This window comes from Pseudomonas sp., from assembly GCF_046581935.1.
Lineage (GTDB): Bacteria > Pseudomonadota > Gammaproteobacteria > Pseudomonadales > Pseudomonadaceae > Aquipseudomonas.
In genome coordinates this window covers 287,578-342,539 of record NZ_JAYGFK010000014.1, presented here as the reverse complement: position 1 = coordinate 342,539, position 54,962 = coordinate 287,578, and the positions used below count along the sequence as shown (strand labels likewise).

Below are 54,962 nucleotides of genomic sequence, written 5' to 3'. Positions count from 1 at the left end.
AGATCGATTACCCGATCCAGTATCAGTGGACGCTGCTCAAGGGCATCAACGACAGTCAGGAAGAAATGGACGGCATCCTGCGCCTGCTCAAGGGCAAGTACGCGATCATGAACCTGATCCCTTACAACAGCCTGGAGGCGGATGAATTCCAGCGCCCCGATGGTGAGCGTATCGTGCAGATTGTGCGCTACCTGCACAGCCGTGGCGTGCTGACCAAGGTGCGCAACTCGGCGGGTCAGGACATTGATGGCGGCTGTGGCCAGCTGCGCGCACGCGCGACCGCAGTACTGGAGCGCCGAAAAAGCCGTGCATAAGCGATGACTGCACTGTTGCCGTCGCGGCTAAAGCCCCTCCCACACTAGAGCCTGTTGCCGTTTCACCGAGAGCCGCGTTGCAGCGAGTGAAACGGCAACAAACCCTAATAAAAAATGCCCGCAGAGCGCGGGCATTTTTGTTTGGCTAGCTACTTAATAGTAGGCATTTTCCTTGATGCTGTGATCGGTTACGTCACGCACGCCTTTAAGCTCAGGAATACGTTCAAGCAGGGTTTTTTCGATGCCCTCTTTGAGGGTCAGATCGACCTGGCCGCAGCCCTGGCAGCCACCGCCGAACTTGAGCACCGCAATACCATCTTCGACCACGTCGATCAGGCTGACTTCGCCGCCATGGCTAGCCAAACCGGGATTGATCTCGGTTTGCAGGTAATAACTGATGCGCTCGTTGATCGGGCTGTCTTCATTGACCATCGGCACCTTAGCGTTTGGCGCCTTGATGGTCAGCTGGCCGCCCATACGGTCGGTGGCGTAGTCGACCACAGCATCGTCGAGGAACGGCTCGCTAACGGCGTCGATCCAGGCCGTAAAACTCGCCAAACCAAGCGCAGTGTCTTCAGCTTTCTGCTCGCCTGGCTTGCAGTAGGCAATGCAGGTTTCAGCGTACTGGGTGCCCGGCTGGGTGATAAAAACGCGAATGCCGATGCCCGGGGTGTTCTGCTTACTCAGCAGGTCAGCCAGATAATCGTGGGCAGCGTCGGTAATAGTAATGGTGCTCATGGCAACTCCTCGCAAACATGGGCGCAGTGTACGCCACTCGCCAGCGCCGGCAAAGTCCTAGTATTTTAGTAGGATAAACGCCACTAACTAAACCTCACGCAAGCAGGGCTATGCGCCAAGAAACACCGCAATCGTATCGGCAGCACTGAGCAGGTGTTGTTGATGAGTGAAGCCTGAGCTTTTCAACGGCTTAAGGTCGTGATCAGCGGCAACCAGCCAATGCAGCTTGATCGACTCAGATAGCGCGTAGCCGGCAACCGCTTGGCGATTGCCTAGAGCATCGCGCTCGCCCTGAACGATCAGCGTCGGCGTTTTCAACTCAGCCAGATGCGCTACCCGTGGTTTTTCCGGTTTGCCGACAGCATAGAAGGGATAACCCAAGCAGACCAGCGCATCGGCACCCAATTCATCGGCGAGCAGGCTAGCCATGCGCCCGCCCATGGACTTACCACCGATAGCCAAAGTTCCTGCGACTTGTTGGCGCACCTGGCAATACACCTCACGCCACTGTTCGAGCAGTTTGGCTTGCGGATTTGGGGGGCGCTTTTTACCGTCCAGGCGCCGCGCAGCCATATAGGCAAACTCGAAGCGCAGCACGGCAATCCCACGCGCGGAAAGGCTTTGCGCCATCTGCTGCATAAACTCGCTGTCCATCGGCGCACCGGCGCCGTGAGCAAGAATCAAGGTGGCACGCACTTCGCCGGCGGGCCGATCCCACAGCCAGGTGCCATCACTCTGCCCTTGCTCGCATTGATCCTCGTCAATACCCAACCCCTGCCCTTTGCTCATGCTTGCCTCGCGTAATGAATCAGCTGGACTGCGGCGCTGATCGTACAGGCCTGCAGCTACTGACTTTCAATGATCTGCCTATAACCGTGGATGGAAGCCCAGACATGAACACAACCAGCAGTTCCGCCTATAACTACAAGGTGGTTCGCCAATTCGCCATCATGACGGTGGTATGGGGCATTGTCGGGATGGGGCTCGGCGTGTTTATCGCCGCGCAACTTGCCTGGCCCGAACTTAACTTCAACCTGCCGTGGACCAGCTTCGGACGCCTGCGCCCGCTGCACACCAACGCGGTAATCTTCGCCTTCGGTGGCTGCGCACTGTTTGCCACCAGCTACTACGCGGTGCAGCGCACCTCGCAGACTACCTTGTTCGCCCCCAAGCTTGCCGCTTTTACCTTTTGGGGATGGCAACTGGTAATCGTCCTGGCGGCCATCAGCCTGCCAATGGGCTGGACCAGCTCCAAGGAATACGCCGAGCTGGAATGGCCAATCGACATACTGATTACCATCGTCTGGGTCAGCTACGCCGTGGTGTTCTTCGGCACGGTGATGAAGCGCAACGTCAGCCACATCTACGTGGGCAACTGGTTCTTCGGTAGCTTCATCCTGACCGTGGCGCTGCTGCATCTGGTCAACAACCTGGAAGTACCCGTAACCCTGACCAAGTCCTACTCGGCCTATGCCGGTGCAACCGATGCAATGATCCAATGGTGGTACGGCCACAACGCGGTGGGCTTCTTCCTCACGGCGGGCTTCCTGGGGATGATGTACTACTTCGTACCCAAGCAAGCCGGACGTCCGGTGTATTCGTACCGCCTGTCCATCGTGCACTTCTGGGCGCTGATCACCCTGTACATCTGGGCAGGTCCGCACCACTTGCATTACACCGCGCTGCCAGACTGGGCGCAGTCACTTGGCATGGTGATGTCGCTGGTACTGCTGGCTCCAAGCTGGGGCGGCATGATCAACGGCATGATGACGCTGTCAGGCGCGTGGCATAAGTTGCGCACCGACCCAATCCTGCGCTTCCTGGTGGTATCGCTGGCGTTCTACGGCATGTCGACCTTTGAAGGCCCGATGATGGCCATCAAGACCGTCAACGCCCTGTCCCACTACACCGACTGGACCATCGGCCACGTTCACGCTGGTGCGCTCGGCTGGGTTGCCATGGTGTCGATCGGTTCGCTCTACCACATGCTGCCTAAAGTGTTCGGTCGCGACGAAATGCACAGCGTCGGCCTGATCAACGTGCACTTCTGGCTCGCCACAATCGGCACCGTGCTGTACATCGCCTCGATGTGGGTCAACGGCATCGCCCAAGGCCTGATGTGGCGTGCAGTCAACGAAGACGGCACCCTCACTTACTCCTTCGTAGAAGCCCTGGAAGCCAGCCACCCCGGCTTTATCGTGCGGGTAATCGGCGGCGGGATTTTCTTCAGCGGCATGCTGGTGATGGCCTGGAACGTCTGGCAAACCGTGCGTCATACCAAGGCTGCAGAAATGGAAGCCGCTGCGCAGTTTTCGCTTGAGGGAGCTCACTGATGAGACACGAAATACTCGAGAAGAATATCGGCCTAATGGCGCTGTTGATGGTACTCGCCGTGAGCATCGGCGGCCTGACCCAGATCGTCCCGCTGTTCTTCCAAGACATCACCAACGAACCGGTAGCCGGGCTCAAACCCTACACCGCCGTGCAACTGGAAGGTCGCGACATTTACATCCGCGAGGGCTGCGTCGGCTGCCATTCGCAGATGATCCGCCCATTCCGTGCTGAAACCGAACGCTACGGCCACTACTCGGTAGCCGGGGAAAGTGTCTACGACCACCCCTTCCTCTGGGGCTCCAAGCGTACCGGCCCGGACCTGGCCCGCGTCGGCAGCCGCTACTCGGACGAATGGCACCGCGCTCACCTGTACAACCCGCGCAACGTAGTACCTGAGTCAAAAATGCCGGGCTACCCGTGGCTGGTGGAAAACACCCTGGACGGCCAAGACACCCCGGCCAAGATGAAAGCGTTGCGCATGCTCGGCGTGCCATACAGCGACGAAGACATCGCCGGAGCCAGTGACGCGGTCAAAGGCAAAAGCGAGATGGATGCCATCGTCGCCTACCTCCAAGTGCTCGGCACTGCCGTGAAAAACAAGAGGTAGCGCCATGTCATTCGAATTTCTTGATATCGGCACATTACGCGGCATCGGCACAGCATTGGTTCTGTTGTCCTTTACCTGCGTTGCGTTATGGGCCTATAGCGGCAAGCGTCGCGCGGCCTTCGATCAAGCCGCATTGCTGCCCTTTGCCGATGAATCCAAGCTGGCTGCACCAAGGAGCAAGACCCCATGAGCACTTTCTGGAGCTGGTACATCACCCTGCTGACAGTTGGCAGTTTGCTCGCCCTGTTCTGGCTGATTTTTGCCACCCGCAAAAGCGAAACCCACAAAAACCCTACCGAACAAACCATGGGCCATGCCTTTGACGGCATTGAGGAATACGACAACCCACTGCCAAAATGGTGGTTCATGCTGTTTCTCGGCACCTTGGTGTTCGCGGTTGGCTATCTGATTCTTTATCCCGGCCTTGGCAACTGGAAAGGCGTACTGCCGGGTTATGAAGGCGGCTGGACTCAGGTTAAGCAATGGCAGCGTGAGGTAGACAAGGCCGACGAGTTATACGGGCCTATTTTCGCCAAATATGCAGCCATGCCCCTCGAAGAAGTGGCTAAAGACCAGCAAGCACTGAAAATGGGTGGCCGCATGTTCGCCACCTATTGCTCGGTATGCCATGGCTCCGATGCCAAAGGCGCAGTGGGTTTCCCTAACCTGACTGACAGCCATTGGCGCTGGGGTGGCGAGCCTGAAACCATCAAAACCACCATCCTCAATGGTCGTATGGGCGCCATGCCAGCCTGGGCACCAGTGATTGGTGAAGAAGGCGTGCAACAGGTCGCTGCCTATGTACGCAAGGATTTGGCCGGCCTGCCACTGCCAGCCGACAAGAGCTATGACCTGGAAAAGGGCGCGGCAATCTTCGCCAGCAACTGCCAGGCTTGCCATGGCGCACAAGGCACCGGCACCGCAATGCTCGGCGCACCGGACCTGACTAGCCCTGCGGGCTGGATCTACGGCAGCAGCTTGGTGCAACTGCAGCAGACCATCCGCCACGGCCGCAATGGTCAGATGCCTGCGCAGGAACAGTACCTCGGCAACGACAAAGTGCACTTGCTGGCCGCTTATGTATTGAGTTTGAGCCAACAGCAAAAGAGCGCCGCAGCCCAGTAATTGCTCCATCCGCAATAATTGCCTGGCGGCTCACCGTCGCCAGGCAACCTAACCCCCTCCTCGCGCCGGGCAATCGCCCGAGCCATGCGACCCAAAGTCGCACCCTTCCGACCAAGTGCACGCGCAAGGTTTGACTTGAGCTAATCTTGACCGCAGTCGCCACCTGTCATAACTCAAAGGCGATTCCCATCTTTGCGCTACTCATTTATGGGGTTTAACGCTAGCGGCAAAAGCCCTGTATAAGTGGCCATGCGTGCTTGCCTAAAGCCCTTGAGAGCCCAGTTGTAACGGCTTGTGTCGTTGCAATAAGACACTGCTTTCTCCATACTTGCCGCCGATTTTTGCCCCTAAAAAATCCATTAACCGTGGAACCCATAATGAGCACAGCAATCAGTCAGACTGCTTATAACTACAAGGTGGTTCGCCAATTCGCCGTAATGACGGTGATTTGGGGAGTCATTGGCATGTCTTTAGGTGTTTTCATCGCCGCACAATTGGTGTGGCCTGAACTCAACCTTGGCATGGAGTGGACGACCTTTGGCCGTCTGCGCCCATTACACACCAACGCGGTAATCTTCGCCTTCGGCGGCTGCGCACTGTTCTCCACGTCTTACTATGTGGTGCAACGTACCTGCCAGACGCGCTTGATTTCCGATGGTCTGGCTGCTTTCACCTTCTGGGGCTGGCAAGCAGTAATCGTCGCAGCAGTCATAACGCTGCCGATGGGCTACACCGGGTCCAAAGAATACGCCGAGCTGGAATGGCCAATTGATATCCTCCTGGGTATCGTCTGGGTCACCTATGCCGTGGTGTTCTTCGGCACCATCGTCAAACGTAAAACCAAGCACATCTATGTGGGCAACTGGTTCTACGGTGCCTTCATTCTGGTTACCGCGATGCTGCACATCGTCAACAGCGCTGCCGTTCCGGTCAGCCTGTTCAAGTCCTACTCGGCTTATGCCGGTGCGACTGACGCGATGATCCAGTGGTGGTACGGGCACAACGCTGTGGGCTTCTTCCTGACCACTGGCTTCCTGGGGATGATGTACTACTTCGTACCCAAGCAGGCCGAGCGCCCGATCTACTCATATCGCTTGTCCATCGTGCATTTCTGGGCACTGATCACCCTGTACATCTGGGCTGGCCCGCACCACTTGCACTACACCGCACTGCCGGATTGGGCACAGTCCCTGGGCATGGCGATGTCGATCATCCTCCTGGCCCCAAGCTGGGGCGGCATGATCAACGGCATGATGAGCCTGTCAGGTGCTTGGCATAAACTGCGCACCGACCCAATCCTACGCTTCCTGGTGGTATCGCTGGCGTTCTACGGCATGTCGACCTTTGAGGGCCCGATGATGGCCATCAAGACCGTCAACGCCCTGTCCCACTACACCGACTGGACCATCGGCCACGTACACGCCGGCGCTCTAGGCTGGGTAGCGATGATCTCCATCGGCGCGCTGTACCACATGCTGCCGAAGGTCTTTGGTCGTCCGCAGATGCACAGCGTTGGCTTGATCAATGCCCACTTCTGGCTGGCTACCATCGGTACCGTTCTGTACATCGCCTCGATGTGGGTTAACGGTATCACCCAGGGCCTGATGTGGCGTGCAGTCAACGAAGACGGCACCCTCACCTACTCCTTCGTTGAAGCACTGGAAGCCAGCCACCCAGGCTACGTGGTGCGCATGATTGGCGGTGCCTTCTTTGTTACCGGCATGCTGCTGATGGCTTACAACACATATCGCACCGTGCGTGCCGCTAAAGCTTCTGAATACGAAGCCGCCGCACAGATGCCAGTCGGAGTAGCGCACTGATGAAACACGAAATCCTTGAGAAGAATATTGGCCTGATGGCGTTGCTGATGGTTCTGGCCGTCAGCATCGGCGGCCTGACTCAAATCGTTCCGCTGTTTTTCCAGGATGTTACCAACGAGCCGGTGGAAGGCCTCAAGCCTTACACCGCGCTGCAGCTGGAAGGCCGCGACATCTACATCAAGAACGGTTGCGTCGGTTGCCACTCGCAAATGATCCGTCCGTTCCGTGCTGAAACTGAACGCTACGGTCACTACTCGGTAGCCGGTGAAAGCGTCTGGGACCATCCATTCCTGTGGGGTTCCAAACGTACCGGCCCGGATTTGGCCCGTGTTGGTGGTCGTTACTCGGATGAATGGCACCGCGCGCACCTGTACAACCCGCGCAACGTGGTACCTGAGTCGAAGATGCCGGCATACCCCTTCCTCGTCGAGCACAAGCTTGATGGCAAGGACACGGCGAAGAAGCTGGAAGTCATGCGTGGCTTTGGCATCCCTTACACCGACGAAGACATCGCCGGTGCCAAGGATGCTGTCAAAGGCAAAACCGAAATGGACGCACTGGTTGCGTACCTGCAGGTTCTCGGCACTTCCATCAAGAACAAACGGTAACGCACGATGCCTTCTTTTCTCACGGACGTCGGGACCATTCGCGGCCTAGGTACAGCGGTGGTGTTCATCGCTTTTATTGGGTTGGTGCTCTGGGCCTACAGCGGCAAGCGTAAATCCAGCTTCGACGAGGCCGCCAACCTACCCTTCGCCGACGATACCAAACCCGTTGATCGTGACGAGCAATCTTCCAGGAGCAATAACCAATGACCACGTTCTGGAGTTGGTACGTAACCATTCTGTCTCTGGGCACCATCTTTGCCCTGACTTGGCTGATATTCGGCACCCGTAAGGGCCAGCGCGATGAAACAACCGAGGAAACCGTCGGCCACTCCTTCGATGGCATCGAAGAGTTCGACAACCCGCTGCCAAAATGGTGGTTCATGCTGTTTGTCAGCACCATCGTTTTTGCCCTCGGCTACCTGGCGCTGTACCCAGGCCTGGGAAACTGGAAAGGCCTGCTACCGGGGTACGACTACCTCGACAGCGAAGCCAAGACGCCATTTGCTAGCAGCGTGCAAATCGCTGACGGCAAAGAACGCAACGCAGGCTGGAACGGCGTACACCAGTGGGAAAAAGAAATGGCCAAGGCTGACGCCCAGTACGGCCCGATCTTCGCCAAATATGCAGCCATGCCAATCGAACAAGTGGCCCAAGACGAGCAAGCGCTGAAAATGGGCGGCCGCCTGTTTGCTTCCAACTGCTCGGTCTGCCACGGTTCGGATGCCAAGGGTGCCTACGGCTTCCCTAACCTGACTGACAATGACTGGCTGTATGGCGGCGAACCAGAAACCATCAAGACCACCATCATGGGCGGCCGTCAGGCGGCCATGCCAGCGTGGAAAGATATCCTTGGTGAAGAAGGTATTCGCAACGTTGCCGGCTATGTACGCAGCCTGTCCGGTTTGAAAAACCCGGAAGACATGAAGGTTGACATTGCCGCAGGTCAAAACATCTTTGCGACTAATTGTGCAGTCTGTCATGGCCCAGAAGCCAAGGGTCAACATGCTATGGGTGCCCCGAATCTGACTGACAAAATCTGGCTCTACGGTTCCAGTTTCGCTCAGGTTCAACAAACTCTGCGCTACGGCCGTAACGGCAAGATGCCTGCTCAGGAGAACTTCCTTGGCAACGACAAAGTGCATCTGCTAGCTGCCTACGTGTACAGCCTGTCACACGCTAAAACCGAGAAGTAATTCTCTAGCCTGACAGGCGCGACCGCAGGTCGCACCTGTCAGGCAATCGTCAGGCGTACCATTGCGCAGAGCCCGTATGACTCCCTCCGGCACGTATCGGTAGGAGCAGCCAATCAACCGCCGTGGTACGAACTGATGAGCGCACAGATCCCCGTTAAAGACGTCACCCCTGCCCCGGCCAAGGTCGAAGTTGTTGACCTGTACGCCAACCGCGAAAAAATCTACACCCGTTCCTTCACCGGTATCTTCCGCAATTTGCGCATGCTTGGTGGGGCTACCCTATTTCTGCTGTACTTCGGCACTGTATGGTTGAGCTGGAATGGTCGCCAGGCCGTCTGGTGGAACCTGCCGGAGCGCAAGTTCTACATCTTCGGCTCGACCTACTGGCCACAGGATTTCGTCCTGCTATCAGCGCTGCTGATCATCGCCGCCTTCGGCCTGTTCTTTATCACCGTATTCGCCGGACGCGTATGGTGCGGCTATACCTGCCCGCAAAGCGTATTCACCTGGGTGTTTATGTGGGCGGAAAAGATCACCGAAGGTGATCGCAACCAGCGCATGAAGCTCGACAAAGCACCGATGACCTCGCAGAAATTTCTGCGCAAGCTGGCCAAGCACGGCATCTGGGTCGGCGTATCACTGGTGACCGCAATCACCTTCGTCGGCTACTTCACCCCTATTCGCGAACTGATCCCTGACCTGTTCACCTTGCAAGCAGGTGGCTGGGCACTGTTTTGGGTTGGTTTCTTTACCCTGGCTACCTATGGCAATGCCGGTTATCTGCGTGAGCAGGTATGCATTTACATGTGCCCATACGCCCGCTTCCAAAGCGTAATGTTCGACCAAGACACCCTGATCGTCTCTTATGATCCGCGCCGTGGTGAAGCACGCGGTCCGCGCAAGCGCGATGCTGACTACAAGGCTGAGGGACTGGGCGACTGCATTGATTGCAAGATGTGCGTACACGTCTGCCCCACTGGCATCGATATCCGCGATGGTCTGCAAATCGAGTGCATCGGCTGCGCCGCCTGCATCGACGCCTGCGACAGCATCATGGATAAAATGAACTACCCGAAAGGACTGATCAGCTACACCACCGAACACAACCTCTCCGGCCAGAAAACTCACCTGGTACGACCACGCCTGATTGGTTACGCCATAGCCCTGGTCGCGATGTTCTGCGTATTTGCCTGGGCAGTAGCTGACCGCTCGCTGGTGGAACTGGATGTACTCAAGGACCGCGTACTCTACCGGGAGAACGAAGAAGGCCGGATCGAGAACGTCTACACCCTGAAGATCATGAACAAGGCTCAGCATGCGGTGACCTATGAGATCGAAGCTGACGGCCTCGATGGCCTGGTTTATGAAGGCAAGCACGTGATCAAAGCCGATGCTGGCGAAGTTCTATCGCTGCCCGTCGAACTGTCCATCGAACCGGAAAAACTCCCTTCGAGCGCCAATGAAATTAGCTTCCGCCTACACGCTGTGGATGACCCAAGCATCAAAACCGACGCCGCCAGCCGCTTTATCGGCCCAAGCGTGCGCTGATTAGAGAAGACCATGACTGAGCCCGTAGCTGAAAAGAACGCCGAGATCATCAAGCCCTGGTACAAGCAATTCTGGCCCTGGTTCCTGATTGGCCTACTGGCCTACTCAGTGGTCCAGGGGTTGACCTTGCTGACTATTGCCACAAAGAACCCACCGGGGCTTATTTCTGATGACTACTATGATGTCGGCAAAGGCATCAACCAGTCCTTGGAGCGGGAGAATCTTGCGATTCGTCTGAAGCTGCATGCCACCCTGCTACTGAACGATGAGCAAGGCACCGCTACGCTGCAACTGACCGGCAATAGCCATCCCTCGCAGCTAGTGCTCAACCTGGTGTCACCGACCCAGCCGGAACGTGACCGTCGAGTAATCCTGCAACCCCAAGCTGACGGCAGCTACCAAGGGCAGATGATTGATCCTGTTAAGGGTCGCCGCTTTGTCGAACTGATTGGCCAGGAAGGCGGCAAAAACTGGCGTCTGTTCGAAGAAGAAGACGTGCAGAGCGGTCAGAACATCCTCCTCGGGGATGCCCAATAAGCACACCGATGGCCAGTCCAATTCCTTGCTATCACTGTGGTCTGCCGGTTCCTACCGGCAGCCACTTCCAGGCCTTGGTACTGGGCGCCCCCCGCGAGATGTGCTGCCCGGGCTGCCAGGCAGTGGCCGAAGCTATCGTTAGCAGCGGCCTGGACAACTATTACAAACACCGTAGCGAATCCGCCGCCAACCCGCAGAGCCTTCCCCAAGCCCTGCCGGATGAACTGTCACTGTATGACCGCAGTGATGTGCAGCAACCCTTTGTCGAGCATGACGGCGAACTCAGCGAAACCTGTCTGTTGATCGAGGGGATCAGCTGCGCAGCCTGTGGCTGGTTGATTGAAAAACACCTGCGCGGGCTACCCGGCGTCAGCGAAGCGCATCTCAACCTGTCCAACCACCGCCTGCAGGTGCGCTGGGTAGACAGCCAATTGCCGCTCAGCAGCCTGCTCAAAGCGTTGCGCAAGATTGGCTACGCCGCCCATCCCTGGCAAGCCGATGCTGCTGCCGAACAGTTGCACCGGGAAAACCGCCGCGCCATGCGCGAACTGGGCGTGGCCGGCATGCTGTGGATGCAGGTAATGATGGCCGCCATGGCCACCTGGCCGGAATTCAACATAGACCTGAGCCCCGAGCTGGACAAGATCCTGCGCTGGGTCAGCCTGTTTCTTACCACGCCAATTGTTTTCTACTGCTGCGGCCAATTTTTCCGTGGTGCACTGCGCGACCTGCGCACACGCCACCTGACCATGGACGTATCAGTTTCGCTGGCGATTGGCGGAGCCTACGTGGCCGGCATTTGGTCAACCGTCACCGGCCAGGGTGAGTTGTACTTCGACGCCGTCGGCATGTTCGCCCTGTTCCTTCTCGCCGGCCGCTATCTGGAGCGCCGTGCCCGCGAGCGCACAGCGGCCGCTACTGCACAGTTGGTCAACCTACTGCCAGCATCCTGCTTACGCATCGATGCCGAGGGCCACAACCAACGCATTCTGCTTAGCGAACTGCGTGTCGGCGACCACGTGCTGGTAACACCAGGCGCCTTACTGCCCGCAGACGGGCGCATTGTCCAGGGCCAGTCGAGCGTCGATGAATCACTGCTGACTGGCGAATACCTACCGCTACCACGCAGCGTCGGCGATGCCGTCACCGCCGGCACACTGAATGTCGAAGGGCCGCTAAGCATTGAAGTGCAGGCCCTCGGCGACGCTACACGATTGTCGGCCATTGTCCGCTTGCTGGAACGCGCACAAAGCGATAAGCCACGCCTGGCGGTGGTCGCGGACAAAGTCGCGCAATGGTTCCTACTGATTGTCCTGATTGTTGCTGGCGTGGTGGGTCTGGTCTGGTGGCAGCTCGACCCATCGCGCGCGTTCTGGATCGTCCTGGCGCTACTGGTGGCCACCTGCCCATGCGCCCTGGCGCTGGCAACACCCACGGCGTTGACCGCAGCCACCGGCTCACTGCACAAACTGGGCATGCTGCTAACACGCGGCCATGTACTGGAAGGCCTGAACCAGATTGACACCCTGGTGCTGGACAAGACCGGCACCCTCACTGAGGGCCGCCTCACACTCAGTAGCATCCTTCCTTTGCGGGATTTAGACAGCGACAGCTGCCTAGCCCTGGCCGCCGCCTTGGAGAACCGTTCCGAGCACCCGATTGCCCGTGCCTTCGGCCAAGCCCCTGAAGCCGCAGAAGCGGTCAACAGCCATCCGGGCCTGGGCCTGCAAGGGCGCGTTGGCGACCGTCTGCTACGGATTGGCGAGGCCAATTTCGTTTGCGCACTCAGCGCCCAACCCGCCCCCGCGATTAGCGGCGAACACGGTCAATGGCTGCTACTTGGCGATGAACAAGGGCCACTGGCCTGGTTCGTATTGGATGACCGGCTACGCGACGACGCACCGCAACTGATCGCCATGGCCAAAGCGAAGCGCTGGCAGATCATGCTGCTGTCCGGCGACAGCTCACCCATGGTCGCGGAAGTGGCACGCCAACTGGGCATCGACGACGCCCGTGGCGGCCTCACCCCAGATGCCAAACTGGCGACGCTGAAGCAGCTGCACAGCCAGGGACGCCGCGTACTGATGCTGGGTGACGGGGTCAACGATGTGCCGGTGTTGGCGGCTGCGGATATCAGCGTGGCCATGGGCAGCGCCACCGACCTGGCGAAAACCAGTGCCGATGCCGTATTGCTCTCCAACCGCCTAAGCAGCTTGGTACAAGCACTGCATATGGCGCAAAGAACCCGCTACATAATCATCGAGAACCTAACTTGGGCCAGCCTATACAATGGCCTGGTCCTGCCCTTCGCAGCTATTGGCTGGGTCACGCCAATCTGGGCTGCACTGGGCATGTCGGTGAGTTCATTGCTGGTAGTACTCAACGCCTTACGGCTAACGCGACCTTAGGCTGGGTCACGCTTAACCGACCCGCCGCACCTTGTTAGGGTGGATGTGAACGCGACAGCTACGCGCCCCGATCCACCCTACTCCCAAGCCGTACTCGGAGACCTTATGCCCGCGCTCTATATTCTGATCCCCGTCGCTATTGGCCTGGTTGCCTTTGCCATCTGGCTGTTCTTCTGGGCCGTGGATAGCGGTCAGTACGACGACCTCGACGGCCCGGCACACAGCATCTTGTTCGATGACGAAGACCCTAAGCACCAAGCAGCCGTCAGTCACCTGCAACAAGAAGCGCCGCAACCGAACGAAGACGCGGACAACCAGGAACCACCTCGTGCTTGAGCTACTGCCGCTGCTGATTTCAGCATTGATTCTTGGCCTACTCGGCGGCGGCCATTGCCTCGGCATGTGCGGCGGCCTGATGGGCGCGCTAACCCTGGCCATTCCGCCGGAACAACGCGGGCAACGCCTGCAGCTACTGCTGGCCTACAACTTCGGGCGCATCCTCAGTTACAGCCTGGCCGGGCTGCTGCTCGGCCTTGCCGGCTGGGCGTTGGCCGGCAGCCCATTGGTGACAGGGTTACGCATAGTTGCAGCGCTACTGCTGATTGCCATGGGGCTGTACCTGGCTGGCTGGTGGAGCGGCCTGACCCGCATCGAAGCCCTAGGCCGTGGCCTGTGGCGCTATATCCAACCCCTGACCCGACGCTTTATGCCCGTCACCAGCCTGCCCCGCGCCCTCGTGCTAGGCGGTCTGTGGGGATGGCTGCCGTGCGGCCTGGTCTACAGCACCTTGCTCTGGGCAGCCAGTCAGGGCAATGCGCTCGACAGCGCCGCCCTGATGCTTGCCTTTGGCCTCGGCACCCTGCCGGTATTGCTGGCCACCGGCCTGGCCGCCGAACGCCTGACAGCTCTGCTGCGCAAGCAAGGTATACGCATGGCTGGCGGCATTCTGGTCATCCTATTCGGCCTCTGGACCCTACCTGGCCCGCATCAACACTGGCTAATGGGTCACTGATCGGCAATCGACCACAGCACACAGCCGCTTGATACAGGTCAAAACACCGCAGCAGTGTCGCTCTTAGACTCCCCGGTACTGATAGCCAAACCGGGAATACCCGCATGCTCAATGCCATCCAGTGGGACAGCAAACTGATCCGTCGTTACGACCAGGCCGGCCCGCGTTACACCTCCTACCCGACCGCCGTGCAGTTCCATGAACGTGTGGGCCAGTTTGATTTGCTGCATGCCTTACGTGACAGCCGCAAAGCCCAACGGCCGCTGTCGCTGTATGTACACATCCCATTTTGCGCGCACATTTGCTACTACTGCGCCTGCAACAAGGTCATCACCAAGGATCGTGGCCGCGCCCAGCCCTATCTGGAAAAACTTGAGCGCGAAATAGAGATCATCAGCCGCCATCTGGACCCGAGCCAGAAAGTCGAGCAACTGCACTTCGGCGGCGGCACCCCAACCTTTCTCAGCCACGACGAACTGCGCCACTTGATGGGCCACCTGCGCCAGCACTTCAATCTGCTGGATGACGATTCCGGCGACTACAGCATCGAGATTGACCCGCGTGAAGCCGACTGGTCGACCATGGGCCTGCTCCGCGAGCTCGGTTTCAACCGCGTCAGCCTTGGCGTGCAAGACCTCGACCCAGCGGTACAACGCGCGGTGAACCGCTTGCAAACCCTGGAGGAAACCCGCGCCATCATCGAAGCGGCACACACGCTGCAATTTCGCTCGGTGAACATTGACCTGATTTATGGCCTGCCACTGCAAACGCCAGAACGCTTCGCACGCACCGTAGCGGAAGTGATCGCCCTGCAACCTGATCGCCTGTCACTGTTCAACTACGCCCACTTGCCAGAGCGCTTTATGCCGCAGCGGCGGATCAACACCAGCGACCTACCCAGCCCTGGCGACAAACTGGCCATGCTCCAAGCCAGCATCGAGCAGCTAAGCGCCGCTGGCTATCGCTACATCGGCATGGACCACTTCGCCCTGCCCGACGACGAACTGGCCAGCGCTCAGGAAGACGGCAGCCTACAACGCAATTTTCAGGGCTACACCACGCACGGCCATTGCGACCTAATTGGCCTAGGCGTTTCGTCTATCAGTCAGATTGGCGATCTTTACTGCCAGAACAACAGCGACCTGAGCAAATACCAGGACAGCCTTGGCCATAATGAACTGGCCACCATCCGCGGTTTGCACTGCGATGATGATGATCGCCTGCGACGCGCGGTGATCCAGCAACTGATCTGTCATTTTCAGCTGCGCTTTGCTGATATCGAGCAGGCCTACGCCATCGATTTCCGCAGCTACTTTGCGGATATCTGGCCACAGCTGCAGCAAATGGCCAGCGATGGCCTGATCGAATTGAATGCCCAAGGCATCGACGTACAGCCGGCTGGTCGCCTGCTAGTACGCTCACTGTGCATGCTGTTTGATCGCTACCTCAATGAGTTGAGTCGGCAGCGTTTTTCGCGGGTAATCTGAGCATCGGCAATGGGCAAGCCTTGCGCCGACGATGCCTTACAATCGGCGCGACCTAATTCATTATCAGGCTGGAGGCTTCCTGCATCTGCTGAGCGCTTAACCCTTGCTCACGCATAGTCTTGATTAGTATTGCGTTAGTGCTACTCAATGCACCCTGCAATGAGGTCAACTCACTTTGCAAGGCCTCGGTCTTCATTCGCTGGGTATCGGGGTCGAGGCTTTGATCGCTCATAACTGCCTGCAGTTCGGCTTTCTTGGCTTCGATCTGCTGTTTGAGCTCACGAATCCTCTTGAGCAAATCCTTTATTGCATCAGGCAAGCTGCTCTCATCAATATCGCGATTTTTCTCTTCGGCAGCCGAGCGCGCTTTACCCAGCTCCGACAGGCTTACCCGCAAACCGTCACGCTGCGTTTTCTCATCCACCCCAACGCCTTCGACAGACAAATTTTTACGATCCAACGCTAGGCTCAAGCGACTGACCAGCACATTCGAATCCACACGCATACAGCCACTCCTGCCGATCCTTGGAAATCGCCATAACTATCGGCCTACTTATCGCAAACTTGAACAACTGGTCAAACCGCCTTCGCGCTGGCTGTACCCTTCGCCCTCCTGTACCCTTACACGAATTGTGTGCATAAGTCAGGAACACTAACGATGTCCGAAAGCATCAAGCTGCATACCCCACATCAAGCCCATTGCAAGGATTGCAGCCTGGCGAGTTTGTGCCTGCCGCTGTCTTTGGACTTGAAAGACATGGATGCGCTCGACGAAATCGTCAAGCGCGGCCGCCCGCTGAAAAAAGGCGAGTTCCTATTCCGCCAGGGGGATGTATTCAATTCGGTATTCGCGGTGCGTTCCGGCGCGCTGAAAACCTTCAGCCTGAGCGATAGCGGTGATGAACAGATCACCGGCTTTCACCTACCCAGTGAACTGGTCGGTTTATCCGGCATGGACAGCGAGCTCTATCCCGTGTCCGCGGTAGCCTTGGAAACCACTTCGGTCTGCGAAATACCCTTCGAGCGTCTAGACGAGCTATCGGTACAACTGCCGCAACTACGGCGCCAGCTCATGCGCATCATGAGCCGGGAGATCCGTGACGATCAGCAGATGATGTTGCTGCTATCGAAGAAAACCGCCGACGAGCGTATTGCCACATTCCTGGTTAACCTCTCTGCACGCTTCCGTGCCCGCGGCTTCTCCGCCAACCAGTTCCGCCTGTCCATGTCGCGTAACGAAATTGGTAACTACCTGGGCCTGGCGGTAGAAACCGTGTCGCGGGTGTTTACCCGCTTCCAGCAAAACAGCCTGCTGGAAGCCGAAGGCAAGGAAGTGCATATCCTCGACCCCATCGAGCTGTGTGCCTTAGCCGGCGGCAACCTCGATAACTGACCCACCCGTTTCACGCAGGACAACCGCCATGATCTTCGACGAATTCAGTATCAAGAAATTAATCCGTCCGGTGGTGGACTTCCCCAAGCCTGGGGTGATCTTTCGCGATATCACCCCACTGTTCCAGTCTCCCCGCGCTCTGCGCATGGTTGCCGACAGCTTTATCCAGCGCTACATAGAGACCGATATCAGCCACATCGGCGCAATGGATGCACGCGGCTTCCTGATCGGCTCGATCATCGCCTATGAACTGAACAAGCCGCTGATTCTGTTCCGCAAGCAAGGCAAGCTACCAGCCGACGTGCTCAGCGAGAGTTACCAGACCGAATACGGTGAAGCCAAGCTCGAAGTGCATGCTGACAGTCTCTGCGAAGGCGACAAAGTGCTGATTTTCGATGATCTAATCGCCACCGGTGGCACCTTATTGGCCGCCGCACAGTTGATCCGGCGCATGGGCGCTAGCGTCGTCGAGGCTGCCGCGATTATCGACCTGCCGGAATTAGGCGGCTCGCAAAAACTGCAGGACAGCGGCATCCCCACCTTCGCCCTGACCTGCTTCGCCCTCAACGACCAGTAACCCAACCTCCCCTCTGCGCTTGCCACATACAAGCGCCCGCCTGCCTGATAGGCGCAGGCAAATCAGACTGTCCGACAACCATCCATAAGTTGGCCCATTTCCAGCTGCCCTGGCCAGGAATGACCTCGCCTGAAAAACCTCCTCGGCTAAAGATAAATCACGGCCCAAGACAGCTGCGCCTGTCGACCCAAGCCCCATAACAAGAGCGGTCGAGAACCGCGAAGAATATGCCCAGGAGTCGCACTTATGACAGCCAAGATCAACACCCCGAACGCTAGTTTTCCGGTTCGTCGAATGGACTTCAGCTTTAGCGAAAGCCAGAAGTTCTGGTTCGCCAACGACCCCTTCATGAGCCACTTCATGAACAACCTGTCCTCGCTGTTTCCCTATGGCGAGAAATTCTTCGTCGACAGCGTACGCGCCGTGCGCGACCAAGTAACCGAGCCGCAACTGAAGAAAGACATCAGCGCGTTCATCGGCCAGGAAGCCATGCACTCCAAGGAGCACGCGGCCTACAACGACTACGCCGCCGAGCACGGCATCGACTTGGAGCGCCTGGAGCTGCGCATCAAGGTGCTGCTCGAGTGGACCACCAAGATCACCACCAAAAAACAACGCCTGGCCGCCACCTGTGCCCTGGAGCACTTCACCGCGACCATGGCCGAGCAACTGCTGCAGCGCGAAGACCTGACGACCCAGATGAATGATCCCAAGCTGTATCAGCTGTGGATGTGGCATGCGATTGAGGAAAACGAACACAAAGCGGTGTGCTACGACGTCTACCAGAAGGTCTACGGCGGCTACTTTACCCGCACCATCATGATGGCCATCACCACCTTGGTGTTTTTCGGCGTGATCGGCTGGTTCCAGCTGCACCTTCTGCGCAAAGATGGTCAACTGTTCAACTGGCGCAGCTGGGGCAAAGGCCTTAAAACCCTATTCGGCCTGCGCAATGGTTTCCTTACCAAATTGCTCCTGCCGTACCTGGACTACTATCGCCCTGGCTTCCACCCCCTTGACCATGACAGCAAGGCGCTGGAAAAACGCTGGCGTCAACGCCTGGGCTTTAACTAAGTCCAGCGAAGCTCAGCTGACGCACCGAGGTACTCACGAGGCCTCGGTGCGGCCCTCCAATGTTCTGATTACATGCTCAGCCAATCCAGAACCGGCCTCGCTCATCGTCAGGTAGGTTCTATCAGCTCCCGCCTCCTGAATGCGCTTGGCGATATCCTCGTACATCGCATGAGACACCAGCAGACCTTTGAAGCCACGATCACGCAGTTTCTGCGTAGCAATGACCTTGGTCTCTTCGTCATTGAGCGTCAGAATCACGGCCTCAACCTTGGGCATATCCAGGTGCTGCCAGAAAACTGGGTCCTCACCATCGGCAAACATCACCTGACGCCCGGCAGTCTTGCTCTGCTCGATCACCACCGGGTCAGAATCCAACCCTACCGCGCAATAGCCCTGCTCCGTTAAATAGTCGTAAGCCGCCCGCCCCGTACGCCCCATACCCATGACCAACGTTTGCGCGTCCCCCAGAGACAGCGGCTGTTCATCGGGATGGCGAATATTGCGTTCCAAGGGAATCAAGCGCCTGGCCCAACGCTCGTACAGCGGATGAGCAATACGATTAAGTGGTGCTGAGATGACAAACGACAACGCCACCGTAATGGCCAATGGAATTAGCCATTGCGGCAACACCACACTGACCATGATCAGACCGAACTCGCTGTAGTTGGTAAGGCTGATGCTCGTGAGGAAAGCGCTACGCGCACGCAGGCGAAAGAGCAGGAACAGAAAAAAGAACAGCACAGCTTTGAGCGGCAGTAACAACGCCATGACCAGAGCAAACGTCAGCGCATTAGCATCCGGAAGGCCACCAATACCGATCTGCAGAAAGAAGCCGACCAGAAAGATTTCCTTGATGCCCCACAGTGAGTTGGAAAGCTCCGTGGCTCGTTTGTGTGTCGCCAACAAAGCGCCGAACGCTAGAGCACCCAGCTCCGAACTCAGCCCCAACTGCTCAAAACCGAAGCCACCGACAGCCAGTGCCAATAGCAAGCCGAGCAAGAGCATCAACTCCTCGTGACCACTGGCATCCAGTAAGCGAAATAGCAGTGGCCGCAACAATGGCAAGCCAAATACCAACAAGGCCCAAGGCGAAGGTAAATCGCCTGCTGCCAAGCTCATGACCAGTAAGGCGATCATGTCTTGAATGACCAGAACGCCGATGGCCACCCGGCCATGGAAGGCCCGCAGTTCGCGCTTGGCTTCAAGCACTTTGGCCGCCAGCACCGTACTGGAAAACGATAAGGCCATCGCCAGCAATAAACACTGATGCCAAGGTAGATCGAGCAACAACATGATCGCTGGGAGAAACAACACACTGGAAATGGCAAAGTGCAGTAGCCCGCCGCCAATCACCTCACGACGCAACAGATTGCTTGGTTTGAGCTTCAGGCCTACGGTAAACAGCAACAGCAGCACGCCCAAATGGGCAATATGCTGCAGCGCCTCACTGTCATGCGGACTCATACCCAACTGCCCACCTACCGCGGCCAGGGCAAAACCGGCCCCCAGGTAACCAACGAGTGGCGGTAGCCCCGCTGCTCGCGCAATCAAGCCCATGCCAAAGGCAAATGCAATCCAGGCGGCTTCAATCATCGGTAATCCTTGTCGGTAAAGGCTATGCCTGCTGAACAACAGAAAACACTCCAATCCAGCTAGACGAAGCGTATACGCCTAACAGCATACGAGCGTGATTTCTCAGGGGCATTGACCAACATCAGCCCAGCGATCTAGGGCAGCTGCAGCTGCCCCAAGCTTTGTAGCACGCTGGCACCTGCAAATAGCATGACAATCTGCTCCTCAGCCAAGGCACGGATCGCCTCACCGCGCTCAGGTTGGCCGATATAGTCCAATGACAGTTGGAACAGATTACGACTGATCAGGTTGGAGATTTGCAGAACGACGGCTGGGCTGACCATATCCGGCAGTAATTTGAAGGCAATAATGTCCTCAGCCATGTCGGCACCGAACTCATCCATCACGCCCTGCAAGGCCGCGCGCAGCAATGTTGAAGCGCCATGCAACTCGCGTACGCCAAGGATAAAAGCCTCTGGATGCTGCGCGACGAAATCAAAGAACAACTGCACGGTTTCATGACACACCCGTCGCCCGCGCTGCAAATCAATGCCAAACAACACCGGCGCATTGGTCTGAGTCGATTGCACCGCGCGCTCAGCCGCTTCACGGCGCAAGTCACGCAGCGGCTGGCGTAGCTGGGTAGATATCTGCCGGATCACGGTCAAGCCCAGATCATCCACATCCTTGAAGTGCCGGTAAAAGGTATTAGGGTTTAACCCTGCCTCGCGCGCCAGCTCACGCAACCCCAGGTTGCTCAGGCTACGGCTGGTTGAGGTGAGACGTAACGCCGCCTCGAGTAACAGTGTCTTGCCTGGGGCCTCGGAGGCCTTTTCCGCACCCAGTTGCTGGGCGCCGGAGTCTGCTTGCATGACGAACCCTACCTAAAAGTTGGCTTGTATGGATGCTCCTTGCTGGCGAGTATACATTTGTCTACCTTGGTATACAGTTGTATACGCCAGCAATAAACATAACAGGAGCTTGGCTATGAATGCACCCGTCTCACCCCCTACTGCCGCCCGCCACTGCAAGGTAGCCATTATCGGCACAGGTTTCTCTGGCCTGGGCATGGCCATTCGCCTGAAACAGCAAGACGAACATGACTTCCTGCTATTCGAAAAAGAAGCCGGCGTCGGTGGTACTTGGCGAGTTAACAACTACCCTGGCTGCGGTTGTGACGTGCAGTCCCACCTGTACTCCTTCTCGTTCGAGCAAAACCCTGACTGGACGCGGATGTTCGCCAAGCAGCCAGAGATCCAGGGCTATTTGGAGCGTTGCTGGACCAAGTACCGGCTAGAGAACCACACGCAGCTGAACACCGAGATCACCCGCATGGCCTGGGATGAGCAGCAAGAGCTGTGGCAGATCAGCGACCGCGCCGGCAATCACTACACCGCACAGTTCGTAGTCTCCGGCATGGGCGCACTGTCGACGCCGTCGATTCCGGCGCTCAAAGGCCTGGAAGACTTCACCGGCAAGATCTTCCACTCGCAGCAGTGGGATCACAGCTATGACCTCACCGGCAAACGCGTTGCGGTGATCGGCACCGGCGCTTCATCGATCCAGTTTGTGCCACAGATCCAAAAGCAGGTCAGCCAGCTCGATCTCTACCAGCGCACCGCCCCGTGGATCATGCCCAAACCTGACCGCGCCATCAGCGAGCGCGAGCGTAATCGCTTCAAGCGCATCCCAGTGCTGCAGAAACTCTGGCGCGGCGTGATCTATACGATGCTGGAAAGCCGGGTGATCGGCTTCGCCATGCTGCCCAAAGTGATGACCCTCGCCCAGAAAGTCGGCAAGTGGTACATCAACAAACAGATCAAGGACCCCGTGCTGCGCGCCAAGGTAACCCCCGACTACCTGATGGGCTGCAAGCGCGTGCTGATTTCCAACGATTACTTCCCGGCGCTGACTCAGCCTAACGTCGATCTGATCACCGACGGCATCGAGGAAATCCGCAGCGCGAGCATCCGCACCACAGATGGCCAGGAGCGCCAGATCGACGCGATTATCTTCGGCACCGGTTTTACCCCAAGCGATCCGCTACCGCGCGGTGTGGTATTCGGCCGCGATGGCGTCGACCTGCTCGACACCTGGCCAGAAGGTCCGCAAGCCTACAAGGGCACCCTGACCGCCGGCTTCCCCAACCTGTTCTTCCTGATGGGCCCGAACACTGGCTTGGGGCATAACTCGATGGTCTACATGATCGAGTCGCAGATTCACTACGTGCTCGGTGCGCTCAAGTTGCTCAGCGACAAGCAACTGCAAAGCCTGGAAGTCAAACAAGCCGCGCAGGACAAGTTCAACGGCAAACTGCAAGGTAGTCTGGGCAATACCGTATGGAACGCCGGCGGTTGCATGAGCTGGTACCTGCACCCAGTCAGCGGTCGTAACTGCACGGTATGGCCCGGTTTTACCTGGCGCTTCCGCCTGCTAACACGCAACTTTGACCCGGCGGCCTACCATTTCAGCCGCCAGCACGCGGCACACCCAGCGCAGAACAGCGCTGTCCAGTTAACTGTTCAGGAGGCCAGCGCATGAAGTCGTTCGAGAACAAAGTCGCCGCTATCACCGGAGCTGGCTCCGGCATTGGTCGCGCTCTGGCCTTCGGCCTGGCCCGCCAGGGCTGCCAACTGGCGCTCTCTGATGTGGACACCGAAGGGCTGGCCGAAACAGCCGCTCAGGCACGCAAACTGGGCGTGCAAGTCAGCGAGACTACCGTCAACGTCACCGACCGCGACGCTGTACATGCTTGGGCAGACCAGGTGGTGGCCGATTTCGGCCGGGTTAACGCGATCTTCAACAACGCCGGCGTGGCCCAGGGCGGCACCGTGGAAGGCAATGACTACGCCGACTACGAGTGGATCATGAACATCAATTTCTGGGGCGTGGTCAACGGCACCAAGGCCTTTCTACCGCATATCAAAGCCTCGGGCAGCGGCCATATCATTAATGTCTCAAGCGTCTTCGGCCTGTTTTCGCAACCGGGCATGAGCGCCTACAACGCCAGTAAATTTGCGGTACGCGGCTTTACTGAATCCCTGCGCCAGGAGCTGGACATGGCGGCCTGCGGCGTATCGGCCAGTTGCGTGCATCCAGGCGGAATCAAAACCAATATCGCCAAAACCGCACGAATGCACGCCAGCCTTAGCAGTGTCACCGGCCAGGATGCCGACAAGGCACGTCAGCAGTTCAACGACCAGTTACTGCGCACCACGCCAGAGAAAGCCGCTCAGGTCATCATCAACGGCGCGCTGGCAAACAAGCGACGTATTTTGATTGGCCCGGATGCTTATGCCTTGGATGGCATGCAACGCCTGTGGCCGGCGTTCTATCAGCGCCTGGTGACCGCATCCATGCGCTTGGCGGCACGCTTTGCCCCGAAAGGCTCAAGCAAGAAAACCCAGGCTGCCGTGGAGTAATCGTCTAGCGCCCAAGCCCCAGCGCTGCAGGTGTCTGGGGCTTTTTTATGCCTGCCATCCCTGGCAGCCACCCTTCGGGCCGTCGCTATGCAACGTTAAAAATGGCTCCCGGGCATTTTTTATGCCTTACATTCGCCTACCGAAGATGAACGCACTGCGCATTCAATTGGCATAACAGTAGTTAGCGCGATAAATTGTCGGCAACTGTCCTATGCCGCTGGAGAACACTATGACCACGCAAGCCCCTTGCGCCGAACTGCTGCTCGATAACCAGCTGTGCTTTGCCCTGTATTCGACCTCGCTGCTGCTGACCAAGGTCTACAAGCCGCTGTTACAGGAGCTGGGGCTGACCTACCCACAGTACCTGGCGATGATGGTGCTCTGGGAAGGCGACGGCATCACCGTGGGCGACATCAGCAGCCGTCTGCTGACCGACCCTGGCTCCGTCACTCCGCTGCTCAAACGCCTGGAAGCCGAAGGCTTGCTCAAGCGCACCCGCAGCAGTGTCGACGAACGCGTGGTTGAACTGTTCCTCACCGACAAAGGCCGCGACCTGCGCGAACAGGCCAAGCGCATTCCCAGCTGCATCCTTACCGCCACCCAGCAATCCGCTGCGGAACTCGGCGCCCTGAAAGCTGAGCTGGTCGCCCTGCGCAGCAGCCTGCAACAGGCCGTATAAGCACCTGGGCGACAGACCTGTCGCCCGCCCCAGCGGGGTCGTCGCACAAACCGCGTCACGCTCCCCCGTCATTTCCCCACTCCGTACAACAATTTCGCCCTGCCGCCGCCCTCGAAAAAATCGCGCAACAGCCCGCCAATCCTCGCTTATGTCCGAACAAAGCAGCGCTTATCGTTAAATGCTCAAAAATATATATTGCGCGCTAAATTAATGCGTACTAAAGTTCACTCCATGGAACTGATTAGCGCACAAAACATTAGCGCGAAAAGACCACGAAGACCTGCAGTTGTCTTCATCCAACCCAACAACCCTGACATTCATGGAGCAGCGTTATGAAAACCCTGATCGCTTTCACCGCCCTGCTCGCTCTTTCCGCCCCGGTTCTGGCTGACGACAGCCAGGCAGATGGCAAAGGCCTTTACCCAAGCTGGCTGATCAACCACGAAGGTTGATCGCCACCTGACACCGCAACGCATTAAACAAACCAACCTAAACAGCTCCAGAGGATTACCACCATGTCGATTCAAACCATTGCTTACCGTGCCTATGCAGAAGCCACCGGCGGCCGTGATGGCCGTGCCATCTCCTCCGACGGCGTACTCGACGTCGCCCTGACCACCCCGAAAGAACTCGGCGGTGCTGGCGGTGCGGGCACTAACCCCGAGCAGCTGTTCGCTGCCGGCTACTCAGCCTGCTTTATCGGCGCGATGAAATTCGTTGCCGGCCGCGACAAGCTGGCGATGCCAGCAGACGCCTCGATTGAAGGTGCAGTAGGCATCGGCGCGATCCCCAACGGTTTCGGCATCGAAGTCGAGCTGCGCATCAGCTTGCCAGGCATGGACCGCGAGCAAGCGCAGACCCTGATCGACCGCGCACACATCGTCTGCCCTTACTCCAACGCCACCCGCGGCAATATCGACGTCACCCTGACGCTGCTCGACTAACCCACCACTCATCCGGCCGCTGCCAGCCAGCGGCCCACCCAGGAGGCTGCACATGAACATCAAACACAGTTTGTCGATCGCCGTACTCGCCCTTGCCGTCAACAGCGCGTTTGCCGCTGGCAGCCCCGGGGTGGAACGCAATACCCAAGATTTCCTCAATGCCCTCGCTGCTGGCGATGGCAAGCCCCTCGAACAACTGAGCCCGAAAGATGCCCGCGCCGTATTGGTCGGCGCACAGGCCGGGGTCAAGGTCGATGTATCGGGCATTAAAGTGGCCGACAAGGCCATCGAGGTCGATGGCCAGTCGATCCAGCTCAAAGTCATGCGCCCGGCGGATGCCCAGGGCACGCTGCCGGTCTTCATGTTCTTCCACGGTGGCGGCTGGGTGCTGGGCGATTTCCCGACCCACGAACGCCTGATCCATGATCTGGTGGTGGGCTCTGGCGCGGCAGCGGTGTATGTCGATTACACCCCATCACCCGAAGCCAAGTACCCGACCGCAATCAATCAGGCCTACGCCGCGACCCAATGGGTAGCGCAGAACGGCGCGCAGATTGGTGTCGACGGCAAGCGTCTGGCAGTCGCCGGCAACAGCGTGGGCGGCAACATGGCCGCGGTGGTCAGCCTGATGGCCAAGGACAAAGGCACCCCGGCGATCAAGTTCCAGCTGCTGATGTGGCCGGTAACCGACGCCAACTTCAACAACGCCTCCTATAACCAGTTCGCCGACGGCCACTTCCTCAGCAAAAGCCTGATGCAATGGTTCTGGGACAACTACACCACTGATCCAAAACAGCGCGCCGAAATCTACGCCTCACCGCTGCAGGCATCGGTGGAGCAATTGAACGGCTTGCCGCCGGCCCTGATGCAAACCGCCGAGTTCGACGTACTGCGTGATGAAGGCGAAGCCTATGCGCGCAAGCTGGATGCGGCTGGGGTCAACGTCACCTCCGTGCGCTACAACGGCATGATTCACGATTTCGGTTTGCTCAACGTGATCAGCCAGATCCCGGGCACGCAAAGCGCCATACAGCAAGCTGCAGCCGCGTTGAAAGCCAACCTCAAGTAACCCGCGTTACAACAAAACGCCCCGACACGTTTAGCGTGCCGGGGTGTTCTGCTGTTCAAACGGCCTGGCATTGCAGGCTACGCAGCAGGCCTTGCTGCAAAGCCTGATCGAGCGTCTGCTGCAACAGCGGCGTGGCGAAGAACGCCTGCATCGCCGCAGCCGATTGCCAGCGACTTTCCAGCATCCACTGCGCCGCATCATCTGGCACCTGCCGCACCTCTATACCCAGACAACCCGCCATGGTTGGAACTGACCCACGCAGGTCATCCAGACACAGCCCCAATTGCTCAGCACGCCCACGCGCTGCGTGCAACACAGCGGTATGACTAAACATCGCTAACCCTCCAGATGGACGACTTTATTAAGCGCTGGCGGTAGGTCGCACGATTAGCTCGCTAACATCAACATCCGCTGGTTGCTCGACTGCATAGGCAACAGCGCGAGCAATCGCATCCGGGGTAATGGCAACTTTTCGATAAGCCTTCATTGCCTCACGGCTTGGCGCATCTGAAATGCTCTCGGCCAGTTCCGACTCAACCACGCCCGGCGACACCTGGGTGACGCGAATATCTCCGCCCACTTCCTGGCGCAAACCTTCAGAGATGGCGCGAACGGCGTACTTGGTCGCGCAATACACCGCAGCAGTCGGAACCACGCGGTAGGCTCCAATGGAGGCAATATTGACGATCTGCCCACTGCGTTGACGCTGCATCACCGGCAACGCAGCAGCGATACCGTGCAGAACGCCGCGAATATTCACGTCGATCATACGGTTCCACTCATCCACCTTCAGCACATCCAGGCGCGACAGCGGCATGACTCCAGCGTTGTTGACCAACACATCAACGCGGCCGTACTGCGCGAGAGCCGCGTCGACAAACGCTTGGGTGTCGGCCTGGCTGGTTACGTCCAGGCGGCGGTAATCCACATTACCGCCCGCCTCACGGATTTCTCTGACCAACTGCTCCAGGCGATCGGTACGACGAGCGCCTAACAGCAGTTGTGCGCCCCTCTCGGCCAGCAAGCGCGCACAGGCCTCGCCGATACCACTGCTGGCGCCGGTGATCAGAATGACTTTGTCTTGGATATTCAACATGGCCGAATCCTCTGCGGGTAAGCGGTAAGGGCTACCGCGACAGCAACAGATTCAGCGAGATGACGTACTTAGGGTTAGACGATTACTGGCGAATTATTGCCTAACCCTGCAACTATCAAATTAGGAACAGCTCACTAGACGCAATCCATAAACAGCCCAGCATTACGCTGAAAGCCCATGAATATTAGCTGCTTGCCTATTACTAGCGAATTATTGCCTGATCCTGCAACGCATTCTGAGCAGCGCTGACTTGCCTGAAAAACCGGGATAATCTGCAAGCCAGCAGCAGGAGCCTCCATGACATCATCTATCAGCCCCTTCGTCCTCGACGACAACCTGGCGCTGCGCCAAGCCGAACTGGCCGCGCTGATCCAACGTCAGTGCCAGGCTGATGGCCTGCATAACAGCGCCATTGCCGGCCTCGACCTGGCCTGCGCGACACAGCCCAGCCTGCCCGTACCGACGCTGTACCGACCGTGCCTGTGCATCATTGCCCAGGGCCGCAAGGATGTGCGCCTAGGTGATGAGCAGTACACCTATGACCCGCTCAACTATTTGGTGGCATCCGTCACTCTGCCGGTGACAGGCCAAGTGATCGGCGCAACCCCCGAGCAGCCCTACCTGAGCCTGCGCTTGGAGATTGATCCGGCGCTGATCACCAGCCTGATCGCCGACATCGGCCCGATTGGCGTGCCCAATCCCGGGCCGCGTCGAGCGCTTTACCTCGATCGCCTGGATACTCAATTGCTCGACGCGGTATTGCGCCTGCTGCGCCTGCTGGAAACCCCGCGTGATATCGCCATACTTGCGCCACTGGCCCAGCGCGAGATTTTCTACCGCCTGCTACACAGTCCGCAGGGCCATCGCCTGCACGAAATCGCCATCGCTGACAGCCAGGGCCAGCGCATCAACCGAGCCATCGAATGGTTGAATCTGCATTTCGACCAACCCCTGCGCATCGAGGACCTGGCTCGCGAGGTCAACCTCAGCACCTCAACCCTGCATCACCGCTTCAAGGCCATCACCGCCCTAAGCCCCCTGCAATACCAAAAGCAATTGCGCCTGCAAGAAGCGCGGCGCCTGATGCTCTGTGAAGGGCTGGAAGCGGCTTCAGCCAGTTACCGCGTTGGCTATGAAAGCCCGTCGCAGTTCAGCCGCGAATACAGCCGCCTGTTCGGCGCGCCACCGCTGCGCGACCTAGCCCGCCTGCGCAGTTCGGCATAAACGGTTAAAGCAGACTGAAAAACGCCCCGACACTTTTCGAGAGCAACAGGGCGTTCTACTTGGGTCAAATTACCGATCAGCAGGCAAAACCGGCCAGAATCCGTAACCGGCAACAGCAGTTAACAGATGTTTCATCTCTCCTGTACCCCAGGTAAATAGGGGCTTTGCGGATTATGAGCAGAGAAAAATATGAATAATTAACGTTAAACCCAACACTTCCCGTAAAAACGGCCTATTATGGCTGAGCTGACTTGTAGTTATCAGCAAAACCGCATAGGTGCTATGAACACTCTGGCACCGCACCTCGTATCGATTTAAGAGACACACCATGGCAAATCGCGAAACTGGCACCGTCAAATGGTTCAACGATGAGAAAGGCTTCGGCTTCATTACCCCGACTAACGGCGGCGATGATCTCTTCGTTCACTTTAAAGCCATCCAAAGCGACGGTTTCAAAAGCCTGAAAGAAGGCCAGACTGTTACCTACGTGGCCGCTCGCGGTCAGAAAGGTATGCAAGCTGAAGAGGTACAGGTGGCTTAAGTCCCTGTCCTGCTTTAAAACAAACCCCGCGCTCGCGGGGTTTGTTTTATCTGTCGCTTGTAAAACCTGCCTCTTCTATAAGCCCATCTGCTTACTAATGATCTCGTTCATGATTTCACGTGAGCCACCGCCAATCGAAAGTATGCGATTGTCGCGGTACAGACGCTCCACCAGGCTTTCGCGCATGTAGCCCATGCCGCCCATGATCTGCACTGCATCATAGGTAAGCCGATCAGCAATATCGGTGGCGAAATTCTTGGCCATGGATATCTCTTTGATCACACTTTTACCTGCCGCCATTTTCGCCGCCTGGCGATACGTGAACTCACGCGAAACCTCAAGCTGGGTAGCCATTTCCGCCAGACGATGCTTGAGCACCTGGAACTTGCCGATAGGCTTGCCGAATGCTTCGCGCTCTTTGGCCCATTTCAGCGCCTCCTCAAGCGCCAATTGCGCCGTCATGTTTGCCATGATTGCCAGTGACAGCCGCTCACTCTGGAAGTTGGCCATGATGCAGGCAAAGCCCATATTCTCGGCACCGATCAGATTATCCACAGGCACCCGGCAGTCATCGAAAAACAGCTCAGCAGTGTCAGATGCCCACCAGCCCATCTTCTTCAACTTGCGACCGACAGTGAAACCAGGCGTACCCTTCTCCACTAGCAACAGGCTGACACCGCCAAAGCCATCACCACCGGTACGCACAGCAACAGTGTAATAGTCCGCACGCACACCACTGGTGATAAAGGTTTTGCTGCCGCTAACGCGATAGAAGTCGCCATCGTGCACCGCACGGGTTTTCAGATTGGCCACATCCGAGCCACCTGAAGGCTCAGTCACCGCCAGCGCCATGATTTTCTCGCCGGCCAATATTGGCGCAACGATGCGTTCGCGCAATGCAGGCTTGGCCCACTTAACGATGGGCGGCAGGCCGATATCCAAAGAGCCAAGACCGGCTACTAAGCCACCAGAGCCTGAACGCATCAGTTCCTCACTGGCCACTACCTTGGCAAAGACATCGCCCTCATGGCTACCGCCAAACGCCTCCGGGTATCCAATTCCCAGAATCCCAGCGGCTCCAGCCTTGAGATAGAGCTCACGAGGAAACTCCTCGGCCTCCTCCCAATCATTGATATACGGCAGAATTTCTCGCTCGACAAAGCGCCTGACTGAATCCCGCACTAACTGGTGGGATTCATCAAAATAATCCTGGAAAGCAGACATAGGGTGACTTCCACTGAGGTTTCAGGGAAGTTACCAAGCGCTTGCTTGGTTTACAAGAAGAGGATTACGCCATGCCCGAGGGCGATCAAGCCGCCGCCGGATAAAGTCTTAGAGCAGGATAGGTCGCCGCCCGGCAATCGAATGCGCAAGAGTGCCGCCATCCACTAACTCAAGCTCGCCGCCGAGAGGCATTCCGTGAGCAATGCGTGAGGCAATCAAGCCCTTGCCCGCCAGCAACTGGGCAATATAGTGGGCTGTAGCCTCACCCTCCACGGTCGGATTAGTCGCCAGAATCACCTCGCTGAAGGCCCCCAGCTCGACGCGTGCCAGTAAGTCTGGAATACCGATAGCTTCGGGCCCCAAGCCGTCGAGCGGCGATAAATGCCCCTTGAGGACGAAGTAACGCCCGCGAAAGCCCGTGTGCTCGACCGCATAGACATCCATCGGTCCCTCGACCACACACAGCAGACTGTCATCCCGGCGCGGATCCAAGCACAACTGGCACACCTCATCCTCGCTCAGGCTGCGGCATTGCTTGCAGTGGCCAACACCTTCCATCGCTTGTGTCAGCGCTTGCGCCAAACGCAGCGCGCCATGGCGATCACGCTCAAGCAGTTGCAAGGCCATCCGCTGAGCTGTCTTTTGTCCAACACCAGGAAGGATGCGCAAAGAATCAATCAGGTGGCGAATCAGAGGACTAAAGCTCATGGGGACAACTCAATGAAAGCAAGGATTAGGGCATACCAGACAGCGCCAGCGAACACAGCCAACGGCGCTACAAGCGAAGAGCAGAGATGATACAGGCTGCTGCACAGTCAACTGCACAGCAGCCAGTGCTACTTAGAATGGCATTTTAAAACCGGGCGGCAACTGCATACCGGCAGTCATGCCGGACATCTTGTCCTGACTGTTCTGTTCAACTTTACGTACTGCGTCGTTCACCGCTGCAGCAATCAGGTCTTCAAGCACTTCCTTGTCTTCCTGCATCAAGCTGTCATCGAGGGTGATGCGCTTGACGTCGTGACGACCCGTCATCACCACGCTGACCAAACCAGCCCCGGACTGACCAGTAACTTCAGCGTTGGCCAGCTCTTCCTGCATTTTCTGCATTTTTTCTTGCATCTGCTGAGCCTGCTTCATCAGGCCGGCCATGCCACCTTTCATCATGGTGCGAATCCTCGGTAATTAGGGGTTAACGGAAGTATCTAGAGGTTCAATGCTGTCCGCGCGGATTACTGCGGCGAACTGCTGAATCATTTGCTGGATCACAGGATCCTGATGGATCGATGTTTCGGCTTCGCGCTGGCGGTTGGCGCGCTTATGCGCGGCGGCCTGCGCCGGAGTTTCTTGCTCCGGTTTACACAGCTCGATCTGCACCTTGAGCTCGCGACCATGAAACTGATTGATAGCATCATTTAAACGGCGCTGCTGGGTCTGATTGAACAACGCCGAATGCGCAGGATCTAGGTGCAGCAACCAATTGTCGCCATCTACAGCAATCAGTGTGCAGTTAGCGCCGATGCTCCCCGTCATGCCGGACAGGCCGAGTTTAGGGAACAACTCCAGCCAATCGGCAGCCAAACCGGTAGCTGGCTGCGCCGCAGGTAGGACTTCAGGCTCGGCCGGCACATCACGCTCGACGGCATCAAAGTCATACTCAAATGACTCGGCATCCATTTCGACATAGTCGTAATCGCCCAGCGGCGGCTCATCATCGTCTGATTCGTCGACTGGCAGCGCATCAACAGTAGAGACTGGCTCAGGCGATTTAATGGCCGCAGGCTCAGGCACGTCAGCAACAACGATATCAACAACTGGTTCAACCGATGCTGGAGTAAGCGGCGACGATTCTTCCCAAGGTAAATCAACAACAGCAGCGACTACCGCCACTTCAGGCGCAGGCGTAGGCGTAGGCAACGCTGGCTCTTCAACTAGCGCCTCGAGCTCGCTAGCTGCTGGTGCTGGCTCAGGGGCAGCCACGACCGATGCCGGCGCAACAGATGCGTTCTCTGGCGGGCTCGGCTCAACCGCAGGTGGTATTGGCGTAGCAGACGTTGTCGCAGAAACATTGACCGACGCTTGCATAGCAGCGCCGGCCACTGGGTTAACCGTGGAATCAGCAGTGGCCTGGCTGATCCCCAATGGCTTTAGCGCCACCCTGGGCGCATCGTGGGTATCCGCCGGACGGAACGCCAACATACGCAGCAGCACCATCTCAAAGCCGCTGCGTGGGTCGGGCGATAACGGTAGGTCACGTCGACCGATCAAGCCCATCTGGTAATAAAACTGAACATCTTCGCTGGGTAGAACCCCTGCCAGCTCAAGCACACGTTCGCGATCACCCTGGCCATTGTCTACCGCCTCTGGCAAAGCCTGGGCAATGGCGACACGATGAAGAACATTAAGCATTTCAGCCAGCACGCCACTCCAATCTGGCCCTTGCTCAGCCAAGTGCCGCACCGCCTCAATCAAACCGCGCGCATCGCCTTCCAGCAAGGCATGCAGAACGCCGTATACCTGGCCATGATCAAGCGTGCCGAGCATGGCGCGCACATCAGCGGCCAACACCTTACCCTCACCAAAGGCAATTGCCTGATCGGTAAGGCTCATGGCATCACGCATGGAACCATCAGCAGCACGTCCCAACAACCACAGGGCGTCGTTCTCAAACGGGATCTGCTCGGCCGTCAATACATGCGTGAGGTGATCAACCACTCGCTCCGGCGGCATGTTCTTCAGCGAGAATTGCAAACAGCGCGACAGCACCGTGACCGGCAACTTCTGCGGATCAGTGGTGGCCAAGAGGAATTTAACGTGGGGCGGCGGCTCTTCCAGGGTTTTCAGCAGCGCATTGAACGAGCTGGTGGAAAGCATGTGTACTTCGTCGATCAGATAAACCTTGAAGCGCCCGCGACTAGGCGAATACTGCACGTTGTCCAATAGCTCACGCGTGTCTTCAACCTTGGTTCGGCTGGCCGCATCCACTTCAATAAGGTCAACAAATCGGCCCTCATCGATTTCCTTGCAAATCGAACAGACGCCGCACGGCCGCGAGCTGATACCGGTTTCACAGTTCAAACACTTGGCGATAATGCGCGCAATGGTGGTTTTGCCTACACCGCGGGTCCCCGTGAACAAGTAGGCATGATGCAAGCGCTGGCTATCAAGCGCGTTGATCAGTGCTTTGAGCACATGGGTTTGGCCAACCATTTCGTTGAACGAGCGCGGGCGCCACTTACGTGCAAGAACCTGATAACTCATCGAAACCCGTCACAAGAAGAAAGCAAAAGTGGGCTAATCGTAACGGAGCATAGGGCAAATTGCATCTGATGCTCGGCCGACATACCGCGGGAGAAAACCAGGTCACAAATTAGTCTGGCTAAATTTTGATCAGTCGATTATGATGCCCGCCGTTCGTACCACGCTGTAAGTCAATTAGGCCTTTTGGCCACCTTGCTGGTTTCCAGGTAAAGAGCGCATTGCCCACATCAATGCCGCACAGCTCTCGCCCATGACCCCAACCTGCTGACTGATCTGGCCATCACGCGCAAGCGCTGATTCAAGCCCGCCTCCGAAGTACCGACCCGCACACAGTAACCCTTATGGGAACTTGTGCGTGCAGTCCAGCTCCAAACCAGACATGCGATCGACCTAGCAGGTCGACAGCCTGGAGCTCTATTCAGCGCAATGACGCGCACGTTGTTTTAGGAAGTACCAAAAGAATGAATACACAACACCAAATTCAGGATGCTATTCGCACCCTATCTAGTGCATTTGCACCTCTTGATTGCCGCATTCTGGCTGCCCGCAAAGGTAGTTTCAGTTTCACCATCGTCAACCACGCAGGTATCGCCCAGCACAGCCAGCGCTTGTACCCTGGCCAATACAGCGGCGCACACCTGCAGCAAGTGATTGAGCGTGCGCGCCAATCCTTGACCGCCTAAATATAAGCAGGCGAACTATCGCGCCATCCTGAGGTCTGAATCGATCAACCATCAGGATGGAGCACCGTTATGGATAGCCTTAACCGCGAACTCGTTGAACAACTGTTTGCGCCGCTACGTGCCACCTTTAGCCCGCCGCGCCCAGATGGTGGCGTTATCCTCTCACTGCTGGATGCTAGCGACACCACTGCCTACAGCCGCGTCCTTAGTTCCGCACAGCTTGCTGATCCTCAATCCTTCGCACAAAGCCTTGAAGACATTCGCCTAGAACTTGCCATGCGCTCTGGCAACATTCCTGCCGACATGCGCAAGGCACTGAAAGAACAGGACAGCGTGCTTAGCTACCACACCACTTGAAATCAAGTTCGTGCTCAAGCCCAGCCTCTGACACAGCGCTTAGCTCCAGAGGCGTACGCGCACAATGGCTCTGCCTGCACTGGCAGGTGCGCCCACAAAAAAAGACTTAAACCCTTGATAATCATAGATATAGTCAAGGGTTTTTGCTTTTATGGCGCGAAGCACGCCACTAATACCTTACCGACTAGAACAGGTACGCAGCCCCAAACAGCCTAGAGCGCTGAGCAACACCACGCTCACCTGACCTAACTCAAGATTGTTTGCGCTGCGTGCACCTAATATGGCTACACGATCCGTTGTTAGCTGATTCCCCAGGGGGTTCGATGGACTTCAAGGATTACTACAAGGTACTTGGGCTCGAGTCAGGGGCGGATGACAAGGCAGTCAAGGCCGCCTATCGAAAGCTGGCGCGCAAATATCATCCGGACGTCAGCAAGGAAAAAGACGCCGAAGATAAATTCAAGGAAGTTGCAGAGGCCTACGAAGTACTCAAGAGCGCCGAAAAACGCGCCGAGTACGATGAGCGCCTCAAATACGCACAGCAAGGTCGGCCTTTTGAGCCACCACCCGGCTGGCAGCCACGCAACCGCGCTGGCTTTGCTGAGGAGGCTGGCGGCAGTGAGCGCGAATACTCTGATTTCTTCGAATCACTTTTTGGCGCAGCAGGACGCGCTCAAGGCGCAGGCCGTAGCCGCGCTCAGCGTGGACAGGACGTGGAAATGGAGTTGCCGATTAGGCTGGAAGAAACCCTGTCAGGCGAAACGAAAAAAATCGCCTTCCAGCTACCGCAATACAACGCTAACGGCCAGCCATTGCCGGCCATCAGCAAGACACTCAACGTTAAAATCCCGCCTGGCGTGGAAAATGGTGAACGCATCCGCCTGAAGGGCCAGGGAGCACCGGGGTTGAACGGTGCCGCAAACGGTGACCTATATCTGATTATTCGCTTTGTGCCTCACTCGCTGTTTGATGTTGAGGGACATGACCTCATTCTCACCGTACCGCTAACACCTTGGGAGGCCGCACTGGGTAGCAAAATCACCCTGCCAACCCTGGGCGGCAAGATCAACCTGAACATTCCAGCCAATACGCAAAGCGGGCAACGGCTGCGCATCAAGGGCAAGGGCTTGCTCAACAAGCTCGGCGAGCCTGGTGATTTGTATGCGCTCGTTAAGCTAGTCATACCGCCTACGGCAGATGAACCTACGCGCGCACTCTGGACCCAGCTGTCCGAGCACGCCTCGTTCAACCCGCGAGCTGAGTGGAGTAAGTGATGATGAGCACGCTGATCATGCAACTGAACATTCACGAGTTCTGCCAGTGCGCCGAACTGACCCAAGTGACGCTGCTGGAAATTGTCGACCACGGGATAGTCGAGCCTAGCGGTACAACGCCGGATGAGTGGCTGTTCGACAACAACGCTCTAGTTGCGGTCAAGCGCGCACGTCGCTTGCAAAGTGATCTGCAAATTGACTGGGCCGGCGTCGCTCTGGCGCTGCAGTTGATTGATGAGTTGGAACAACTGCGCGCAGAGAACAGCCATCTACGCCGACGCTTGAGCCGCTTGGAAGAGCGCTAGTTTAATCGGCCCAGCTTGCGACTGGGCAGGTTTACCTGGCCCACACAGCGCACTTTCTCGCGTGGAGATCCGGAGCGTCAGCTGGATGCTGACGCCTGTCCAACTAAAGCGAAACCCGCAATTTCAAGCACAGGCCAGTGGAAAGCGGATCGGGATTACTGTAAATCCCGCGACATTAGCCACTGCTCTTTGTCCCAGTTCTCGAAACGCTCCAATACCTCCCAGCCACGCTTAGCGTAATAAGCACTTTTGTCCTGGGTATGCAGGTATAAGGTTGCAACCCCAGTATCCCGCGCATGGTTGCAGATACCCTCGATTAACTGCTCAGCAATCCCCCGCCCTCGCGCCTCGGGCGTAACGAACACGCAGGCAAGCCAAGGCCCAAGATCGGGCCGGGTAGATAAATCCGCACAGGCTAAAGCGGCCCCGCCGAGCAACTGACCGTGCTCAGTGGCGATCAAACTTTTCCAGCGGCCATCAAACTGCCCCTCAGCGAACTCATGCTGCCAATCGCTTAGTGATTGCTCGGCATATTCATAACTGAATTGCCGATAAAGCCATTCAGCCATCGTGTCGCACTTATCCATCTGCTTTTCTAGCCAATCCACGCACAGCATGTAAAACGCCCTAAAACTTAACCATGGCCGATCAGAATGCCAGGGACTGCCTCGAAAAACCCGCATAAGCGCGCGGCACACAGCGAATTTTGCTAGTTGCCCCAATTGAAGCGGTGCTCAGCAATGCCAATGCGCGCGCCGCCTTACTCTGCAATGACCTCTGGTTAAGCGCACACCCAGAAACAACGGCTCAGGCGACACCCGCCAACAGATAAAAGACCGCACCATGCCTTGCAGCGTCACGGCCAAGGTCTCGTCCTAAAAAACAGGCAATTCCCTTTCTCGTTCTGCCGAACGACTGACCTATGTCAATGCCCGCCACCCATATACCTCTAAGGTACAAGCCAATATTTAGCAAAGAAACCGCTGGCCTTGTACTCGCTAGCAACTCATTGCTTTGACTTACCAGCGCCCCCTCGCCTGCCTCTAAACGGATTAGGTAGCACCCCATTGATTTGGAGCTCCGGCATGTCCGACACCTCCCAGAAATCGCCCTGGCGCATTCCACTGGTGCGCGAGATCGGCGTCATCTTAGTGGTCAAGTTGATCATCCTATTCAGCATCAAAGCCATCTGGTTCAGCGCGCCCACAGTGCCTAGCAATGGCGCTGAGCGCTTTGATGCCCTCCTGTTCCAAACCGCTGCCGTCCGCTCACCACTACCCACTGAGGAGAAACCGAGATGATCTCGGAATCCGTCGTTGATCTCTCGCGCCTGCAATTTGCAATGACCGCGATGTACCACTTTCTCTTCGTGCCCCTGACCCTGGGGCTGGCCTTCCTATTAGCAATCATGGAGTCGGTCTATGTCATGACCGGCAAACAGATCTACAAGGACATGGTGAAGTTCTGGGGCAAGTTGTTTGGTATCAACTTCGCCCTGGGCGTCACCACGGGTCTGACCATGGAGTTCCAGTTCGGTACCAACTGGGCCTATTACAGCCACTACGTCGGCGACATCTTCGGCGCACCGCTGGCCATTGAAGGGATGATGGCCTTCTTCCTGGAATCAACCTTTATCGGCCTGTTTTTCTTTGGCTGGGATCGCTTATCCAGGGTGCAGCACTTAGCCGTAACCTGGCTGGTTGCCATCGGCTCTAACATGTCGGCGCTGTGGATCTTGATAGCCAACGGCTGGATGCAGAACCCCGTGGGTGCGGAGTTCAACTTTGAAACCATGCGCATGGAGCTAACCGACTTTGGTGCCCTGCTGTTCAATCCCGTAGCCCAGGTCAAATTCGTGCATACCGTGTCGGCTGGCTATGTCACCGGCGCGATCTTTGTGCTGGCCATTTCCAGCTTCTACCTGCTGAAAAAGCGCGACATGGCTTTCGCCCGACGTTCCTTCGCCATTGCGGCGGTGTTCGGTCTGGCCTCAACTATTTCGGTCATCATTCTTGGGGATGAGTCCGGGTATGAAATTGGCGATGTGCAGAAAACCAAGCTAGCTGCCATCGAAGCCGAGTGGGACACCGAAAAAGCCCCGGCGGCCTTTACCCTCTTCGGCTTACCCAACCAGCAAGAACAAAGGACCGACTATGCGGTGAAGATTCCTTATGTCATGGGAATCATCGCGACCCGCTCGCTGGACCAAGAAGTAACCGGCCTCAAAGACCTGATCGCTCAGCATGAAGTACGTATTCGCAACGGCATGATTGCCTACGGCTTGCTGGAGAAACTCCGCGCTGGCAACAAAGATGCCGCTACCATTGCCTCGTTCAATGAGGTCAAACAGGATCTTGGCTACGGCCTGCTGTTGAAGAAGTACAACCCAACAGTGGTCGACTCCAGCGAAGAGCAGATCCGCCAAGCATCACTCAGCTCCATCCCGCATGTAGCCACGATGTTCTGGACCTTCCGCGCGATGGTCGTGTCTGGGTTCCTCATGCTGTTGCTGTTCGTCCTCGCGGCTTGGGCGTCGGTAAAACGCAACGCGGAAAACAAGCCTTGGTTACTGAAATTTGCCCTGCTCAGCCTGCCGCTACCGTGGATCGCCGCGCAAACCGGCTGGATCGTCGCCGAGCATGGCCGCCAGCCGTGGTCGATTGCCGAAGTGCTACCGGTTCACCTGTCCACCTCATCGCTATCAACAACCGATATATGGGGTTCGCTAGCCGCACTGATCACCTTCTACAGCGTGCTTCTGGTGATTGAGATGTACCTGATGATCAAGTTTGTCCGCCTTGGCCCATCCAGCCTGCATACCGGCCGCTATCACTTTGAGCGTATCGCCAACGTACAGGGAGCTCAGCATGTTTGATTACGAAACACTGAAACTGATCTGGTGGGTATTGATTGGCGTCCTGCTGATCGGCTTTGCCCTGACCGATGGTTTTGACATGGGTGCCATGGCGCTGATGCCCTTCGTCGGCAAGACCGACAATGAACGCCGTGTGGCGATCAATACCATCGCCCCGCATTGGGATGGCAACCAGGTGTGGTTTATTACCGCTGGCGGCGCACTCTTCGCCGCCTGGCCGGTGGTCTATGCAGTGGCTTTTTCCGGCCTGTATTGGGCGATGCTGGCGGTGCTGTTTGCCCTGTTCTGCCGCCCCGTCGGGTTTGACTACCGCAGCAAGCTAGAAAACCAACAGTGGCGCACCGCCTGGGACTGGGCCCTGTTTGTTGGCGGTGCGGCACCGGCGCTGCTGTTCGGCGTGGCCTTCGGCAACCTGTTCCTTGGCCTGCCCTTCCGCCTCGACGCATTGATGCGCTCCACCTATGAAGGCTCATTCTTTGGCTTGCTCCACCCCTTCGCCCTGCTCGCCGGCGTGGTCAGCCTGAGCATGCTCTCGGCACACGGCGGCGCATGGCTGATGATGCGTACCGATGCCGCACTGCATGCCCGGGCACGCGTCGCTACACGCTTGTGCAGCGTAGTCTTTATGCTCGCATTCGCGGCAGCAGGCCTGTGGCTGGTGCTGGCAATACCTGGGATGAGCGTGGCAGATGGTATTGATCTAGGTGGTTCGATCAACCCACTCGGTAAACAAGTAAACGCAACCAATGCCGGCTGGATGGCCAACTACGCCCACTACCCCCTGACAATTGGTGCACCGCTATTGGGCTTTATTGGTGGTTTTATTGCGCTATTGGGTGCGCAGACCAATAGCGGAGTTGTCGCCTTCGTCGGCAGCAGCTTGGCGATCATTGGCACCATCTGCACTGCTGGCTTCGCACTGTTCCCCTTCGTATTTCCATCGAGCATTGATCCGGCCTCCAGCTTGACGGTGTGGGATGCGGTTTCAAGCCAAAAAACCCTGGGCATCATGTTCGTCGTCGCCTGCATTTTTGTGCCGCTGATTCTCGCTTACACCCTCTGGTGCTACACACGCATGTGGGGACGCCTGACCGATAAAACCATCGAAGCCAATCCACACGGCCTGTATTGAGCGAGCCGGCTCGTTGGCATAAGCAATGCTGACGAGCCACACAATGCCCGCCTCGCGGGATAAGGAGAACAACATGTGGTACTTCACCTGGATATTGGGCGTATTGCTGGCCTGCAGCTTCGGCATCATCAATGCGCTTTGGCTGGAAACAACCCAAAATCTTGACGAAGAGGTGGCGGGTGACGAGTGAGCTACGCCCCTGGATACAGCGCGGTTACTGCCGCGCTTTATCGCTGATCCTGGCGACCCCATTAACGCTGATCTTAATGATCCATCCTGCGGCCATGCTGACTGCAGATGGCCACTACAACCACAGCCTGATCATGCTGGCGATGCTCGGCATCTCCAGCGGGTTTATTCATGGTGTCGGCTTTGATCCCATCAGCAACGTATGGAAGTTCATCTTTCATCCCATTGCGGGATGGCTGCTTATGGGCCTGGGCTACGCCATCCTCTGGCGCGCGCAAGCGCTGTAACGCTTAGGTGTACGTGGAGAAGATGGCTTCTTCGAGCAGATTTACCGACTGCGCAAGAGGTATTAACGCAGGCATCCACGGTGATTGTTTAACCCCCCACTAGCCAGATTTCCCCACAGCTCACAGCCTTTGATCGCAAGCATCTGAAAGCATGTGAAAAATTCCAAAACAGGGGTTCGCCAAACGCACTTCAACTGCTATCATGCGCGCCGCCACGGGAAGATGCCGGAGTGGCCGAACGGGACGGATTCGAAATCCGTTGTGTTAGCGATAGCACCTAGGGTTCAAATCCCTATCTTCCCGCCATATATAGAAAAGCCCTGTAATTCAATGAGTTACGGGGCTTTTTATTTTCTGTTCTATCCAACAACTATCCAAAACGCCCCCGCCATTTTCTTCAGTGGTGGCGAATCCTTGTGCCCGGTCTACGCTGGTTGAGTACCACCACAAACAAGGAGAGAGCTGTGGGCAGACTGATGCTAACAAGGAAGGTAGACCAGGGACTTCAATTCACCATTAGGCCCGAGCATGTCGAAGAGCTGGGCGACCTAATCCGCGACGGGATCACCGTCACCATTTCCGAAGTCACTAGAGAGGGCAAAGTCAGGATTGCCATACAGGCACCAGATAGCGTGCTGGTGCTGCGTGATGAGCTGACTTTGCTATGTGACTGAAGTAGACCTAGTCGGTGAAGTATGCAGGCATGTCTTCGTGATGCAATAAAGCCACTTCAAGCTTTGACGCAGCTTTCTTTGCCGCCAACGTAAAGCTTGAATTGGTTACAACGCAGGCGTCATCGCAGTCGTAAAAACTTTTTGCTGAAAATGCCTCTTGGACACTCTTATTCCCAACAGGCGAGCTGTAGAGCTTGCACTGTACTGCGATCCTCATACCGTCTTTTTCGGCGATAACGTCAGCCCCGTGATCACCAGAACCGGGCGTAACTCTTGCTGACCAACCAAGCCCCCGGATCACGCCAGCAATGTATTCCTCATACTCATGACCCGTCATAACCTCGTCAAAATCGGGGTTGGAGACAATTGGTTCAGGATCGACAAGGCAGTCAATAAAATCGATCCAGTATTCGACGATGTCACGGTTACCGGTGTCCGAGAACAGGTGGTGGGTAGGGCTGGAGAGGAATTCCTCTTCTAAGTCATAAAGCTCGCTTGTGTTGAGGGGGAAAAGCACCGACCGAACAAAATAATCAACCATTGTGCGCCACGAATCATCGCGGGTAATGCCGTAATCGTCTGTGTACAAAGACTGACTTTTTTTTCTACGCAGTACAGCCTCATGCATGCGTACTTCGTTCTTAACAAGCTGATTGAAAAGCTGTATGTCGACTTCCTGCTTGGCGGCAAGGTATTGCGCTTCGTTGATTAGAGAACGAGACCACTGCTCATCAGAGAGACCACCTATTTTTACCAAGCAATGTGTGATTTTGCGGAGATGTTGGCGGCGGACGCTGGGCAGGTAATGAAAGAAATAAAGACCAACTGAAAGGACAGCTAGCAAAATTAACCATTCCACGCCAATCTCCAAATCCATGTGTGATGGCTGAATAGTAGCGGTTACCCCATTCTGAGGCATCACCCCCAACCCTATTTTTTCCGGGCTGCTGATGCTGGAATATCTGGTGTGCCAAGGTCGGAAATATCCAGATAGCCCCGGATGCTTCTGACGTTTACCCCAGCGGGTTGGCTCCTTTGATAAGCATGGGCGAGAAATCAGTACCGCCGGGGTCGATGTTCTCCCAAATATCGTGGCCCCTTTGCACCTACTGGCACCGATAGGCATGGGCATAGCCTCAAAGCAGGTCAAACACCCTCTTCTTGTTGGCAAAACAGCACCTGTTTGCTGCGTTCGGCTTGAATGCGTCCGGTAGGAAGGGATACGAGAAAAGCCCCGGAAAGGGGCTTATATTCAGTACAAGAAATTGTAGGGATTCAGGCGAAGAAAACCCCGCTGTCAGGCGAGGCAGTGTGCTGGTGTGTATGTGTGTGCCTATGCCCATAGGCGTTTGACTGTAGACAAGCTAACCCCAAGCTCCGCTGCTACTTGGCTTTGGCTTTTACCTTCTACCTTCAAGGCTTGCACTGAGTCCCGGTGTGTAGCGTTTGGACGGCCTAGGGTTTTACCTTCTTTCTTTGCACGCTCAAGACCAGCTTGGGTACGTTCGATCAGTAGATCACGCTCAAACTCAGCAACAGCAGCGAGAACGCCCATTGTCATCTTCCCGGCTGCACTGGTGAGGTCTACGCCACCTAATGCAAGGCAATGAACACGGATGCCCTGAGATTCAAGCTTCTGCACTGTCTGTTGAACGTCAATGGCGTTACGGCCTAGGCGATCGAGTTTGGTTACTACCAGAACATCACCACCTTCCATACGCTCCAACAGCTTCTGAAAGCCTTTACGCTCGCTGGCGCTGGTGCTGCCTGAAATAGTCTCTTCAACTATCCGTTGGGCTTCAAGGGCAAAGCCAGCCGCTTTCACTTCCTGCACTTGGTTTTGAGTTGTTTGGTCGGATGTGGAGACACGGCAATAAAGAAAGGTGCGGGACATGGTGGGTTTCTCCTAGCTGGTATCAATAACGTGGTGTCATTATACATGCTAGGTTCAAAATGGTAACCCCTATTTTATGACGCTAGAAAGAGATGAAATCAGGGTAGGTTCATAAACGGTGGGATCTGCTCCCGTTTCCCCAGATGCAGGTTCTCGAAAATCAGTTCCAGAAGGTTGTTGCCATAACGCTTGGTCTCATCTAGTTTCCGCCCCGGCTTCTTATTGTCGCCATAGTAGGTAAGCACGCCGGTAGAGAGATCCACGTCGTCAGGCCAGTCCTGATCTTCAAGGCTGGAGAAAATTGTTATCAGCAGGGGATCCTCGCGCTTCCCCCGGATGCGAAACCCGCCCTGGTTACTGAGCTTCAACAGATGAGTCAGCGGCTCATCACTGGCATTGCCATTGCGGCTACCGGCATAGCGGGCATCAATCACCAGATCTGCACTGCTCAGCACATCATGCGAGAAAACTAGGTTATCGCTCATTTTCAGACTGTCCTTGGTCATAAAAACTTGAATGGTGCCGGTAACCTGGTAACCTGGCTACAACGATAAAACGGAATGTTTTTGTATGGATCAGATACGCGCTTTTGACATGTTCTGCGGGGCGGGCGGTGCCAGCCTTGGGGCTCGTGAAGGTGGAGCCACCATCGTCGGTGGAGTGGATCTCTGGGGGCCTGCAGTAGAGTCCTTCCGCCTCAACTTCCCGGATGCGCATGTTTTCGAGCAGGATCTGCGTAAGCTCACACCGAAGCAGGTTCTGGCCAAAACAGGCCCCATCGACCTGCTGATTTCATCCCCGGAATGCACCCACCACACCTGTGCCCGCGGCGCCAAACCGCGCTCCGAAGAAAGCCGCGATACAGCCTTCCAGGTCATCCGCTACGCGAAGGTCATGAAACCTCGCTGGATCACCCTTGAGAACGTCGTGCACATGAAGCCCTGGTCACGCTATGGCGAACTCAAGGCCGCACTGGAAAAGCTCAAATACAAGGTTCACGAGCAGATTATCGACTCATCCCACTATGGTGTTGCACAACGCCGTCGTCGGCTATTCATGATTGCGGAACTGCGTGGCCAACCGCAGCCGATTGAACCCCTCAACCCGATCTACCGCAACGTCTGGGACATCCTGGCACCTGACGACAAATACAAGATGACACCGCTCAGAACAGCCAAGCGTGCAAAGGACACCCTCGCACGTGCTGACAGAGCGATTGCCGAAGTGGGGGAAGATAAAGCCTTCCTGATCGTCTATTACGGTTCTGATGGCGGTGGTGGTTGGCAGCGCATGGATGAACCCCTGCGCACCGTCACGACTATCGACCGTTTTGCCTATGTGAAGCCCACCCCGGATGGCCACATGATGCGCATGTTGCAACCGGATGAGCTTCGTAAAGCAATGGGCTTCCCGGACCAATACCAGTTCCCGAATGTGACTAGGCGTGAGAAAGTAAAGCTGATGGGGAATGCTGTTTGCTCACCAGTTATGGAGGCGATTGTTCAGTCCCTATTCCAAAGAAAGATATGTCTCAATGCAGCATGAATGAAAAGCCTCCGATGGAGGCTTTTTTTATCTTAGCTCAACTATTCCAGGTCGGGTTGATTGGCGTATTAACCAGCTCGTTATGTCGCTAAGAATTTGTTCTCTTAAACGGCCTTTGTAGTGTTCTTTAAGAACATTGTTGGCTTTAGTTTTGTCTATTGAAAAAATAAGCTTTGAATTTAATACTAGGAAATATTTTCCTCCCTCCTGGTTCATCATTTCCGGGAGGCATAATAAGTAATCCCCCAATAGTTTATTTGTTCTTCCCCCGTTTATTCTATCTGGTGCTCGACAATAATTAATATTGGCCTCGGGAACTAGAAGGCCTATTATGTATTTATTCCATGGAGATTTGTTTTGAGCATGGTCACATGGCGGAGTAAGATCAAGAGCTATAATTGAGCACTCGGTACTTACCCTGTTTTTGGTTGCTCTATTGTCTGTGTTATCAAATTGAAAAAAATTAGGCCTGATGAATTTTTCTAGATCTTCTTTTGACTGGAAGTTTCCTGGAGCAAGCTCTGGATTGTGTGATAGCTCTACGATGCTCCCCGGTGGTAGGTCCTGGCTAAGTGCAGAAGTCTCCAAGTGTATAATGCGGTTTGTTTTTGCCTTCCAGTTTATAAGTCGTTGAGTTTGATCTTCATTTATATCTCCAAAATTCTCGATGCCGCATGCGGTTGATTTTATTTTGTCCCTTAATATTGAAGATAAAACTTCTTTCAGTCCGCGTGATAGGTTTTCAGGAGATATATTTTTACCTATTTCAGCAAGCGACAATTCCCGGAGTATGCTTCCCAAGTCAGAATCAAAGTTATTTCCTGGTTGTATAAAGCTTGTAATTTCCGAGACGGTTTCTGATATCGCTCTAAATACTTCAGTTTCCCATTCGATTAAAGCTGTTGTTGCGGGGTGTTGAGCTGTTTTTTCCTTAATGTGGTCTGAGAGATGGGTGATTAGTTCAGGTGATATCTCTGAGACTGCTTGCAATTCTCCGTGAAGTCCGCTTTTGCTGTACATTGGTTTAGTGTCAAGAACAACAAATGCAAAAGGCCTTAGGCCTGGCGGTAAATTTTCACGAAGATGATTAAATACTTCTTCAGCTTTTTGTGTTCCTAGATTGTTTTCTGCGCCCGCCCATGTAGACCAAGTGACTAGAAGCCACGGTCCATTTTGTTCCGATATTATCGTTTCAATAGTTAGCGCGGCTGCATCATAGTCAGTTTTACTAGGTTCACCTTGGGAGGTGAGCGCTAAATCCTGAAATATTAAGCGTATACCCGTGAGTTTTGGTTTTTGTTGCTCTTGATGCTCTAGAACTTTTCTTTCGTCATATTGAAAGAAATAGCATGGTGTAAAATTTTCGATGAGTACAGAACATATAATCATGCCGTCATTCTGTTTGTCATCGATAACTAGCGCGTGTCCGGTCTTAAGCATCTTACGCTTCCTTGTTAAATACTAAGCCAATGCAGGCCCCGGTTAGTAACTTAGGTCTATCTACTGCATCTGTATCAGGGAATGAAAGTCGACCAGTATGTGATTTCATTACCATGTCAGAGTAATAAAGGCCTATGCCCATTCCGGCTGGTTTTCTAGTGTGAAAAGGCTGGACCAATTCAATTGGCTCATCAATAAAGCCGGGGCCATTATCAGCAATTATTATCGCTGAGCCCTCAAGTTCCTGAGAAGGTGAAATCCATATGTAGCGTTCAGTCTCTATTTCATCAAGCCAGTAAATTGCATTATCTATTATATTTACTAAGGCTGAGGTTAGCATTCTCCTCATGCCTTTAACTTTAAAGTCTAAATGAGGAGCGTTTTTGAATCCGTCCAGGAAAGTTATGTTATGTCGCCTGAATCTTCTTTGTTGCGTTAGAAGTGCATATTTAACAAGGTCAGAGGCGTTCATTTCCTCCATACGCTTGTTACTTACCATATACATAGCGCCTTGCAGTATTGAAACTAACTCGTTAGACATTTGTTTTAGCTGGTCTAGTGGTGCTCCTTCGGCTATGCAGGCATTGAGTCCTTTTACGCCGCGTTCCAGCTCGTGGAACACGGTTACAAGTCCTAGCCCCGCACCTGCAGCAGAAAGCATAATGTCTCGTGTTTCTCTATAGCTTTTGCCGACGCCTCTAACCAGATGTCCTATTTGTTGATCTAAATCTTTGTTCTGTATTACTGACTGCTCTAGCTCGTTGAGGATGTCTTCTATTCCATCCTTTTTCTTGCCGTGTGGCGTTCCTGGGGAGGTATTTAAAGCGTCTTTAAGTTTGCGTTTATCCTTGTTTCTCTCTGCTTCGAACTGAGAAACTATGCAGAGCATCGCATACACAAGTTCGTTATATGCGTCGTTTTCTACAAAGCCCTCTCGGTTTGTTTTTTCCTGTAAGCCAGGGCTACCGTCAAGTTCAAGATGGATCTCTCCGATTATTTGCTTGCTGCCAAATTTACGAGTAGGTCCTTGAATCCTCCGATGGTCAAGTCCTAGCCAGTCGTCACCAGGCTCGCCATAGTTATAAACACGGAGACCATCTCTATAAACTTTTATACCGCCTTGCTGTTTTACATATTCCTCTAGTCCTCCTGCTTCGTCTTTTATGTAGCGGAGGATTTCTTTATCAAAGTCAAAGCCGATGATCCGTCCCTTAAGATTTCCTATACCGAGTCCAGGTTTTTCAGGTGCGGAGGTTATGTACAAGTCAGGTCGATAATTTCTCTTTTTCCGCTCTCTCCAGTTCTCTCCATCTTCGGGGAATCTAAATCGAAAGAACTCAAAAGCTGCTAAATCAATTTTTATATTTCTGCTTTCTACTATGCCTTTATAGTCTGACTCTATTGATGCGTAAGGCGTGTATTTGTAGGTATATGTCAGGCCGCTGTTTGATAGTTCAAAATCGAAGCTGAACAGGCTTTGGCTTTCAGCAAGTACTGGGTCGAATAAGTCGCTTAGCCAGTCTTTTTCTGGTATTAATTTGAAGTTAACTTCAAATCCATCTTCCTTTTTGCTATGTTCTTCTTTTATTTCTAAGGGGGCAGGAGTCATTGATTTTACTGACCGGTAGAGCTTTCTTATATCTCCTCGTTTCCATGTCTGTTTTAGGTTGGAAATTTTTATGTAAGTGCCCGTGCCGTTACCGGTGAATAGCTCCGGAGGGCGTTCGTAAATATCTATCTCAGCTTCATCTAAGTATTCAGATTTTGAAAAATTTTCCCAGTCTATATCAACTACTACTTCGGGCTTATTTTTAGCCCTTGTTACCATTAAGATCTTCGTTCCAAGTCTATGAACCGCAAATCTCCCCACACCTTTTTCACCTACTTGAAGCCTTCCTTTGTCTGTTCTGACACCTTTTATTCTTTTTTCTAATTTATGGCCGTGAGCAGGTTCCATCCAGACTTCTGTTACGGTCTCATAACTCATGCCATAACCATCGTCTCTAACTATTATTTCGCCGTTTTCTTTATCAATATTTACTAAGTTTAAATTTACTTCAGATGCATCGGCGTCATATGAGTTTTTAACTAGCTCAAAAAGTGCGAGCGTATGGTTTTTTATGAGTTGCTCGCCCAGCAATTCCATTAACCTAGCTTTTGGTCTGAATGATGCTGTTGTTTTTTGCATGTTAGTTAGCACTCAATTTTGAGTTTTTGGCTGTTTTATTAGGTTTTTTAATTAATTTCATATTAGGCGAAACAATATCTTCGCGATAGATTTGTAGGTAATCGACGTTTTGATGCGGTATTTGCAATAATCATAATTCTAGAAATAAACACTTTCCCTGGGATCATATGTTTGCTCCTTTAAATCATTCCTTGTGATTCGATTTTCCTTCGCAGGCGTACCAGCGCCTAGTCACTTCCTTTGTGATCGCTATCCCGCGTGAGGTTTGCTCAAGTTTGAATGGGCTTCTTCGTAGTCAGGACTTGTCTGTCCGCATTCAGGTGCGATTTTCCCGCTAACAACCCAAAGAGCGAATTGTGGATAGATCCCACAAATTGCCTCGATCTCTTCTTCTTTTATCTCTCGATTTTTCGCAGGGTTCTTCAGGTTATTCCAGGTATAGCGGCTGATGCCTGTCATCTCTTCCAGCTTGGGAAGCTTGATGCCGGACCAGCGAATAATGGTTATTACCCGTTCCTTAATCATAGCTAATCGATCTAATCCAGCGCCATTCAATTTGGATCTAGTCAAATATGATCGCTTCAGCTTTATCCAAATCGGATAGCGCTGTTACTGATCGAATATGACTGAATAGTGCAGGAATGTGCATGGAAGTGGAAGAACTCAACGCCAGCCAGTTCGTTAACTGGATACATATGGAACCTAGCTAGCGCGCTACGAAAGTGACCGAAAAGAGCACAGCGACCGCATGAAGGAGCGTTATTGCTCGGCATCGAGCAGTTTTAGCCCGGCGGGATAGCTTTGCAATGACTTGGGCATGCCTAAATAGGCGTAGAAGCCAGGGACGACCATCATTTTCAATGTAAGTGAGGTTTGAAAAAATTAACCTAAAAGGTTATTTTCCGCATAGAAAAGTGCAAACCTCATTTCAAGCTAGAGCAGGTAAAGCAGGCATTAGCCGAGCAGCGTTATCGCTTCACCCGCGTAGCCCTGGAAGGAGGCGCTGAGCTGGGTATGGAGCTGGCCGATATGCTGGCCGTGATTGATGCCCTGACCAGCCGCGATTTTTTCAAGAGCATGACAACCTATGCGGATCATACAAGCTGACAGGACGTTTACCGGCCCAACACTGAATTTGGGCAGGTGTATCTGAAGTTCACGCTAGTGGCCGATCTGCTGATCGTATCCTTTAAGGAGATGTGACCATGAAATGTCCAGTATGCAGCGGGGCGGAACTGGTTCACGACACCCGCGATATACCCTTCACTTATAAAGGGCAAACCACCCAAATTACGGCCGTAACGGCTGATTGGTGTGATGCGTGCGGCGAGTCCTTGACTGGGCCTGCTGAAAGCGAGCGCGTTATGCGTGCCATGAACGAGTTTCGCCAACAGGTGAATGCCCAAGACGGTAATCAAGAGCTGATTCGTAATGTGCGCAAGCAATTACGCTTGAGCCAGCGAGAAGCGGCAGAGCTGTTCGGTGGTGGGCCAAATGCGTTTTCTCGCTACGAGCGAGGTAGCACAGAAGCCCCACAACCGCTGGTGCAGTTGTTCAAGATACTGGGCCGGCATCCTGAACTGATCAACGAGTTACGCGCAGGCTGAGTGTCGAAATCACTGCGCCGAATTGAGCTGAAACGAACTAGCGAGGAAGGCAAAAGCTCCGTATTGAGCGGGCTTGGCATGAACTGACCCGCTCGCAGGCGGGTTAAATCCTTATCTTCCTGCCATACAACAGCACCAAAGCCCCTTACTCCCAGCGAAGTACGGGGCTTTTGCGTTTAGGCTCGGTCACTAACTGTTGGAGGCCCGGTGCAGGCGACGCCCACAAAAAAGGGGCACCGCAGTGCCCCTCTGTGTCGCGATAAATCGCGTGCTGCACCCGCTTATTCAGTCAGGCGCGTCAGGGCTTCACGGTATTTGTCAGCGGTTTTCTGCGCGACGTCGGCAGGCACTGCCGGGGCTGGCGGTTCTTTGTTCCAGCCAGTGGACTCTAGCCAGTCACGCACAAACTGTTTGTCGAAGCTCGGCGGGTTAGTGCCTTCTGCATAACTATCAGCTGGCCAGAAGCGGCTGGAGTCTGGGGTTAGGGCTTCGTCCATCAGGGTCAGGGTGCCCTCTTCGTCCAGGCCGAATTCGAACTTGGTGTCCGCAATGATGATACCGCGCGTGGCTGCGTATTCGACCGCGGCGCTGTACAGGGCAATGGCGGTATCGCGCACCTTGGCGGCCAGTTCTGCGCCGATAATCGCTTCGCACTGGGCGAAAGAAATGTTCTCGTCATGATCGCCGACAGCAGCCTTGGTCGAAGGCGTGAAGATAGGCTCCGGCAGTTTCGCCGCTTCCTTAAGGCCTGCAGGCAGTTGAATACCGCAAACAGTGCCGCTCTTCTGGTATTCCTTCCAACCGGAACCGACGATATAGCCACGCACAATAGCCTCAACAGCTACCGGCTGAAGGCGTTTGGCGACAACTGCACGACCTTCCACCAACGCCAACTCGGCAGCCGGTACAACGTCCTCGACTTTGTCGCCGGTGAAGTGGTTAGGCACCACGTGCGCGAGCTTGTCGAACCAGAAGTTGGAGATAGCGGTGAGTATCTTGCCCTTCTCCGGGATCGGCTCGTTGAGAATCACATCGAAAGCCGAAAGGCGGTCAGTGGCGACCATCAACATGCGTTTTTCGTCGATCTCGTAGAGGTCACGGACTTTGCCTGAATAGATTTTTTTCAGGCTCAAAGTAGTGGCTGTGCTCATGTTGGAATTTCCGCCTTTGGTAAACAAAACAGGCGAAACCCACTGGGTTTCGCCTATTGGTATTGCCGGTGCAGCAGTTGCCTGCTGTTAGCCAAGGTTTTCCTGAATCAGGTCAAGCACCTTGCGTGCGACATCGGCCGGGGCATTGGTGTTGAGGTCTTTTTCCACGGAGACCTGCACGCTTTCGCCAATCGTTGTCAGGCGCACTTGGTAGCGCTCGGCGCGGGCATCGATCTCTTCTTTGCTCGGCTCGCTGCCAAAAACACTGCCAAAGAAGCCTGGTTTTTCATCCGGCTTCTGTGCGCGTTCGGCCAAGTTGATGTAGTAAACCCCCAGGCTACGGTTGATGTCGTCGATGCGCACATCAGCCATTTCCAGGGAGCGGCCAACACCGGACCAGGCGCGGTCGAAGTCAGCACCCAGCGTCAGCACCGGGCTACCATTGCCGTCTTCAGAGAGACTGACGCGACTAGGGGCATCGAAGTCGCGAGCGGCCAGCAAGGATACAGAACCGCCCTGCTCAGCGCTGCGTGCCAATGTGACGAGCATTTCATCCAGCAGCGCAGCATCCAGGCTTGGGTTGCTGCTGCGCGTGGTGAAGGCGACGTCAGCAGTGCTGCCCGCTGGACGTTCGGCGCTGACCACGAAGATTTCGCTGGTATTGCGCTGTACACCTGGCTCGATACGCACCCGCACACGGGTTTCAGCATCTGGATTGACACCAGTCACACGGCTGCTCAGGCGGCGGGCCATGGATTCGGACAAGGCATCAAAACGCTGCCAGGCAGTGCTAAATTCACCGGTTTGCGGACGTTCTTCGGCAATCTGGAAGCCATTGTCAGCAAAAAACTGACGCGCCACCGGCCAAACTTCAGCTGGTACGCGCTGCGCCACAACCCAACGTGACTCGCCGCTCTTCTGCAGGCTGAAATCACTGACATCGCCGCCTGTTGCCAGGGCTTGCGGACGAGGAACGATAAATTCGCCAGTATCCTTGGTGGTCGCAACCTGCGACGGCACTGGCAGCAGTGGATCGATGCGTTTGGCGTCAACATTTGGCGGCATTTGCATCGTTGCCGTCTGACGGGCTTCGAGGTAATCGCTGCCGCGGTCACGGAAATAGCCGTTTTCGCCATAGATCCAACCACAACCACTGGTAGCGGCGATGATCAGAGCCAGTGCAGAGAGTCCGGTGAGTCGCTTCATGCGTAGTAATTCCTCAATTAAACCAATACGCCGGACTGGCGCAGGGCCTGACGCAGCGGTTCATGACAACGCGGGCTAAGCCAGGTCAGTGGCAGACGGATACCGTCTGGCATCAAACCCATTTCATGCAGCGCCCATTTCACCGGAATCGGGTTGGATTCAACAAACAGTGCCTTGTGCAGGGGCATCAAACGATCGTTGATTGCACGGGCAATCGCTGCCTCACCACGCATGGCGGCAGCGCACAGATCACTCATGGCGCGTGGCGCAACGTTGGCGGTGACCGAGATATTGCCCTTGCCGCCCATCAGGATCAGCTCGACAGCAGTAGGATCATCGCCGGAGTAAACAAGGAAGTCCTTGCCAACGCGGTCGAGAACTTCTTGGGCACGCTGCAAGTCGCCGGTGGCTTCTTTGATGCCGATGATGTTATCTATTTTGGCTAAGCGCTCGACCGTTTCCGGCAGCATGTCGCACGCCGTACGGCCGGGCACGTTATAAAGAATTTGCGGAATAGCTACAGCTTCGGCGATATGCCGGAAGTGCTGATAGAGGCCTTCCTGAGTCGGTTTGTTGTAGTAAGGCGTTACCAGAAGGCAGGCATCAGCGCCCACGTCCTTAGCTGCCTGCGTCCACTCGACCGCCTCACGGGTTGCATTCGCCCCCGTACCGGCGATCACCGGAATGCGCCCAGCCACCTGGTCAACCACACGGCGAATGACTTCCAAATGCTCAGTGTTGAAATCCAGCGTTGGGGACTCACCAGTGGTGCCGACCGCGACGATGGCGTTGGTGCCCTCTTGTAGGTGGAAGTCCACCAGTTTGCTCAGGCTGCCCCAATCAAGACCACCTTGTGCATCCATGGGCGTAACCAGTGCCACCATACTGCCCGCAATCATGCAACCGCTCCTGCCGGAAAAAGAGAGCCGTAATGGTACTGGGGCCACCTGCCTTGTACAAGCGAAGTACCTTGGCTACGCACATACAATCTTTATTGAGCAAACACGACACATTCCTCACCGGCCAGCCCGAGCTGGCATTCCCCTAAGCGGTGCTTTTCGCTACCCTTCCTGCTTTGATCGGTACTGCGCATGCAGACCGACCGCTTATCGTTTTAGGAAGGCTGCATGTCCACCCCCTCAGTTCGTGAACAATTCCTGCTTATCAGCGCCCTAGGCCCCAATGCCATGGAGCTGACCAATGTGCTCTGCCGCACCAGTCACGAGAACCGCTGTGCGGTGGTCAGCACCCGTTTGAGCCGACATGGCGAATACAGCGCCTTGGTGTTGCAGATATCCGGCAGCTGGGATGCGCTGGCGCGTTTGGAGTCGAGCCTGCCTGCGCTCGCGAAGAAGCACACGTTCTCGGTCAATGTGATTCGCAGCTCCGCCTCAGATAGCCGCCCGCAAGCGCTGCCTTATGTGGCCTATGTCAGCTCGGCCTACCGCCCAGACATTCTCAATGAGCTGTGCCAGTTCTTCATCGACCACCATGTCGAACTGGAAAACCTCACCTGCGATACCTATCAGGCCCCACAGACTGGCGGCACCATGCTCAATGCCACCCTGACAGTGACCCTGCCAGCCGGCACGCAGATCAGTTGGTTGCGCGACCAGTTCCTCGATTTTGCCGACGCCTTGAACCTGGACGCACTGATTGAACCTTGGCGCCCTCAGAATCCATAAGGAGCTCTATTTATGGCCGTAGCACTCGACACCCCGGTTGCAGACTTTCAGGCAGAGGCCACTAGTGGCCAAAGCGTCAAGCTGTCCGCACTCAAGGGCCAGCAAGTAGTGATTTACTTCTACCCGAAGGACAGCACACCTGGCTGCACGACCGAGGGCCAGGGCTTCCGTGATCAATACCCGGCGTTTCAGGCGGCCAACACGGTTGTGTTTGGCGTATCGCGAGACGGCATGAAGTCCCACGAGAACTTCAAATGCAAACAGGCTTTCCCCTTCGAACTGATTTCTGACAAAGATGAAGCCGTTTGCCAGCTGTTCGATGTGATCAAGCTGAAGAAGCTTTATGGCAAGGAATACCTGGGCGTCGATCGCAGCACCTTCCTGATTGACAAAGACGGTGTACTGCGTCAAGAGTGGCGCGGCGTCAAAGTACCAGGCCACGTCGATGCCGTGCTGGCTGCAGCCCAGACACTGAATAAAGCCTAAAAACCAACCCTAAAAAAATGCTGGCGGCTGCCTAGCTGCCACATCCGTGATGAGTACGTGCACTCATCACGGATGTGTTGTTTGGGCGACACGACTCGCCAACACGTTCAAACCCGCCCTGATAGCATCACGCGCACGCAGAGACTCCTTGCTCTGCGCTCCTCAGGCCAGCGTCCT

The 54,962-nt window shown here is 55.6% G+C and carries 60 protein-coding genes, 1 tRNA gene and 1 pseudogene (1 of these 62 running past the window's edge); 41 read left to right on the top strand and 21 right to left on the bottom strand.

Annotated elements, in window-relative coordinates; genetic code table 11:
• A protein-coding gene (locus tag VCA57_RS12470) for an RNA methyltransferase (RefSeq protein WP_411185348.1) crosses the window boundary here: on the top strand, positions 1-314 show its 3' portion. 718 nt of this gene lie to the left of the window's left edge; 314 of the gene's 1,032 nt are visible here — the last part of the coding sequence; its start codon lies off the left edge, out of view; the stop codon is at positions 312-314.
• A 153-nt stretch (positions 315-467) separates the two neighbouring features.
• Here the strand turns inward: VCA57_RS12470 and nfuA are convergent, their stop codons facing one another.
• Together nfuA and VCA57_RS12460 are read right to left on the bottom strand one after the other, a co-directional pair.
• Positions 468-1,052 carry a Fe-S biogenesis protein NfuA gene (gene nfuA, locus VCA57_RS12465; RefSeq protein WP_411185347.1) on the bottom strand — a complete coding sequence of 195 codons (585 nt, stop codon included), beginning with the start codon at positions 1,050-1,052 and terminating at the stop codon, positions 468-470.
• Positions 1,053-1,160: 108 nt separating this feature from the next.
• Complete coding sequence (locus VCA57_RS12460; protein WP_411185346.1) at positions 1,161-1,841, bottom strand: alpha/beta family hydrolase; 681 nt, start codon at positions 1,839-1,841, stop codon at positions 1,161-1,163.
• 104 nt (positions 1,842-1,945) lie between these two features.
• On the opposite strand from VCA57_RS12460, the gene ccoN (VCA57_RS12455) reads away from it, so the two are divergent.
• The 14 genes from ccoN (VCA57_RS12455) to hemN all read left to right on the top strand — a co-directional run bounded on the left by ccoN (VCA57_RS12455) (position 1,946) and on the right by hemN (position 15,731).
• The gene (gene ccoN, locus VCA57_RS12455) at positions 1,946-3,385 is read left to right on the top strand and encodes a cytochrome-c oxidase, cbb3-type subunit I (protein WP_411185345.1); all 1,440 of its coding nucleotides are present in this window, start codon (positions 1,946-1,948) and stop codon (positions 3,383-3,385) included.
• On the top strand, positions 3,385-3,993 hold the full coding sequence (ccoO, locus tag VCA57_RS12450; RefSeq protein ID WP_411185344.1) for a cytochrome-c oxidase, cbb3-type subunit II: 609 nt from the start codon (positions 3,385-3,387) through the stop codon (positions 3,991-3,993). Before ccoN (VCA57_RS12455) ends, ccoO (VCA57_RS12450) begins: the two co-directional genes overlap by 1 nt.
• A gap of 4 nt (positions 3,994-3,997) precedes the next feature.
• Complete coding sequence (locus VCA57_RS12445) at positions 3,998-4,183, top strand: cbb3-type cytochrome oxidase subunit 3 (protein WP_411185343.1); 186 nt, start codon at positions 3,998-4,000, stop codon at positions 4,181-4,183.
• Positions 4,180-5,118: a cytochrome-c oxidase, cbb3-type subunit III gene (ccoP, locus tag VCA57_RS12440; protein ID WP_411185342.1), complete on the top strand. Its 939-nt coding sequence runs from the start codon at positions 4,180-4,182 to the stop codon at positions 5,116-5,118. The genes VCA57_RS12445 and ccoP (VCA57_RS12440) overlap by 4 nt, the downstream gene beginning before the upstream one ends.
• Positions 5,119-5,495: 377 nt before the next feature.
• A complete protein-coding gene (gene ccoN / locus VCA57_RS12435) occupies positions 5,496-6,938 on the top strand; it encodes a cytochrome-c oxidase, cbb3-type subunit I (protein WP_411185341.1) in 1,443 nt (480 codons plus the stop codon).
• Positions 6,938-7,546 carry a cytochrome-c oxidase, cbb3-type subunit II gene (gene ccoO, locus VCA57_RS12430; protein ID WP_411185340.1) on the top strand — a complete coding sequence of 203 codons (609 nt, stop codon included), beginning with the start codon at positions 6,938-6,940 and terminating at the stop codon, positions 7,544-7,546. The genes ccoN (VCA57_RS12435) and ccoO (VCA57_RS12430) overlap by 1 nt, the downstream gene beginning before the upstream one ends.
• A gap of 6 nt (positions 7,547-7,552) precedes the next feature.
• Positions 7,553-7,753 (top strand): cbb3-type cytochrome oxidase subunit 3, encoded by a 201-nt coding sequence (locus tag VCA57_RS12425; protein WP_411185339.1) that lies wholly within the window; start codon positions 7,553-7,555, stop codon positions 7,751-7,753.
• Entirely contained in the window at positions 7,750-8,739 is a 990-nt protein-coding gene (gene ccoP / locus VCA57_RS12420) for a cytochrome-c oxidase, cbb3-type subunit III (RefSeq protein ID WP_411185338.1), read from the top strand. Before VCA57_RS12425 ends, ccoP (VCA57_RS12420) begins: the two co-directional genes overlap by 4 nt.
• A 135-nt stretch (positions 8,740-8,874) precedes the next feature.
• Positions 8,875-10,287, top strand: a complete 1,413-nt coding sequence (gene ccoG, locus VCA57_RS12415) for a cytochrome c oxidase accessory protein CcoG (RefSeq protein ID WP_411185337.1) — start codon at positions 8,875-8,877, stop codon at positions 10,285-10,287.
• 12 nt (positions 10,288-10,299) lie between these two features.
• Positions 10,300-10,824 carry a FixH family protein gene (locus VCA57_RS12410; RefSeq protein ID WP_411185336.1) on the top strand — a complete coding sequence of 175 codons (525 nt, stop codon included), beginning with the start codon at positions 10,300-10,302 and terminating at the stop codon, positions 10,822-10,824.
• 8 nt (positions 10,825-10,832) lie between these two features.
• Positions 10,833-13,232 (top strand): heavy metal translocating P-type ATPase, encoded by a 2,400-nt coding sequence (locus VCA57_RS12405; RefSeq protein WP_411185335.1) that lies wholly within the window; start codon positions 10,833-10,835, stop codon positions 13,230-13,232.
• A gap of 105 nt (positions 13,233-13,337) precedes the next feature.
• Positions 13,338-13,568 (top strand): cbb3-type cytochrome oxidase assembly protein CcoS, encoded by a 231-nt coding sequence (ccoS, locus tag VCA57_RS12400; protein ID WP_411185334.1) that lies wholly within the window; start codon positions 13,338-13,340, stop codon positions 13,566-13,568.
• Positions 13,561-14,244, top strand: a complete 684-nt coding sequence (locus VCA57_RS12395) for a sulfite exporter TauE/SafE family protein (protein WP_411185333.1) — start codon at positions 13,561-13,563, stop codon at positions 14,242-14,244. The genes ccoS and VCA57_RS12395 overlap by 8 nt, the downstream gene beginning before the upstream one ends.
• A 104-nt stretch (positions 14,245-14,348) precedes the next feature.
• A complete protein-coding gene (gene hemN / locus VCA57_RS12390; protein WP_411185332.1) occupies positions 14,349-15,731 on the top strand; it encodes an oxygen-independent coproporphyrinogen III oxidase in 1,383 nt (460 codons plus the stop codon).
• A 52-nt stretch (positions 15,732-15,783) separates the two neighbouring features.
• On the opposite strand, the gene VCA57_RS12385 is transcribed toward hemN, so the two are convergent.
• Positions 15,784-16,236 carry a hypothetical protein gene (locus VCA57_RS12385; RefSeq protein ID WP_411185331.1) on the bottom strand — a complete coding sequence of 151 codons (453 nt, stop codon included), beginning with the start codon at positions 16,234-16,236 and terminating at the stop codon, positions 15,784-15,786.
• A 153-nt stretch (positions 16,237-16,389) separates the two neighbouring features.
• Here VCA57_RS12385 and fnr point away from each other — a divergent pair, with 153 nt between their 5' ends.
• The 3 genes from fnr to VCA57_RS12370 all read left to right on the top strand — a co-directional run bounded on the left by fnr (position 16,390) and on the right by VCA57_RS12370 (position 18,775).
• Positions 16,390-17,124: a fumarate/nitrate reduction transcriptional regulator Fnr gene (fnr, locus tag VCA57_RS12380; RefSeq protein WP_411185330.1), complete on the top strand. Its 735-nt coding sequence runs from the start codon at positions 16,390-16,392 to the stop codon at positions 17,122-17,124.
• A gap of 28 nt (positions 17,125-17,152) precedes the next feature.
• Complete coding sequence (locus VCA57_RS12375) at positions 17,153-17,701, top strand: adenine phosphoribosyltransferase (RefSeq protein ID WP_411185329.1); 549 nt, start codon at positions 17,153-17,155, stop codon at positions 17,699-17,701.
• Between the two features lie 246 nt (positions 17,702-17,947).
• Positions 17,948-18,775, top strand: a complete 828-nt coding sequence (locus VCA57_RS12370; protein WP_411185328.1) for a metal-dependent hydrolase — start codon at positions 17,948-17,950, stop codon at positions 18,773-18,775.
• Between the two features lie 33 nt (positions 18,776-18,808).
• Here VCA57_RS12370 and VCA57_RS12365 read toward each other — a convergent pair whose 3' ends face one another.
• Together VCA57_RS12365 and VCA57_RS12360 are read right to left on the bottom strand one after the other, a co-directional pair.
• A complete protein-coding gene (locus VCA57_RS12365; RefSeq protein ID WP_411185327.1) occupies positions 18,809-20,368 on the bottom strand; it encodes a cation:proton antiporter in 1,560 nt (519 codons plus the stop codon).
• Between the two features lie 134 nt (positions 20,369-20,502).
• Complete coding sequence (locus VCA57_RS12360; protein ID WP_411185326.1) at positions 20,503-21,219, bottom strand: TetR family transcriptional regulator; 717 nt, start codon at positions 21,217-21,219, stop codon at positions 20,503-20,505.
• 115 nt (positions 21,220-21,334) lie between these two features.
• Between VCA57_RS12360 and VCA57_RS12355 the strand changes: the two genes are divergently transcribed.
• The 5 genes from VCA57_RS12355 (at position 21,335) to VCA57_RS12335 (ending at position 26,461) form a co-directional block, all read left to right on the top strand.
• Positions 21,335-22,888, top strand: coding sequence for a flavin-containing monooxygenase (locus VCA57_RS12355; RefSeq protein WP_411185325.1), 1,554 nt, complete (start codon positions 21,335-21,337; stop codon positions 22,886-22,888).
• Complete coding sequence (locus VCA57_RS12350; protein ID WP_411185324.1) at positions 22,885-23,769, top strand: SDR family NAD(P)-dependent oxidoreductase; 885 nt, start codon at positions 22,885-22,887, stop codon at positions 23,767-23,769. Before VCA57_RS12355 ends, VCA57_RS12350 begins: the two co-directional genes overlap by 4 nt.
• A gap of 229 nt (positions 23,770-23,998) precedes the next feature.
• A complete protein-coding gene (locus VCA57_RS12345) occupies positions 23,999-24,448 on the top strand; it encodes a MarR family winged helix-turn-helix transcriptional regulator (protein ID WP_411185323.1) in 450 nt (149 codons plus the stop codon).
• A 515-nt stretch (positions 24,449-24,963) separates the two neighbouring features.
• Positions 24,964-25,392, top strand: a complete 429-nt coding sequence (locus tag VCA57_RS12340; protein ID WP_411185322.1) for an organic hydroperoxide resistance protein — start codon at positions 24,964-24,966, stop codon at positions 25,390-25,392.
• A 52-nt stretch (positions 25,393-25,444) separates the two neighbouring features.
• Complete coding sequence (locus tag VCA57_RS12335; protein ID WP_411185320.1) at positions 25,445-26,461, top strand: alpha/beta hydrolase; 1,017 nt, start codon at positions 25,445-25,447, stop codon at positions 26,459-26,461.
• Positions 26,462-26,516: 55 nt separating this feature from the next.
• Here the strand turns inward: VCA57_RS12335 and VCA57_RS12330 are convergent, their stop codons facing one another.
• Positions 26,517-26,795: an antibiotic biosynthesis monooxygenase family protein gene (locus tag VCA57_RS12330; protein WP_411185319.1), complete on the bottom strand. Its 279-nt coding sequence runs from the start codon at positions 26,793-26,795 to the stop codon at positions 26,517-26,519.
• 27 nt (positions 26,796-26,822) lie between these two features.
• A complete protein-coding gene (locus tag VCA57_RS12325; RefSeq protein WP_411185317.1) occupies positions 26,823-27,557 on the bottom strand; it encodes an SDR family oxidoreductase in 735 nt (244 codons plus the stop codon).
• Between the two features lie 297 nt (positions 27,558-27,854).
• On the opposite strand from VCA57_RS12325, the gene VCA57_RS12320 reads away from it, so the two are divergent.
• Complete coding sequence (locus VCA57_RS12320; protein ID WP_411185315.1) at positions 27,855-28,781, top strand: AraC family transcriptional regulator; 927 nt, start codon at positions 27,855-27,857, stop codon at positions 28,779-28,781.
• Between the two features lie 328 nt (positions 28,782-29,109).
• Entirely contained in the window at positions 29,110-29,322 is a 213-nt protein-coding gene (locus tag VCA57_RS12315) for a cold-shock protein (protein ID WP_069516724.1), read from the top strand.
• A 75-nt stretch (positions 29,323-29,397) separates the two neighbouring features.
• On the opposite strand, the gene VCA57_RS12310 is transcribed toward VCA57_RS12315, so the two are convergent.
• The 4 genes from VCA57_RS12310 to dnaX form a co-directional block, all read right to left on the bottom strand.
• Positions 29,398-30,546 (bottom strand): acyl-CoA dehydrogenase family protein, encoded by a 1,149-nt coding sequence (locus tag VCA57_RS12310; protein ID WP_411185313.1) that lies wholly within the window; start codon positions 30,544-30,546, stop codon positions 29,398-29,400.
• A gap of 108 nt (positions 30,547-30,654) precedes the next feature.
• Positions 30,655-31,254 (bottom strand): recombination mediator RecR, encoded by a 600-nt coding sequence (gene recR, locus VCA57_RS12305; RefSeq protein WP_411185311.1) that lies wholly within the window; start codon positions 31,252-31,254, stop codon positions 30,655-30,657.
• 132 nt (positions 31,255-31,386) lie between these two features.
• Complete coding sequence (locus tag VCA57_RS12300) at positions 31,387-31,713, bottom strand: YbaB/EbfC family nucleoid-associated protein (protein WP_074940389.1); 327 nt, start codon at positions 31,711-31,713, stop codon at positions 31,387-31,389.
• An 18-nt stretch (positions 31,714-31,731) separates the two neighbouring features.
• A complete protein-coding gene (dnaX, locus tag VCA57_RS12295) occupies positions 31,732-33,807 on the bottom strand; it encodes a DNA polymerase III subunit gamma/tau (protein ID WP_411185310.1) in 2,076 nt (691 codons plus the stop codon).
• A gap of 461 nt (positions 33,808-34,268) precedes the next feature.
• Between dnaX and VCA57_RS12290 the strand changes: the two genes are divergently transcribed.
• The 4 genes from VCA57_RS12290 (at position 34,269) to VCA57_RS12275 (ending at position 36,426) form a co-directional block, all read left to right on the top strand.
• Positions 34,269-34,490 (top strand): hypothetical protein, encoded by a 222-nt coding sequence (locus tag VCA57_RS12290; protein ID WP_411185309.1) that lies wholly within the window; start codon positions 34,269-34,271, stop codon positions 34,488-34,490.
• Between the two features lie 69 nt (positions 34,491-34,559).
• A complete protein-coding gene (locus VCA57_RS12285) occupies positions 34,560-34,847 on the top strand; it encodes a DUF3509 domain-containing protein (protein ID WP_411185308.1) in 288 nt (95 codons plus the stop codon).
• Between the two features lie 323 nt (positions 34,848-35,170).
• Positions 35,171-36,121 carry a DnaJ C-terminal domain-containing protein gene (locus VCA57_RS12280; RefSeq protein ID WP_411185307.1) on the top strand — a complete coding sequence of 317 codons (951 nt, stop codon included), beginning with the start codon at positions 35,171-35,173 and terminating at the stop codon, positions 36,119-36,121.
• 2 nt (positions 36,122-36,123) lie between these two features.
• On the top strand, positions 36,124-36,426 hold the full coding sequence (locus tag VCA57_RS12275) for a chaperone modulator CbpM (RefSeq protein WP_411185306.1): 303 nt from the start codon (positions 36,124-36,126) through the stop codon (positions 36,424-36,426).
• A 155-nt stretch (positions 36,427-36,581) separates the two neighbouring features.
• On the opposite strand, the gene VCA57_RS12270 is transcribed toward VCA57_RS12275, so the two are convergent.
• Positions 36,582-37,043, bottom strand: a complete 462-nt coding sequence (locus VCA57_RS12270) for a GNAT family N-acetyltransferase (protein WP_411185305.1) — start codon at positions 37,041-37,043, stop codon at positions 36,582-36,584.
• Positions 37,044-37,511: 468 nt separating this feature from the next.
• Here VCA57_RS12270 and cydP point away from each other — a divergent pair, with 468 nt between their 5' ends.
• The 7 genes from cydP (at position 37,512) to VCA57_RS12235 (ending at position 41,583) form a co-directional block, all read left to right on the top strand.
• Positions 37,512-37,727 (top strand): cytochrome oxidase putative small subunit CydP, encoded by a 216-nt coding sequence (gene cydP / locus VCA57_RS12265; protein WP_411185304.1) that lies wholly within the window; start codon positions 37,512-37,514, stop codon positions 37,725-37,727.
• Entirely contained in the window at positions 37,724-39,301 is a 1,578-nt protein-coding gene (locus tag VCA57_RS12260; protein WP_411185303.1) for a cytochrome ubiquinol oxidase subunit I, read from the top strand. The genes cydP and VCA57_RS12260 overlap by 4 nt, the downstream gene beginning before the upstream one ends.
• Positions 39,294-40,433 carry a cytochrome d ubiquinol oxidase subunit II gene (gene cydB / locus VCA57_RS12255; protein WP_411185302.1) on the top strand — a complete coding sequence of 380 codons (1,140 nt, stop codon included), beginning with the start codon at positions 39,294-39,296 and terminating at the stop codon, positions 40,431-40,433. Before VCA57_RS12260 ends, cydB begins: the two co-directional genes overlap by 8 nt.
• 73 nt (positions 40,434-40,506) lie before the next feature.
• Positions 40,507-40,623 carry a cytochrome bd-I oxidase subunit CydX gene (gene cydX, locus VCA57_RS12250; RefSeq protein WP_411185301.1) on the top strand — a complete coding sequence of 39 codons (117 nt, stop codon included), beginning with the start codon at positions 40,507-40,509 and terminating at the stop codon, positions 40,621-40,623.
• Positions 40,613-40,909 (top strand): cyd operon YbgE family protein, encoded by a 297-nt coding sequence (locus tag VCA57_RS12245; protein ID WP_411185300.1) that lies wholly within the window; start codon positions 40,613-40,615, stop codon positions 40,907-40,909. The genes cydX and VCA57_RS12245 overlap by 11 nt, the downstream gene beginning before the upstream one ends.
• A 216-nt stretch (positions 40,910-41,125) precedes the next feature.
• Positions 41,126-41,215 (top strand) — tRNA-Ser (locus VCA57_RS12240).
• 170 nt (positions 41,216-41,385) lie between these two features.
• A complete protein-coding gene (locus tag VCA57_RS12235) occupies positions 41,386-41,583 on the top strand; it encodes a carbon storage regulator (RefSeq protein WP_411185299.1) in 198 nt (65 codons plus the stop codon).
• A gap of 7 nt (positions 41,584-41,590) precedes the next feature.
• On the opposite strand, the gene VCA57_RS12230 is transcribed toward VCA57_RS12235, so the two are convergent.
• The 3 genes from VCA57_RS12230 to VCA57_RS12220 form a co-directional block, all read right to left on the bottom strand.
• A complete protein-coding gene (locus VCA57_RS12230) occupies positions 41,591-42,442 on the bottom strand; it encodes a restriction endonuclease (protein ID WP_411185298.1) in 852 nt (283 codons plus the stop codon).
• Positions 42,443-42,916: 474 nt separating this feature from the next.
• Positions 42,917-43,477: a recombinase family protein gene (locus VCA57_RS12225; protein WP_411185297.1), complete on the bottom strand. Its 561-nt coding sequence runs from the start codon at positions 43,475-43,477 to the stop codon at positions 42,917-42,919.
• A 98-nt stretch (positions 43,478-43,575) separates the two neighbouring features.
• Positions 43,576-43,962 (bottom strand): hypothetical protein, encoded by a 387-nt coding sequence (locus tag VCA57_RS12220; protein ID WP_411185296.1) that lies wholly within the window; start codon positions 43,960-43,962, stop codon positions 43,576-43,578.
• Between the two features lie 85 nt (positions 43,963-44,047).
• Between VCA57_RS12220 and VCA57_RS12215 the strand changes: the two genes are divergently transcribed.
• Positions 44,048-45,022 carry a DNA cytosine methyltransferase gene (locus VCA57_RS12215; RefSeq protein WP_411185295.1) on the top strand — a complete coding sequence of 325 codons (975 nt, stop codon included), beginning with the start codon at positions 44,048-44,050 and terminating at the stop codon, positions 45,020-45,022.
• A 27-nt stretch (positions 45,023-45,049) separates the two neighbouring features.
• Here VCA57_RS12215 and VCA57_RS12210 read toward each other — a convergent pair whose 3' ends face one another.
• The 3 genes from VCA57_RS12210 to VCA57_RS12200 form a co-directional block, all read right to left on the bottom strand.
• Entirely contained in the window at positions 45,050-46,462 is a 1,413-nt protein-coding gene (locus tag VCA57_RS12210) for a hypothetical protein (RefSeq protein ID WP_411185294.1), read from the bottom strand.
• 1 nt (position 46,463) lies between these two features.
• Entirely contained in the window at positions 46,464-48,650 is a 2,187-nt protein-coding gene (locus VCA57_RS12205) for an ATP-binding protein (protein WP_411185293.1), read from the bottom strand.
• Positions 48,651-48,899: 249 nt separating this feature from the next.
• Positions 48,900-49,175: an XRE family transcriptional regulator gene (locus VCA57_RS12200; protein ID WP_411185292.1), complete on the bottom strand. Its 276-nt coding sequence runs from the start codon at positions 49,173-49,175 to the stop codon at positions 48,900-48,902.
• A gap of 372 nt (positions 49,176-49,547) precedes the next feature.
• On the opposite strand from VCA57_RS12200, the pseudogene VCA57_RS12195 reads away from it, so the two are divergent.
• Together VCA57_RS12195 and VCA57_RS12190 are read left to right on the top strand one after the other, a co-directional pair.
• A pseudogene (locus VCA57_RS12195) lies at positions 49,548-49,853 on the top strand (type II toxin-antitoxin system MqsR family toxin).
• A gap of 2 nt (positions 49,854-49,855) precedes the next feature.
• A complete protein-coding gene (locus VCA57_RS12190; RefSeq protein WP_411185291.1) occupies positions 49,856-50,257 on the top strand; it encodes a type II TA system antitoxin MqsA family protein in 402 nt (133 codons plus the stop codon).
• Between the two features lie 281 nt (positions 50,258-50,538).
• Here the strand turns inward: VCA57_RS12190 and VCA57_RS12185 are convergent, their stop codons facing one another.
• The 3 genes from VCA57_RS12185 to dapA form a co-directional block, all read right to left on the bottom strand.
• The gene (locus VCA57_RS12185; protein WP_411185290.1) at positions 50,539-51,408 is read right to left on the bottom strand and encodes a phosphoribosylaminoimidazolesuccinocarboxamide synthase; all 870 of its coding nucleotides are present in this window, start codon (positions 51,406-51,408) and stop codon (positions 50,539-50,541) included.
• Between the two features lie 87 nt (positions 51,409-51,495).
• On the bottom strand, positions 51,496-52,614 hold the full coding sequence (bamC, locus tag VCA57_RS12180; protein WP_411185289.1) for an outer membrane protein assembly factor BamC: 1,119 nt from the start codon (positions 52,612-52,614) through the stop codon (positions 51,496-51,498).
• Between the two features lie 17 nt (positions 52,615-52,631).
• On the bottom strand, positions 52,632-53,513 hold the full coding sequence (gene dapA / locus VCA57_RS12175; RefSeq protein WP_411185288.1) for a 4-hydroxy-tetrahydrodipicolinate synthase: 882 nt from the start codon (positions 53,511-53,513) through the stop codon (positions 52,632-52,634).
• Positions 53,514-53,741: 228 nt separating this feature from the next.
• Here dapA and VCA57_RS12170 point away from each other — a divergent pair, with 228 nt between their 5' ends.
• Together VCA57_RS12170 and VCA57_RS12165 are read left to right on the top strand one after the other, a co-directional pair.
• Positions 53,742-54,299: a glycine cleavage system protein R gene (locus tag VCA57_RS12170; protein WP_411185287.1), complete on the top strand. Its 558-nt coding sequence runs from the start codon at positions 53,742-53,744 to the stop codon at positions 54,297-54,299.
• A gap of 12 nt (positions 54,300-54,311) precedes the next feature.
• On the top strand, positions 54,312-54,785 hold the full coding sequence (locus tag VCA57_RS12165; protein WP_411185286.1) for a peroxiredoxin: 474 nt from the start codon (positions 54,312-54,314) through the stop codon (positions 54,783-54,785).
• The last annotated feature ends 177 nt before the right edge of the window (positions 54,786-54,962 follow it).

What these genes read in the sequence shown, in the direction of transcription:
- nfuA (WP_411185347.1), bottom strand. Translation starts at nt 1,052, where the DNA reads ATGAGCACCATTACTATTACCGACGCTGCCCACGATTATCTGGCTGAC.
- VCA57_RS12460 (WP_411185346.1), bottom strand. Translation starts at nt 1,841, where the DNA reads ATGAGCAAAGGGCAGGGGTTGGGTATTGACGAGGATCAATGCGAGCAA.
- ccoN (WP_411185345.1), top strand. Translation starts at nt 1,946, where the DNA reads ATGAACACAACCAGCAGTTCCGCCTATAACTACAAGGTGGTTCGCCAA.
- ccoO (WP_411185344.1), top strand. Translation starts at nt 3,385, where the DNA reads ATGAGACACGAAATACTCGAGAAGAATATCGGCCTAATGGCGCTGTTG.
- VCA57_RS12445 (WP_411185343.1), top strand. Translation starts at nt 3,998, where the DNA reads ATGTCATTCGAATTTCTTGATATCGGCACATTACGCGGCATCGGCACA.
- ccoP (WP_411185342.1), top strand. Translation starts at nt 4,180, where the DNA reads ATGAGCACTTTCTGGAGCTGGTACATCACCCTGCTGACAGTTGGCAGT.
- ccoN (WP_411185341.1), top strand. Translation starts at nt 5,496, where the DNA reads ATGAGCACAGCAATCAGTCAGACTGCTTATAACTACAAGGTGGTTCGC.
- ccoO (WP_411185340.1), top strand. Translation starts at nt 6,938, where the DNA reads ATGAAACACGAAATCCTTGAGAAGAATATTGGCCTGATGGCGTTGCTG.
- VCA57_RS12425 (WP_411185339.1), top strand. Translation starts at nt 7,553, where the DNA reads ATGCCTTCTTTTCTCACGGACGTCGGGACCATTCGCGGCCTAGGTACA.
- ccoP (WP_411185338.1), top strand. Translation starts at nt 7,750, where the DNA reads ATGACCACGTTCTGGAGTTGGTACGTAACCATTCTGTCTCTGGGCACC.
- ccoG (WP_411185337.1), top strand. Translation starts at nt 8,875, where the DNA reads ATGAGCGCACAGATCCCCGTTAAAGACGTCACCCCTGCCCCGGCCAAG.
- VCA57_RS12410 (WP_411185336.1), top strand. Translation starts at nt 10,300, where the DNA reads ATGACTGAGCCCGTAGCTGAAAAGAACGCCGAGATCATCAAGCCCTGG.
- VCA57_RS12405 (WP_411185335.1), top strand. Translation starts at nt 10,833, where the DNA reads ATGGCCAGTCCAATTCCTTGCTATCACTGTGGTCTGCCGGTTCCTACC.
- ccoS (WP_411185334.1), top strand. Translation starts at nt 13,338, where the DNA reads ATGCCCGCGCTCTATATTCTGATCCCCGTCGCTATTGGCCTGGTTGCC.
- hemN (WP_411185332.1), top strand. Translation starts at nt 14,349, where the DNA reads ATGCTCAATGCCATCCAGTGGGACAGCAAACTGATCCGTCGTTACGAC.
- VCA57_RS12385 (WP_411185331.1), bottom strand. Translation starts at nt 16,236, where the DNA reads ATGCGTGTGGATTCGAATGTGCTGGTCAGTCGCTTGAGCCTAGCGTTG.
- fnr (WP_411185330.1), top strand. Translation starts at nt 16,390, where the DNA reads ATGTCCGAAAGCATCAAGCTGCATACCCCACATCAAGCCCATTGCAAG.
- VCA57_RS12375 (WP_411185329.1), top strand. Translation starts at nt 17,153, where the DNA reads ATGATCTTCGACGAATTCAGTATCAAGAAATTAATCCGTCCGGTGGTG.
- VCA57_RS12370 (WP_411185328.1), top strand. Translation starts at nt 17,948, where the DNA reads ATGACAGCCAAGATCAACACCCCGAACGCTAGTTTTCCGGTTCGTCGA.
- VCA57_RS12365 (WP_411185327.1), bottom strand. Translation starts at nt 20,368, where the DNA reads ATGATTGAAGCCGCCTGGATTGCATTTGCCTTTGGCATGGGCTTGATT.
- VCA57_RS12360 (WP_411185326.1), bottom strand. Translation starts at nt 21,219, where the DNA reads ATGCAAGCAGACTCCGGCGCCCAGCAACTGGGTGCGGAAAAGGCCTCC.
- VCA57_RS12355 (WP_411185325.1), top strand. Translation starts at nt 21,335, where the DNA reads ATGAATGCACCCGTCTCACCCCCTACTGCCGCCCGCCACTGCAAGGTA.
- VCA57_RS12350 (WP_411185324.1), top strand. Translation starts at nt 22,885, where the DNA reads ATGAAGTCGTTCGAGAACAAAGTCGCCGCTATCACCGGAGCTGGCTCC.
- VCA57_RS12345 (WP_411185323.1), top strand. Translation starts at nt 23,999, where the DNA reads ATGACCACGCAAGCCCCTTGCGCCGAACTGCTGCTCGATAACCAGCTG.
- VCA57_RS12340 (WP_411185322.1), top strand. Translation starts at nt 24,964, where the DNA reads ATGTCGATTCAAACCATTGCTTACCGTGCCTATGCAGAAGCCACCGGC.
- VCA57_RS12335 (WP_411185320.1), top strand. Translation starts at nt 25,445, where the DNA reads ATGAACATCAAACACAGTTTGTCGATCGCCGTACTCGCCCTTGCCGTC.
- VCA57_RS12330 (WP_411185319.1), bottom strand. Translation starts at nt 26,795, where the DNA reads ATGTTTAGTCATACCGCTGTGTTGCACGCAGCGCGTGGGCGTGCTGAG.
- VCA57_RS12325 (WP_411185317.1), bottom strand. Translation starts at nt 27,557, where the DNA reads ATGTTGAATATCCAAGACAAAGTCATTCTGATCACCGGCGCCAGCAGT.
- VCA57_RS12320 (WP_411185315.1), top strand. Translation starts at nt 27,855, where the DNA reads ATGACATCATCTATCAGCCCCTTCGTCCTCGACGACAACCTGGCGCTG.
- VCA57_RS12315 (WP_069516724.1), top strand. Translation starts at nt 29,110, where the DNA reads ATGGCAAATCGCGAAACTGGCACCGTCAAATGGTTCAACGATGAGAAA.
- VCA57_RS12310 (WP_411185313.1), bottom strand. Translation starts at nt 30,546, where the DNA reads ATGTCTGCTTTCCAGGATTATTTTGATGAATCCCACCAGTTAGTGCGG.
- recR (WP_411185311.1), bottom strand. Translation starts at nt 31,254, where the DNA reads ATGAGCTTTAGTCCTCTGATTCGCCACCTGATTGATTCTTTGCGCATC.
- VCA57_RS12300 (WP_074940389.1), bottom strand. Translation starts at nt 31,713, where the DNA reads ATGATGAAAGGTGGCATGGCCGGCCTGATGAAGCAGGCTCAGCAGATG.
- dnaX (WP_411185310.1), bottom strand. Translation starts at nt 33,807, where the DNA reads ATGAGTTATCAGGTTCTTGCACGTAAGTGGCGCCCGCGCTCGTTCAAC.
- VCA57_RS12290 (WP_411185309.1), top strand. Translation starts at nt 34,269, where the DNA reads ATGAATACACAACACCAAATTCAGGATGCTATTCGCACCCTATCTAGT.
- VCA57_RS12285 (WP_411185308.1), top strand. Translation starts at nt 34,560, where the DNA reads ATGGATAGCCTTAACCGCGAACTCGTTGAACAACTGTTTGCGCCGCTA.
- VCA57_RS12280 (WP_411185307.1), top strand. Translation starts at nt 35,171, where the DNA reads ATGGACTTCAAGGATTACTACAAGGTACTTGGGCTCGAGTCAGGGGCG.
- VCA57_RS12275 (WP_411185306.1), top strand. Translation starts at nt 36,124, where the DNA reads ATGAGCACGCTGATCATGCAACTGAACATTCACGAGTTCTGCCAGTGC.
- VCA57_RS12270 (WP_411185305.1), bottom strand. Translation starts at nt 37,043, where the DNA reads ATGCTGTGCGTGGATTGGCTAGAAAAGCAGATGGATAAGTGCGACACG.
- cydP (WP_411185304.1), top strand. Translation starts at nt 37,512, where the DNA reads ATGTCCGACACCTCCCAGAAATCGCCCTGGCGCATTCCACTGGTGCGC.
- VCA57_RS12260 (WP_411185303.1), top strand. Translation starts at nt 37,724, where the DNA reads ATGATCTCGGAATCCGTCGTTGATCTCTCGCGCCTGCAATTTGCAATG.
- cydB (WP_411185302.1), top strand. Translation starts at nt 39,294, where the DNA reads ATGTTTGATTACGAAACACTGAAACTGATCTGGTGGGTATTGATTGGC.
- cydX (WP_411185301.1), top strand. Translation starts at nt 40,507, where the DNA reads ATGTGGTACTTCACCTGGATATTGGGCGTATTGCTGGCCTGCAGCTTC.
- VCA57_RS12235 (WP_411185299.1), top strand. Translation starts at nt 41,386, where the DNA reads ATGCTAACAAGGAAGGTAGACCAGGGACTTCAATTCACCATTAGGCCC.
- VCA57_RS12225 (WP_411185297.1), bottom strand. Translation starts at nt 43,477, where the DNA reads ATGTCCCGCACCTTTCTTTATTGCCGTGTCTCCACATCCGACCAAACA.
- VCA57_RS12220 (WP_411185296.1), bottom strand. Translation starts at nt 43,962, where the DNA reads ATGAGCGATAACCTAGTTTTCTCGCATGATGTGCTGAGCAGTGCAGAT.
- VCA57_RS12215 (WP_411185295.1), top strand. Translation starts at nt 44,048, where the DNA reads ATGGATCAGATACGCGCTTTTGACATGTTCTGCGGGGCGGGCGGTGCC.
- VCA57_RS12210 (WP_411185294.1), bottom strand. Translation starts at nt 46,462, where the DNA reads ATGCTTAAGACCGGACACGCGCTAGTTATCGATGACAAACAGAATGAC.
- VCA57_RS12205 (WP_411185293.1), bottom strand. Translation starts at nt 48,650, where the DNA reads ATGCAAAAAACAACAGCATCATTCAGACCAAAAGCTAGGTTAATGGAA.
- VCA57_RS12200 (WP_411185292.1), bottom strand. Translation starts at nt 49,175, where the DNA reads ATGATTAAGGAACGGGTAATAACCATTATTCGCTGGTCCGGCATCAAG.
- VCA57_RS12190 (WP_411185291.1), top strand. Translation starts at nt 49,856, where the DNA reads ATGAAATGTCCAGTATGCAGCGGGGCGGAACTGGTTCACGACACCCGC.
- VCA57_RS12185 (WP_411185290.1), bottom strand. Translation starts at nt 51,408, where the DNA reads ATGAGCACAGCCACTACTTTGAGCCTGAAAAAAATCTATTCAGGCAAA.
- bamC (WP_411185289.1), bottom strand. Translation starts at nt 52,614, where the DNA reads ATGAAGCGACTCACCGGACTCTCTGCACTGGCTCTGATCATCGCCGCT.
- dapA (WP_411185288.1), bottom strand. Translation starts at nt 53,513, where the DNA reads ATGATTGCGGGCAGTATGGTGGCACTGGTTACGCCCATGGATGCACAA.
- VCA57_RS12170 (WP_411185287.1), top strand. Translation starts at nt 53,742, where the DNA reads ATGTCCACCCCCTCAGTTCGTGAACAATTCCTGCTTATCAGCGCCCTA.
- VCA57_RS12165 (WP_411185286.1), top strand. Translation starts at nt 54,312, where the DNA reads ATGGCCGTAGCACTCGACACCCCGGTTGCAGACTTTCAGGCAGAGGCC.